Annotated in this window: 57 protein-coding genes (2 of these 57 only partly in view); 32 read left to right on the top strand and 25 right to left on the bottom strand. The window is 63.8% G+C overall.

Translation table 11 applies throughout. The annotated features are described in order from the left end of the window. A protein-coding gene (gene ispB, locus F0A17_RS09820) for an octaprenyl diphosphate synthase (RefSeq protein WP_149328138.1) crosses the window boundary here: on the bottom strand, positions 1-87 show its 5' end (the start). Its footprint begins 918 nt before the window's first position; only the first 87 of its 1,005 coding nucleotides appear in the window; it begins with the start codon at positions 85-87; the stop codon falls past the left edge of the window. A 286-nt stretch (positions 88-373) separates the two neighbouring features. Here ispB and rplU point away from each other — a divergent pair, with 286 nt between their 5' ends. From rplU to F0A17_RS09735, 17 genes are all read left to right on the top strand, one after another. After that, positions 374-685, top strand: coding sequence for a 50S ribosomal protein L21 (rplU, locus tag F0A17_RS09815; protein ID WP_104204423.1), 312 nt, complete (start codon positions 374-376; stop codon positions 683-685). Positions 686-717: 32 nt separating this feature from the next. Beyond that, complete coding sequence (gene rpmA, locus F0A17_RS09810; protein ID WP_149328137.1) at positions 718-975, top strand: 50S ribosomal protein L27; 258 nt, start codon at positions 718-720, stop codon at positions 973-975. Between the two features lie 85 nt (positions 976-1,060). Beyond that, positions 1,061-2,242 carry an Obg family GTPase CgtA gene (cgtA, locus tag F0A17_RS09805; RefSeq protein WP_149328136.1) on the top strand — a complete coding sequence of 394 codons (1,182 nt, stop codon included), beginning with the start codon at positions 1,061-1,063 and terminating at the stop codon, positions 2,240-2,242. Between the two features lie 66 nt (positions 2,243-2,308). Then, on the top strand, positions 2,309-3,445 hold the full coding sequence (gene proB, locus F0A17_RS09800) for a glutamate 5-kinase (protein ID WP_149328135.1): 1,137 nt from the start codon (positions 2,309-2,311) through the stop codon (positions 3,443-3,445). Between the two features lie 201 nt (positions 3,446-3,646). Then, positions 3,647-3,913, top strand: a complete 267-nt coding sequence (gene rpsT / locus F0A17_RS09795; RefSeq protein WP_149328134.1) for a 30S ribosomal protein S20 — start codon at positions 3,647-3,649, stop codon at positions 3,911-3,913. A 230-nt stretch (positions 3,914-4,143) separates the two neighbouring features. Then, on the top strand, positions 4,144-5,667 hold the full coding sequence (gene murJ, locus F0A17_RS09790) for a murein biosynthesis integral membrane protein MurJ (protein ID WP_149328248.1): 1,524 nt from the start codon (positions 4,144-4,146) through the stop codon (positions 5,665-5,667). Between the two features lie 92 nt (positions 5,668-5,759). Then, complete coding sequence (gene ribF, locus F0A17_RS09785) at positions 5,760-6,821, top strand: bifunctional riboflavin kinase/FAD synthetase (RefSeq protein WP_149328133.1); 1,062 nt, start codon at positions 5,760-5,762, stop codon at positions 6,819-6,821. Between the two features lie 10 nt (positions 6,822-6,831). Next, complete coding sequence (gene ileS, locus F0A17_RS09780; RefSeq protein WP_187774672.1) at positions 6,832-9,681, top strand: isoleucine--tRNA ligase; 2,850 nt, start codon at positions 6,832-6,834, stop codon at positions 9,679-9,681. After that, the gene (gene lspA / locus F0A17_RS09775) at positions 9,674-10,204 is read left to right on the top strand and encodes a signal peptidase II (RefSeq protein WP_228716873.1); all 531 of its coding nucleotides are present in this window, start codon (positions 9,674-9,676) and stop codon (positions 10,202-10,204) included. The genes ileS and lspA overlap by 8 nt, the downstream gene beginning before the upstream one ends. A 66-nt stretch (positions 10,205-10,270) precedes the next feature. Beyond that, the gene (gene fkpB, locus F0A17_RS09770) at positions 10,271-10,717 is read left to right on the top strand and encodes an FKBP-type peptidyl-prolyl cis-trans isomerase (protein ID WP_149328130.1); all 447 of its coding nucleotides are present in this window, start codon (positions 10,271-10,273) and stop codon (positions 10,715-10,717) included. Positions 10,718-10,805: 88 nt separating this feature from the next. Beyond that, a complete protein-coding gene (ispH, locus tag F0A17_RS09765) occupies positions 10,806-11,783 on the top strand; it encodes a 4-hydroxy-3-methylbut-2-enyl diphosphate reductase (RefSeq protein ID WP_149328129.1) in 978 nt (325 codons plus the stop codon). Positions 11,784-11,938: 155 nt separating this feature from the next. Then, a complete protein-coding gene (locus F0A17_RS09760) occupies positions 11,939-12,349 on the top strand; it encodes a type IV pilin protein (RefSeq protein ID WP_149328247.1) in 411 nt (136 codons plus the stop codon). A gap of 4 nt (positions 12,350-12,353) precedes the next feature. Next, positions 12,354-12,788 (top strand): GspH/FimT family pseudopilin, encoded by a 435-nt coding sequence (locus tag F0A17_RS09755; protein WP_149328128.1) that lies wholly within the window; start codon positions 12,354-12,356, stop codon positions 12,786-12,788. Positions 12,789-12,797: 9 nt separating this feature from the next. Then, positions 12,798-13,199 (top strand): prepilin-type N-terminal cleavage/methylation domain-containing protein, encoded by a 402-nt coding sequence (locus F0A17_RS09750; RefSeq protein WP_149328127.1) that lies wholly within the window; start codon positions 12,798-12,800, stop codon positions 13,197-13,199. After that, on the top strand, positions 13,196-13,795 hold the full coding sequence (locus F0A17_RS09745; protein ID WP_149328126.1) for a PilW family protein: 600 nt from the start codon (positions 13,196-13,198) through the stop codon (positions 13,793-13,795). Before F0A17_RS09750 ends, F0A17_RS09745 begins: the two co-directional genes overlap by 4 nt. 45 nt (positions 13,796-13,840) lie before the next feature. Then, positions 13,841-14,974: a pilus assembly PilX family protein gene (locus F0A17_RS09740; protein WP_149328125.1), complete on the top strand. Its 1,134-nt coding sequence runs from the start codon at positions 13,841-13,843 to the stop codon at positions 14,972-14,974. Positions 14,975-15,116: 142 nt separating this feature from the next. Continuing rightward, positions 15,117-16,250: a pilus assembly PilX family protein gene (locus F0A17_RS09735; RefSeq protein WP_187774671.1), complete on the top strand. Its 1,134-nt coding sequence runs from the start codon at positions 15,117-15,119 to the stop codon at positions 16,248-16,250. A 34-nt stretch (positions 16,251-16,284) separates the two neighbouring features. Here the strand turns inward: F0A17_RS09735 and F0A17_RS20900 are convergent, their stop codons facing one another. Next, complete coding sequence (locus tag F0A17_RS20900) at positions 16,285-16,410, bottom strand: hypothetical protein (protein WP_267285434.1); 126 nt, start codon at positions 16,408-16,410, stop codon at positions 16,285-16,287. A gap of 147 nt (positions 16,411-16,557) precedes the next feature. Here F0A17_RS20900 and F0A17_RS09730 point away from each other — a divergent pair, with 147 nt between their 5' ends. Continuing rightward, positions 16,558-17,799 carry a cation:proton antiporter domain-containing protein gene (locus tag F0A17_RS09730; protein ID WP_149328123.1) on the top strand — a complete coding sequence of 414 codons (1,242 nt, stop codon included), beginning with the start codon at positions 16,558-16,560 and terminating at the stop codon, positions 17,797-17,799. 18 nt (positions 17,800-17,817) lie between these two features. Here the strand turns inward: F0A17_RS09730 and F0A17_RS09725 are convergent, their stop codons facing one another. The 4 genes from F0A17_RS09725 to F0A17_RS09710 all read right to left on the bottom strand — a co-directional run bounded on the left by F0A17_RS09725 (position 17,818) and on the right by F0A17_RS09710 (position 23,680). After that, positions 17,818-18,921 carry a phospholipase D-like domain-containing protein gene (locus F0A17_RS09725; protein WP_149328122.1) on the bottom strand — a complete coding sequence of 368 codons (1,104 nt, stop codon included), beginning with the start codon at positions 18,919-18,921 and terminating at the stop codon, positions 17,818-17,820. 31 nt (positions 18,922-18,952) lie between these two features. Next, complete coding sequence (locus F0A17_RS09720) at positions 18,953-19,405, bottom strand: NUDIX hydrolase (RefSeq protein WP_149328121.1); 453 nt, start codon at positions 19,403-19,405, stop codon at positions 18,953-18,955. A 7-nt stretch (positions 19,406-19,412) separates the two neighbouring features. Beyond that, a complete protein-coding gene (locus tag F0A17_RS09715; protein WP_149328120.1) occupies positions 19,413-20,657 on the bottom strand; it encodes a ribonucleotide-diphosphate reductase subunit beta in 1,245 nt (414 codons plus the stop codon). Between the two features lie 128 nt (positions 20,658-20,785). Then, a complete protein-coding gene (locus tag F0A17_RS09710; protein WP_149328119.1) occupies positions 20,786-23,680 on the bottom strand; it encodes a ribonucleoside-diphosphate reductase subunit alpha in 2,895 nt (964 codons plus the stop codon). 344 nt (positions 23,681-24,024) lie between these two features. Between F0A17_RS09710 and F0A17_RS09705 the strand changes: the two genes are divergently transcribed. Both F0A17_RS09705 and F0A17_RS09700 read left to right on the top strand, forming a co-directional pair. Then, positions 24,025-24,738 (top strand): winged helix-turn-helix domain-containing protein, encoded by a 714-nt coding sequence (locus tag F0A17_RS09705; protein WP_149328118.1) that lies wholly within the window; start codon positions 24,025-24,027, stop codon positions 24,736-24,738. Positions 24,739-24,741: 3 nt separating this feature from the next. Continuing rightward, positions 24,742-26,379, top strand: coding sequence for an ATP-binding protein (locus F0A17_RS09700; protein ID WP_149328117.1), 1,638 nt, complete (start codon positions 24,742-24,744; stop codon positions 26,377-26,379). On the opposite strand, the gene F0A17_RS09695 is transcribed toward F0A17_RS09700, so the two are convergent. Further along, positions 26,366-27,280, bottom strand: coding sequence for a LysR family transcriptional regulator (locus tag F0A17_RS09695; RefSeq protein WP_149328116.1), 915 nt, complete (start codon positions 27,278-27,280; stop codon positions 26,366-26,368). The genes F0A17_RS09700 and F0A17_RS09695 overlap by 14 nt on opposite strands. 99 nt (positions 27,281-27,379) lie before the next feature. Here F0A17_RS09695 and metE point away from each other — a divergent pair, with 99 nt between their 5' ends. Both metE and F0A17_RS09685 read left to right on the top strand, forming a co-directional pair. Beyond that, the gene (gene metE / locus F0A17_RS09690; RefSeq protein WP_149328115.1) at positions 27,380-29,677 is read left to right on the top strand and encodes a 5-methyltetrahydropteroyltriglutamate--homocysteine S-methyltransferase; all 2,298 of its coding nucleotides are present in this window, start codon (positions 27,380-27,382) and stop codon (positions 29,675-29,677) included. Between the two features lie 88 nt (positions 29,678-29,765). Next, the gene (locus tag F0A17_RS09685) at positions 29,766-30,521 is read left to right on the top strand and encodes an MliC family protein (RefSeq protein WP_149328114.1); all 756 of its coding nucleotides are present in this window, start codon (positions 29,766-29,768) and stop codon (positions 30,519-30,521) included. On the opposite strand, the gene F0A17_RS09680 is transcribed toward F0A17_RS09685, so the two are convergent. After that, positions 30,518-31,168, bottom strand: coding sequence for a helix-turn-helix transcriptional regulator (locus F0A17_RS09680; RefSeq protein WP_149328113.1), 651 nt, complete (start codon positions 31,166-31,168; stop codon positions 30,518-30,520). The genes F0A17_RS09685 and F0A17_RS09680 overlap by 4 nt on opposite strands. 127 nt (positions 31,169-31,295) lie before the next feature. Here F0A17_RS09680 and F0A17_RS09675 point away from each other — a divergent pair, with 127 nt between their 5' ends. Both F0A17_RS09675 and F0A17_RS09670 read left to right on the top strand, forming a co-directional pair. Further along, positions 31,296-31,874, top strand: a complete 579-nt coding sequence (locus tag F0A17_RS09675) for a superoxide dismutase (RefSeq protein ID WP_149328112.1) — start codon at positions 31,296-31,298, stop codon at positions 31,872-31,874. A 195-nt stretch (positions 31,875-32,069) separates the two neighbouring features. Further along, positions 32,070-32,678 carry an FMN-dependent NADH-azoreductase gene (locus tag F0A17_RS09670; protein WP_149328111.1) on the top strand — a complete coding sequence of 203 codons (609 nt, stop codon included), beginning with the start codon at positions 32,070-32,072 and terminating at the stop codon, positions 32,676-32,678. Positions 32,679-32,707: 29 nt separating this feature from the next. On the opposite strand, the gene F0A17_RS09665 is transcribed toward F0A17_RS09670, so the two are convergent. After that, positions 32,708-33,775, bottom strand: coding sequence for a metal-dependent hydrolase (locus F0A17_RS09665; protein ID WP_149328110.1), 1,068 nt, complete (start codon positions 33,773-33,775; stop codon positions 32,708-32,710). A gap of 41 nt (positions 33,776-33,816) precedes the next feature. Beyond that, a complete protein-coding gene (locus tag F0A17_RS09660; RefSeq protein WP_149328246.1) occupies positions 33,817-34,353 on the bottom strand; it encodes a DNA-3-methyladenine glycosylase I in 537 nt (178 codons plus the stop codon). An 87-nt stretch (positions 34,354-34,440) separates the two neighbouring features. On the opposite strand from F0A17_RS09660, the gene F0A17_RS09655 reads away from it, so the two are divergent. The 3 genes from F0A17_RS09655 to F0A17_RS09645 all read left to right on the top strand — a co-directional run bounded on the left by F0A17_RS09655 (position 34,441) and on the right by F0A17_RS09645 (position 36,006). Further along, positions 34,441-34,917: a DUF411 domain-containing protein gene (locus F0A17_RS09655; RefSeq protein WP_149328109.1), complete on the top strand. Its 477-nt coding sequence runs from the start codon at positions 34,441-34,443 to the stop codon at positions 34,915-34,917. Positions 34,918-34,946: 29 nt separating this feature from the next. Beyond that, a complete protein-coding gene (gene gloA / locus F0A17_RS09650) occupies positions 34,947-35,387 on the top strand; it encodes a lactoylglutathione lyase (RefSeq protein ID WP_149328108.1) in 441 nt (146 codons plus the stop codon). Positions 35,388-35,547: 160 nt separating this feature from the next. Further along, positions 35,548-36,006: an META domain-containing protein gene (locus F0A17_RS09645; RefSeq protein ID WP_149328107.1), complete on the top strand. Its 459-nt coding sequence runs from the start codon at positions 35,548-35,550 to the stop codon at positions 36,004-36,006. Here the strand turns inward: F0A17_RS09645 and F0A17_RS09640 are convergent. The 5 genes from F0A17_RS09640 to F0A17_RS09620 form a co-directional block, all read right to left on the bottom strand. After that, on the bottom strand, positions 36,003-36,743 hold the full coding sequence (locus tag F0A17_RS09640; protein WP_228716862.1) for a phosphatase PAP2 family protein: 741 nt from the start codon (positions 36,741-36,743) through the stop codon (positions 36,003-36,005). The genes F0A17_RS09645 and F0A17_RS09640 overlap by 4 nt on opposite strands. A 157-nt stretch (positions 36,744-36,900) precedes the next feature. Further along, a complete protein-coding gene (locus tag F0A17_RS09635) occupies positions 36,901-39,750 on the bottom strand; it encodes a valine--tRNA ligase (protein ID WP_149328105.1) in 2,850 nt (949 codons plus the stop codon). A gap of 364 nt (positions 39,751-40,114) precedes the next feature. Then, entirely contained in the window at positions 40,115-40,555 is a 441-nt protein-coding gene (locus tag F0A17_RS09630) for a DNA polymerase III subunit chi (RefSeq protein WP_149328104.1), read from the bottom strand. Positions 40,556-40,747: 192 nt separating this feature from the next. Then, complete coding sequence (locus tag F0A17_RS09625; RefSeq protein ID WP_228716872.1) at positions 40,748-41,809, bottom strand: branched-chain amino acid aminotransferase; 1,062 nt, start codon at positions 41,807-41,809, stop codon at positions 40,748-40,750. Positions 41,810-41,976: 167 nt separating this feature from the next. Next, positions 41,977-43,497 carry a leucyl aminopeptidase gene (locus F0A17_RS09620; RefSeq protein ID WP_149328102.1) on the bottom strand — a complete coding sequence of 507 codons (1,521 nt, stop codon included), beginning with the start codon at positions 43,495-43,497 and terminating at the stop codon, positions 41,977-41,979. 117 nt (positions 43,498-43,614) lie between these two features. Here F0A17_RS09620 and lptF point away from each other — a divergent pair, with 117 nt between their 5' ends. From lptF to bfr, 5 genes are all read left to right on the top strand, one after another. Next, entirely contained in the window at positions 43,615-44,694 is a 1,080-nt protein-coding gene (lptF, locus tag F0A17_RS09615; protein ID WP_149328101.1) for an LPS export ABC transporter permease LptF, read from the top strand. Between the two features lie 2 nt (positions 44,695-44,696). Next, positions 44,697-45,761, top strand: coding sequence for an LPS export ABC transporter permease LptG (gene lptG, locus F0A17_RS09610; protein ID WP_149328245.1), 1,065 nt, complete (start codon positions 44,697-44,699; stop codon positions 45,759-45,761). Between the two features lie 38 nt (positions 45,762-45,799). Further along, positions 45,800-46,279: an RDD family protein gene (locus tag F0A17_RS09605; protein WP_149328100.1), complete on the top strand. Its 480-nt coding sequence runs from the start codon at positions 45,800-45,802 to the stop codon at positions 46,277-46,279. 93 nt (positions 46,280-46,372) lie between these two features. Then, positions 46,373-46,579: a (2Fe-2S)-binding protein gene (locus tag F0A17_RS09600; protein WP_149328099.1), complete on the top strand. Its 207-nt coding sequence runs from the start codon at positions 46,373-46,375 to the stop codon at positions 46,577-46,579. Positions 46,580-46,753: 174 nt separating this feature from the next. After that, a complete protein-coding gene (gene bfr / locus F0A17_RS09595) occupies positions 46,754-47,236 on the top strand; it encodes a bacterioferritin (RefSeq protein ID WP_149328098.1) in 483 nt (160 codons plus the stop codon). 128 nt (positions 47,237-47,364) lie between these two features. Here the strand turns inward: bfr and F0A17_RS09590 are convergent, their stop codons facing one another. The 10 genes from F0A17_RS09590 to ugpB all read right to left on the bottom strand — a co-directional run. Continuing rightward, positions 47,365-47,589 carry a DUF1653 domain-containing protein gene (locus tag F0A17_RS09590; protein ID WP_149328244.1) on the bottom strand — a complete coding sequence of 75 codons (225 nt, stop codon included), beginning with the start codon at positions 47,587-47,589 and terminating at the stop codon, positions 47,365-47,367. 13 nt (positions 47,590-47,602) lie between these two features. After that, positions 47,603-48,439, bottom strand: a complete 837-nt coding sequence (tcdA, locus tag F0A17_RS09585) for a tRNA cyclic N6-threonylcarbamoyladenosine(37) synthase TcdA (RefSeq protein ID WP_149328097.1) — start codon at positions 48,437-48,439, stop codon at positions 47,603-47,605. A 22-nt stretch (positions 48,440-48,461) separates the two neighbouring features. After that, entirely contained in the window at positions 48,462-49,229 is a 768-nt protein-coding gene (locus F0A17_RS09580) for a pseudouridine synthase (RefSeq protein ID WP_149328096.1), read from the bottom strand. A gap of 83 nt (positions 49,230-49,312) precedes the next feature. Continuing rightward, positions 49,313-50,611, bottom strand: a complete 1,299-nt coding sequence (locus F0A17_RS09575; RefSeq protein WP_149328095.1) for a Glu/Leu/Phe/Val family dehydrogenase — start codon at positions 50,609-50,611, stop codon at positions 49,313-49,315. A gap of 192 nt (positions 50,612-50,803) precedes the next feature. Continuing rightward, the gene (locus F0A17_RS09570; RefSeq protein ID WP_149328094.1) at positions 50,804-51,604 is read right to left on the bottom strand and encodes an inositol monophosphatase family protein; all 801 of its coding nucleotides are present in this window, start codon (positions 51,602-51,604) and stop codon (positions 50,804-50,806) included. A gap of 12 nt (positions 51,605-51,616) precedes the next feature. Then, positions 51,617-52,057 (bottom strand): GNAT family N-acetyltransferase, encoded by a 441-nt coding sequence (locus F0A17_RS09565; protein WP_149328093.1) that lies wholly within the window; start codon positions 52,055-52,057, stop codon positions 51,617-51,619. Between the two features lies 1 nt (position 52,058). Further along, on the bottom strand, positions 52,059-53,111 hold the full coding sequence (locus tag F0A17_RS09560) for a sn-glycerol-3-phosphate import ATP-binding protein UgpC (RefSeq protein ID WP_149328092.1): 1,053 nt from the start codon (positions 53,109-53,111) through the stop codon (positions 52,059-52,061). A 1-nt stretch (position 53,112) separates the two neighbouring features. Next, on the bottom strand, positions 53,113-53,958 hold the full coding sequence (gene ugpE / locus F0A17_RS09555) for a sn-glycerol-3-phosphate ABC transporter permease UgpE (RefSeq protein WP_149328091.1): 846 nt from the start codon (positions 53,956-53,958) through the stop codon (positions 53,113-53,115). Between the two features lie 14 nt (positions 53,959-53,972). Further along, positions 53,973-54,857, bottom strand: a complete 885-nt coding sequence (ugpA, locus tag F0A17_RS09550; protein WP_149328090.1) for a sn-glycerol-3-phosphate ABC transporter permease UgpA — start codon at positions 54,855-54,857, stop codon at positions 53,973-53,975. Between the two features lie 60 nt (positions 54,858-54,917). Next, a protein-coding gene (ugpB, locus tag F0A17_RS09545; RefSeq protein ID WP_149328089.1) for a sn-glycerol-3-phosphate ABC transporter substrate-binding protein UgpB crosses the window boundary here: on the bottom strand, positions 54,918-55,507 show its 3' portion. 727 nt of this gene lie beyond the right edge of the window; the window shows 590 of its 1,317 coding nt (coding positions 728-1,317); its start codon lies beyond the right edge, outside the window; the stop codon is at positions 54,918-54,920.

Here is a 55,507-nt window from a genome sequence, read left to right as displayed (position 1 = left end):
GACCGCGGCGAAGTCGTCGGCGACGGCGGCATGGGCCGATGAAGCGTTGGTGTGACTGGCAGGGCTGGAAGGAGCGTTGGATGGCATGGGCATCGTCATCGGGCTGTGGGCCGGCATGCCGGGCGTTGGCAGTGGCCTTGGGTTGCGGCTCATGCTATGGGGCCCCCATGGGGGCGTCAAGCCATGCGGCGAGACGTCGGCGGGGCCGGTCATGGGCATTGCGGGAAAGTATAGGGCGGCTTGAACGCCCCGTCGGCCGCGGTTATAATGCGCGGCCCACTCATCATGCTCCCTGTTAGATGGCTGCCGGAAGGGGCGCCACTCGAAGCAGGCCGACGAAGAGCCAACCCCGATGAGTTCTGGAGACATGCACATGTACGCAGTAATCAAGAGCGGCGGCAAGCAGTACCGTGTTCAGGAAGGCCAGACGCTCAAGCTCGAGAAGCTGGAGATTCCGACCGGCGAAACCGTCGAGTTCGACCAGGTACTGCTGGTAGCCGATGGCGACAACGTGACCGTTGGCGCTCCGCTGGTCGACGGTGCCAAGGTGGCCGCCGAGATCGTCTCCCACGGCCGTGGCGAGAAGATACGCATCATCAAGTTCCGTCGTCGCAAGCATCACATGAAGCGTCAGGGTCACCGTCAGTGGTTCACTGAAGTCAAAATCACCGGGATTTCCGCCTAAGCGGCTTCCCCTTAACGAGCGAGGACTTTGCAATGGCTCATAAGAAGGCAGCCGGCTCTACCCGTAACGGCCGCGATTCAGAATCCAAACGCCTTGGTGTCAAGTTGTTCGGCGGCCAGGCCGTCGCTGCTGGCAACATCATCGTGCGTCAGCGTGGCACCCGCTTCCATGCCGGTACCGGCGTGGGCATTGGCCGCGACCACACGTTGTTCGCCCTGAGCGACGGCGTGATCAAGTTCGAGACCAAGGGTCCGAAGAACCGCAAGTTCGTCAGCGTCGTCTCTGCCTGAGAGACCGCACGAACCGGTAGCAGGAGGCCCCGCTCAGGCGGGGCCTTCTTGTATCATGACGGTAGAGACCGTCGGGAGAGTCACAATGCAGTTCGTCGACGAAGCCTCGATCATCGTGGAGGCCGGCAGGGGCGGCAACGGCTGCCTGAGCTTCCGCCGCGAGAAGTATGTGCCCAAGGGAGGACCCGATGGCGGCGACGGCGGGCATGGCGGCAGCGTCTACCTGGTCGGTGACGACGCCCTCAATACCCTGATCGATTTCAAGTATCAGCGATACTATCAGGCCGAGAGCGGCCGCCCCGGCCAGGGGCGCCAGATGAGCGGTCGTGCCGGCGGCGACCTGATAGTCAAGGTGCCGGTGGGCACCACGGTGATCGACGAGGACACCCTCGAGGTGATTGCCGACATCACCGAGATCGGCCAGCAGGTGCTGGTGGCCCAAGGCGGTCGCCGCGGGCTTGGCAATATCCATTTCAAGTCGTCGACCAATCGCGCGCCGCGCAAGACCACGCCCGGTACCGATGGCGAACGGCGCAACCTGCGTCTGGAGATGAAGGTAATGGCCGACGTGGGGCTGCTGGGCATGCCCAACGCCGGCAAGTCGACCCTGATCCGCTCGGTCTCCGCCGCCAAGCCCAAGGTAGCCGATTACCCCTTCACCACCCTGGTGCCCAACCTCGGTGTGGTGAAGCTGGGCATGCATGAGCATTTTGTGATGGCCGACGTGCCGGGGCTGATCGAGGGCGCCTCGGATGGCGCCGGACTGGGGCTGCGTTTCCTCAAGCACCTGACCCGCACCCGGCTGCTGTTTCATGTGGTCGATGTGGCGCCTTTCGACGAATCCGATCCGGTCGAGGCCGCGCAGGCCATTGCCCATGAACTCAAGCAATTCTCGCCGACGCTGGCCGAGCGGCCGCGCTGGCTGGTGATCAACAAACTCGATCTCGTACCGGAAGATGAGCGTGAGGCTCGCGTACAGGCCATTCTCGAAGGCCTTGCCTGGAAGGGGCCGGTCTACCGCATCTCGGCGATCAGCGGCGAGGGTGCCGATGCGCTGGTTCAGGCGGCGCACCGGTGGCTCACCGAGCAGCGTCGGCAGGAGAACGAGAACGAAGAGGCGGCCGAGCGCGAGCGGGAGATGCGCGAACGCATGGAAGCCGAGGCGGTGGCTCGCACCGAGGCGCGCCTGGGCCGCAAGCGCAAACGCAGCGAGCAGGATGATGACGATTTCGATGATGATGGCGTCGAAGTCGAATACGTGGAGTGAGGCGTTGGCCATCGCTCGCGCAGTGTCTCGGGGTTGGATAATCGCAGCCTTGCAGGAGAGCGAAAGGTGAGCAATGAGCGGGTACCGGGTCGCGATGCGCTGCGTGGCGCTCGCCGGGTAGTGGTGAAGATCGGCAGTGCGCTGCTGACCAACGACGGCCGTGGTCTTGATGAGGCAGCCATCGGCGGCTGGGTCGACCAGATCGCGGCATTGCATCACCGCGGCATCGACGTGGTGCTGGTGTCGTCCGGCGCCGTGGCGGCCGGCATGGTCAGGCTGGGCTGGCAGGCCCGTCCCGCGGCGGTACACGAGCTGCAGGCTGCTGCTGCGGTGGGTCAGAACGGCCTGACGCAGTGTTACGAGCACCATTTCGCGCGCCACGACCTGCTGACCGCCCAGGTGTTGCTGACCCACGACGATCTGTCCAACCGCAAGCGCTACCTCAATGCACGGTCGGCACTGCGTACCTTGGTCGATTTGCGCGTGGTGCCGGTGGTCAACGAGAACGACACCGTAGTCACCGACGAAATTCGCTTCGGTGACAACGACACCCTGGGGGCGCTTGTGGCCAACCTGCTAGAGGCCGATGCGCTGGTGATTCTCACCGACCAGGAGGGGTTGTTCAACGCCGACCCGCGGCACCACCCGGCAGCGTCGTTGATCCACGAAGGTCGTGCCGGTGACCCGCGGCTGGCGGCGATGGCGGGCGGCGGCGGCGCCCTGGGGCGCGGTGGCATGACCACCAAGGTGCAGGCCGCGCGGCTGGCGGCGCGTTCCGGTGCGGTCACGGCAATCGCCAGCGGACGTCAGCCCGGAGTGCTCACGCGGCTGATCGACGGAGAGCGCCTGGGAACGCTGCTGTGCCCCGAAGAGGCGCCGATCGCGGCGCGCAAGCGCTGGCTGGCGGGGCAGCTTCAGGTGCGCGGCAGCCTGACACTGGACGCCGGAGCGGTGAAGGTACTCCGAGATAGCGGCTCGAGCCTGCTGGCGGTAGGGGTCAAGATGCTCTCGGGCGATTTCGTGCGCGGCGACATGGTGCTGTGCGTCGATGAGCAGGGCGAGCGGGTGGCCAAGGGGCTGGTGAACTACGGTGCCGACGAGGCGCGTCGCATCCTGGGGCAGCCGAGCCACCGGATCGAGGCGATCCTGGGCTACATGGAAGCGCCCGAGTTGATTCACCGCGACAATCTCGTCGTGCTATGACGCGGGGGGGGGGGGGCGCGGCATGTAGCATGGCGCCGCATACGTGTGGTAGTATGCGCCATCCTCTCAGACACGGCCCGTCGGCAACCGTTGCGTTGGCGAAATGGCCAGGCCGGCCGGAAGCCCTTTTTTCCAGGCCGGACAAAAAGTTATCGATGCCGCTCCGAGCCGGGCGGCGTTAAAGTTTTCAGGAGATAGTCAGTGGCAAACAGCAAGCAAGCCCGCAAGCGTGCCCGTCAGGCGGAAGGTCGTCGTGTTCTGAAGGCGAGCCAGCGTGCCATGGTGCGCACCTACGTGAAGCGCGTCATCAAGGCCATCAACGGCGGTGACCATGCCACCGCGATGACCGAGTTCCAGAAGGCGCAGCCGGTCATCGACCGCATTGCCGACAAGGACGTGCTCTCCAAGAAGAAGGCCGCGCGCCTGAAGAGTCGCCTGAACAAGCGAATTAAGGCGCTGGCTGCGTAAGCCGGACGCCTGGAGACGTCGCGAACGCCATTGGCTTGGCCACGTTCACGACGCTCGCGAAAAACCGGCTGCGGCCGGTTTTTTTGTGCCTGCAAGAGGGAAGCCGCGTTGATCGAAGCTGGTGAGGAAGGGAGACGGTGACGGACCGCGAACAATTACCCGAGCCTGCACGGCCAGCCCCGACGAAGGTGGCCGACGATCGGGCCGTCGCGCCCAAGGCCGGTGGCCTGATGCGCTCCGGCCTGGTGGTCGGCGCCATGACCATGCTGTCGCGGGTCATGGGGCTGCTGCGCGACGTGGTGGTGGCGACCCTGTTCGGCGCCGGCAGCGGTGCCGATGCCTTCTTCGTCGCCTTCAAGATTCCCAATTTCATGCGTCGTCTGTTTGCCGAGGGCGCCTTTAACCAGGCCTTCGTGCCGGTACTTTCCGAATACGCCACGCGCGGCAGCAAGCGTGAGGTGCGCGAACTGCTCGATGCGGTGGCCGGCAGCCTCACAGCGGTGTTGGCATTGATCACTGCGCTGGCCATGCTGGCCGCACCCTGGCTAGTGTGGCTCTTCGCACCGGGCTTCGGGCGCGATCCGACCAAGCTCACGCTTACCGCCGACATGTTGCGCTTGACCTTTCCCTATCTGTTGTTGGTGTCGCTGACGGCCTTCGCCGGCAGCGTGCTCAATACCTGGAACCGCTTCGCGGTGCCGGCCTTCACCCCGGTGCTACTCAACTTCTCGCTGATCGGCGCGGCGCTGCTGCTCACTCCGCTGATGAGCGAGCCGGCCATGGCGCTTGCCTGGGGCGTGCTGATTGCCGGTGTGGCCCAGCTCGCCTTCCAAGTGCCGTTCCTGGCGCGCCTGGGGCTGATGCCGCGGCCCTGGCCCAACTTCGCCCACAGCGGCGTCAAGCGGATTCTGGTACTGATGGCCCCGGCGCTGTTCGGCGTGTCGGTGTCACAGATCAACCTGCTGCTGGATACCGTGCTGGCTTCGCTACTGGCCCCCGGCAGCGTCTCCTGGCTCTACTACTCCGATCGCCTCGTCGAACTGCCGCTGGGCGTGTTCGGCATCGCCATCGGCACGGTGATTCTGCCCGCGCTCTCCAAGCGCCACGCCGAACAAGCCAGCCAGCACTTCGCCGCCATGCTCGATTGGGCGGTGCGCGCCGTGCTGCTGCTGGGGCTGCCGGCATCGCTGGCCTTGGCGATCCTGGCCGAGCCGCTGCTGATCTCGCTGTTCCACTACGGCGCCATGACCGAACACGACATCGCCATGGCGGCCATGAGTCTGCGTGCCTACTCCTTCGGCCTGATCGCTTTCATGCTGATCAAGGTATTGGCGCCTGGCTTCTTCGCTCGCCAGGACACCAAGACGCCGGTGAAGGTCGGCATTATCGCCATGGTGGCCAACATGGTATTCAACCTCATTCTGATCTGGCCACTGGCGCATGCCGGACTGGCGCTGGCCACGGCGCTGTCGGCGTGTCTCAACGCGGGACTGCTCGGATGGCTGCTGGTCAAGCAGGGCGTGCTGGTGTTTCAGCCGGGCTGGGGGCGCTATGCCGTGCAACTGCTCGGAGGCTGCGCGGTGATGAGCGTGGGGCTCGCCTGGCTGGCGCCGGAGTGGCAGCAATGGCTCGGCTGGGGCGTGTGGACGCGGGTGAAGTGGTTGGTGCTGCTGGTCGTGATCGGCGCAGCGGCCTACTTCGCCTGGCTGGCGGCGTTGGGCGTCAGGCCGCGACAGTTCCGCATGCGCGGTTGATACCAAGAGGCGAGCGGCTGTCAAGGGGACGGGCGTTCGCTATAATCGATGCCTTTACACGTTTCACTCTCTTATCGGACGGCGGCGGTTTCATGGAAGTCATTCGAGGACTGCACAACCTGCGCGACGAACATCGCGGCTGCGTGGCCACCATTGGCAACTTCGATGGCGTGCACCGCGGTCATCAAGCGATTCTCGACCAGTGCCGCGAGCAGGCCTCGAAGCTGTGCCTGCCGGTGACGGTGGTCGTGTTCGAGCCTCAGCCGCGTGAATTCTTCGCCGGCGATCAGGCGCCGCCACGATTGACTCGCCTGCGCGAGAAGGTCCGTTTGCTGGGCGAGAGCGGGGTGGACTATGTGCTCTGCCTGCCGTTCAACGAGCGTTTGAGAAGCCTGACCGGGGTGGAATTCATCGATCGGGTGCTGGTCGAAGGCTTGGGTGTGCGTCATCTGGTGGTTGGGGACGACTTTCGCTTCGGCTGCGATCGCAGCGGCGACTTCAACCTGCTGGCGGAGGAGGGCGAGCGGCGCGGTCCCGAAGGATTCAGCGTCGAGCATACCCGCACCTTTTCCCTGGACGATGAGCGGGTCTCCAGCACCCGGGCGCGTACCCTGCTCGCAAGTGGCAACTTCGCCCAGGCGGCGCGCATGCTGGGGCGTCCCTTTCGGCTCGAGGGACGCGTCGTGGCCGACCAGCAGCGCGGGCGCACCATCGGCGTACCCACCGCCAACCTGCCGTTGCCGCGCCTGCCGCTGGCGCTACGCGGGGTTTATGCGGTGGTAGTCGAGCTGCCCGGCGGCCAGCGGCGCACCGGCGTGGCCAACATCGGCTGGCGTCCCACGGTGGGCAGCGATCGGCCGGTGATCGAAGCGCATCTGTTCGATTTCGACGGCGAACTCTACGGTCAGCGCCTGGTAGTATTTCCCTGCGCCAGGCTACGCGGCGAGGTGAAGTTCGACGACTTCGATGCGCTCAAGCAACAGATCATGAACGATCAGGAACAGGCCCGGCGCTTCTTTGGCGACCGCAGTCACCCGGCCGAGGCGCCTAGCCTGACAGACGACTCTCTTCCCTTGGCATCGGCGCCGTTGGCGCGCGAGGCCGCGACTTTCGAATCCTCGGCGGGCCGCTCCGCCGACCATGACGACGGCTGACTTCCTGAACATGAGCGACTACAAGCACACCCTCAACCTGCCCGAAACCGACTTCCCCATGCGCGGCAACCTGCCCAAGCGCGAGCCGGGCCGAGTGGCACAGTGGCAGGACATGAAGCTCTACCAGCGTCTGCGCGAAGAGCGCCGCGGACGCGAGCCCTTCGTGCTGCACGACGGCCCGCCCTATGCCAACGGCAGCATCCACATCGGTCACGCCGTCAACAAGATTCTCAAGGACATCATCGTCAAGTCGAAGAACCTGGCCGGCTTCGATGCGCCCTATGTGCCCGGCTGGGACTGCCATGGCCTTCCCATCGAGCACAAGGTGGAGACCACTCACGGCAAGCACCTCGAGCCCGAGCAGGCTCGCGCTCTCTGCCGTGAGTACGCCGCATCGCAGATCCAGACCCAGTTGACCGACTTCGTGCGCCTGGGCGTGATCGGCGACTGGGACAACCCCTACCGCTCGATGGACTATGCCAACGAGGCCGGCGAAATCCGCGCCCTGGCGGACATGGTCGCGGCAGGCTACGTCTTCAAGGGGCTCAAGCCGGTCAACTGGTGCTTCGACTGCGGCTCGGCGCTGGCCGAAGCCGAGGTGGAGTACCAAGACAAGACGTCCGATGCCATCGACGTGGCTTTCCCGGCTGCCGACGAGGCCAAGCTGGCGGCCGCCTTCGGCCTGGAAGCACTGCCCAAGCCCGCTGCCATCGTGATCTGGACCACCACGCCCTGGACCGTGCCGGCCAACCAGGCGCTCAACGTGCATCCCGAGTTCACTTACGCCCTGGTCGATACCGGCGAACGCCTGCTCGTGCTGGCGGACGAACTGGTAGAAAGCTGCCTGGAGCGCTACGAGCTCCAAGGCGACGTGATCGCTACCGCCAAGGGCCAGGCGCTCGACCTGATCGAATTCCGCCACCCGTTCTACGACCGCCTTTCGCCGGTCTACCTGGCCGACTACGTCGAGTCCGAAGTGGGCAGCACCGGTATCGTTCACTCCGCCCCGGCCTACGGCGTCGACGACTTCGTCACCTGCCGCGCCCATGGCATGGCGTTCAGCGAGATCAAGAGTCCGGTACAGGGCAACGGCGTCTATGCCGATGATCTGCCGTTCTTCGGCGGCCAGATGATCTGGAAGGCCAACCCGCGGATCGTCGACAAGCTGCGTGAGGTCGGCGCTCTGTTGGCGCACAAGGTCATCACCCACAGCTACATGCACTGCTGGCGCCACAAGACACCCGTGATCTATCGCGCCACGGCGCAGTGGTTCGTGGGCATGGATATCCAGGACAAGGACGGACGCACTCTGCGCGAGCGGGCGCTGGAAGGCATCGAGGCCACCCAGTTCACGCCGGCCTGGGGCCAGGCGCGACTGCACGCCATGATCGCCAACCGCCCCGACTGGTGCATCTCGCGCCAGCGCAACTGGGGCGTGCCGATCCCGTTCTTCCTGCACAAGGCCACCGGCGAGCTGCACCCGCGTACCGTCGAGCTGATGGAAGAGGCCGCCAAGCGCGTCGAGCGCGAGGGCATCGACGCCTGGTTCCGTCTCGATCCGGCCGAGCTGCTGGGCGATGAGGCTGTAGACTACGACAAGGTCACCGATACCCTCGACGTGTGGTTCGACTCCGGCACGACTCACCGTCACGTATTGCGCGGCTCGCACCCCCACGGCCACGGGAGCGGCCCGCGTGCCGATCTCTATCTGGAGGGCTCGGACCAGCACCGCGGCTGGTTCCACTCGTCGCTGCTGACCGGTTGTGCCATCGACGGTCACCCGCCGTATCGCGGCCTGCTGACCCACGGATTCACGGTCGACGCCCAAGGCCGCAAGATGTCCAAGTCGATGGGCAACGTGGTGGCGCCCCAAGAGGTGATGGACAAGCTGGGTGCCGACATCCTGCGTCTCTGGGTGGCTTCCACCGACTATTCCGGCGAGATGGCGGTCTCCGACGAGATCCTCAAGCGTACCGCCGACGTCTACCGCCGTATCCGCAACACGGCGCGCTTCCTGCTGGCCAACCTCAACGGCTTCGACCCGGCCCGTGACAGCGTGGCCTTCGGCGACATGCTGGCGCTGGACCAGTGGGTGGTGGATCGCGCTGCCCAGCTCCAGGCGCGCATCGAGAAGGCCTTCGAGGAGTACCGCTTCCTCGACGTCTACCAGCAGGTGCACACGTTCTGTTCGAGGGAACTCGGCGGTTTCTACCTCGACGTGATCAAGGATCGCCAGTACACCACCCAGGCCGACTCCCTGGCCCGGCGCAGCTGCCAGACGGCGCTTTACCATGTCGTCGAAGCGCTGGCGCGCTGGGTGGCGCCGATTCTTTCGTTCACCGCCGAGGAAATTTACGAGCACATTCCCGGTGAACACCGCGACAGCGTGCTGCTCGAGAGCTATTACGAGGGGCTCGCCACGCTGGCCGCCGATGCCAAGATGGGGCGCGAGTTCTGGGAGCGGGTGCTCGAGGTCAAGCAGGCGGTCAACAAGTGTCTGGAAGACGCCCGCAACGCCAAGGTGATCAAGGGCAACCTGGCCGCCGAGGTGACTCTGTTCGTCGACGATGAACTCCATACCACCCTGGCCAGGCTGGGCGAGGAGCTGCGCTTCGTGATGCTGACCAGCGAGGTGCGCCTGGCGCGCCTGTCCGATAGCAAACAGCCCGAGGGGCAGGACGCCGAGGCCACCGAACTCGATGGCCTGAAGGTGGCCGTGACAGCCAGCCCGCACCAGAAATGCGAGCGCTGCTGGCACCATCGCGAGGACGTCGGTCGCCATGCCGATCACCGCGACCTCTGTAGTCGCTGCATCAGCAACCTACCGGAGGGCCCCGGTGAGATTCGCCACTATGCGTGACAATAAGCGAACCGACGACGCAGCGGTGGCGCCGATGCGCCGTCCGTTGCGCTGGCTGTGGCTGGCGGTAGCGGTGGTGGCGCTGGATCTGGCCACCAAGGCGCTGATGTCCAGCCTGCTCAGCTACGGCCAGCCGATGGAGGTGCTGCCCTTCTTCAATCTCACGCTGCTGCACAACACCGGCGCGGCCTTCAGCTTTCTCGCCGGCCACCCCGGCTGGCAGCGCTGGTTCTTCGCTCTGGTCGGCATCGGTGCCTGCATCGGGTTGACCGTATGGATGAGCCGCCTCAAGGCCGATGAGCCGTTACTCGGCGCCTCCTTGGCGCTGGTCATCGGCGGGGCGCTGGGCAATCTCTACGATCGCCTGGTTCACGGCTACGTGGTCGATTTCCTGTCGTTCCATGTCGCCGGCTGGTACTACCCGGCCTTCAACGTGGCGGACATTGGCATCACGCTGGGCGCCATCGGCCTGATCTGGGAATCCCTCTTCGAAGGCCGCAAGCAGGCACGGCGGCGAAGCTAGGTCCGACTGCTATGCTGCTGGCATGAACTGATCGATCAAGCGCACGACAAACGAGCGAGAGCAACGATGAGCGAGTTTCGCATCGACGAGGGCATGGAAGTGACGCTGCACTTCACTCTCAAGCTGGAGGATGGCACCGTGGTCGACTCCACCCGCGACAAGGTCCCGGCCACCTTTCAAGTGGGCGACGGCAACCTGCCCCCCGGCTTCGAATACCCGCTGAAGGGCATGACCGGCGGCGAGAGCGGCAGCTTCGAGATCACGCCGGAGCACGGCTTCGGCCAGCACAATCCGCAGAACGTGCAGATGCTCAGCCGCGACGACTTCGAGGATATCGAACCCGAAGTGGGTACGGTGATGTCCTTCGCCGATCCCGCCGGCGGCGAACTGCCCGGCGTGATCACCGCCGTCGGCGAGCGCCAGGTAGAAGTGGACTTCAACCATCCGCTTGCGGGGCGTACCCTGACTTTCGAAGTCGAGGTGATCGACGTTCGACCGGCCCAGACCCATTAGGAAAGGCCCGAACTTCGTTCGCAGCGGAGCTCGGCATTTCCCCGCTTTCCCATCGGCAGATGCCCTGACGCATCAAGGCAAGGCAACCATGCAAATCAAGCTGGCCAATCCCCGCGGCTTCTGCGCCGGCGTCGATCGCGCCATCGAGATCGTCAACCGGGCGCTGGACGTCTTCGGGCCGCCCATTTACGTGCGCCACGAGGTCGTGCACAACCGCTTCGTGGTCGATACGCTGCGTGAGCGGGGGGCCATCTTTGTCGAGGAACTCGACGAAGTGCCCGACGACGTCATCGTGATCTTTTCCGCCCACGGCGTGTCGCGTGCCGTGCAGGAGGATGCCGAGCGTCGCGGTCTCAAGGTCTTCGATGCCACTTGTCCGCTGGTCACCAAGGTGCACATGGAAGTGCTGCGCTACGCCAGGCGCGGTCAGGAGTGCATTCTCATCGGCCATGCCGGCCATCCGGAGGTGGAGGGCACCATGGGACGCTACGACACGTCCCACGGCGGCGCCATCTACCTGGTGGAAGACGAGGCCGATGTCGAGTGTCTGGAGGTCAAGGATCCGGCCAGGCTCGCTTTCGTCACCCAGACCACACTCTCCATGGATGACACCGCCCGGGTGATCGACGCCCTGCGCACGAAGTTTCCCGAGATCGAGGGGCCACGCAAGGACGATATTTGCTATGCCACCCAGAATCGCCAGGATGCGGTGCGGGAGCTGGCCGCCGGTTGCGACCTGCTGCTGGTAGTGGGCAGTCCCAATAGCTCGAACTCCAACCGGTTGCGGGAACTGGCCGAACGGGTCGGCACATCGGCTTACCTGATCGACGATGCCAGTCAGGTCGATTCGGCCTGGCTGGAGGGGGTTGAAACGGTGGGCATTACCGCCGGTGCCAGCGCTCCCGAGGTGCTGGTCAAGGGAGTGATCGAACGCCTCCAGGGGCTGGGGGCCCAGGCGCCTCAGGAACTGTCCGGCCGCGAGGAGGCCATCACCTTCTCGATGCCGCGTGAACTGCGTGAACGCATGATTGCCAGCGATTCGCTATCCTCGGTCAAGAATGTCTAGAATCGCCATGTCTTGAGTACCCGTTCACTCAATCGACGCAAGGTGGAAAAGCCGGGCATTGCCCGGCTTTTTTCATGGCATGCCTGGCAGCTGAAAGCGTCATGATACATACTGAAACCAAACGTAACGAAGCCTTGGGAGGTGTCAGAGTGACGATGCAGGTCCGTCCCGCACGACATCGTTTTCAGCATGCACGCACCCGAAACACCGCCGGCTTCACGCTGCTCGAGCTGATCATCGCCGTGGCCATCATCGGCATCCTGGCATCGATCGCCGTGCCGAGTTATCAGCGTTACGTAGAGGGTAGCCGCCGCACCGATGCGCATGCCGGTCTGATGCAAGCGGCGCAGCAACTGGAGCGCTGTTACACCGTCAATAACACCTATGCCGACTGCCCCTCGATCCCGACTTCCTCGCCCGATGGCATCTACTCCATTTCGCTGAGCCTGACCGGTAATGGTTCGGGTTATACCCTGACGGCCAGCACCAGCCAGGCAGATCGCTGTCCGGACGAACTGACTCTCAATCATCGCGGCGAGCGCGGTCCCAACGCAAACTGCTGGTGATGCGATGAGAACACGCGGTTTCACCCTGGTCGAGCTGCTGATTACCATTGCCGTGTTGGCCATCGTGGCCATGATCGCCGTGCCGGGGTTCCAGACCCTGCTGGCCGGTAACCGCCTGGCAGCGGATTACAACGAGGTACTGACAGGTCTCAACCTGGCGCGTAGTGAGGCGATCAAGCGGCGGGAGGACGTCGCCTTTCGGGTCACGCAGGCCAGCCCTTGGATATATCGCATCACGTTGGCCGACGGCACCGATATCGCCATACGTCAGGCCCGTGACGCTCAGGTCACCCTTACCGCAACCAGCATTACCTTCAATGCGCTTGGCCGCAGGGTGAGCTGTTCGTCAGGCTGCAGTGTCACGGTCCATCATAGCGGTGGCAATAGTCGCGACATGCAGGTCAGCACGACCGGGCGTGTTGCCAAGCCAACCAGTTGAGATAAGGGAATGAGACAGCCAGCCCAGTCAGGATTCACCTTGGTCGAGGCTCTCGTCGCCGTACTGGTGCTCTCCCTCGGTCTGCTCGGCGTAGCGGCGATGCAGCTCAAGGCGCTGCAGAGTGCACACATGGGGTATCAGCGTGCCGTGGTGAGCCTAGCGGCGATCGACGCCCAGGAGCGCGCCTGGGCAGGGCTCTCCCAAGCGTCAACGCATGCCTGCCCCGACACCAGTGCCTTCGAGAACGCCTGGGTGAGTCACTGGTTCAACGACATGCTGATCGATGCGGGCAGCTCCTTGTCCGGAAGCGACTGTACCTACACCGCGACGATCGATTGGCAGGAGGAACGCTACGCCACCGGCGAGAGCGGCATGGCCTTCGTCTACCAGTTTCAACTGCCCGAGTTATGAGGCCCCGCATGACGTCTCCCGCTCCATCGCCTGCCGCGCCGCGACAGGCAGGGTTCACTCTGATCGAACTGATGGTGGCGCTGCTGATCGGCCTGATCGTCATCCTAGGCGCGGGCCAGCTGTTTCTAATGGGATTTCAAACGTTCCGGCAGATCGAATTGCTGAGCAACAAACAGGCGGCGTTGACCTTTGCCACGGAAACGCTGATTCGCGATATACGGCGAGCCGATACGCTGAGCTACGATAGCGCTGCCGGCGAGCTGAAAGTGGAATTTCCTAACAACGGCGAAATGAGTAGCGCGAGCTGCAGTGAAGGGCAGAGGGTGGTGCGTATCTACCGCTTGAGCAGTGCCGCCGTCAGTCCCAGCGAAGGTTGGTCATTGGATATGGGACAGAATTGCGATGGCGACCCCAGCGGTTCGGATTTCGAGCCGCTCGTGACGTCATTCGCCGAAAACGGCTTCGGTCGTGATGAGATGAGTACAGATGAAGTCAACGGCGTCTGGGTCATCACCTTCTCGTTGCTATCGAGCCAGGATGGCGATACCGACGATTTCGCGTTCCGCGCCGTCAACCGAAACGATGCCATCGACTAGCTCGGCCCCTGGAATGGGACAGGAAGGTACATAGGGAGGGCACACATGAAGCAACAACGCGGCGCAGCGCTGGTTGCCGTTCTCTCGTTGCTGACCGGTTCCATGATGCTGGGGCTCTCGGGCATTCAGTCCACATTGATCGAAGAGCGCCTCGCCGGTAACTATAAGGCGGCGACCGAGGCCCAGATGGGGGCGGAGAAAGCCGTCTCGGTAGGTTGGGGCGAGAGCGGCAGCGGGGTAAGCGTCGGCGACTTCGATGCCACTCGCTCCCGCTTGGATGTGCGGGCTTACAGCTGGCCGGAATTCTCTGGGCTGAGCGATATCTCGATCAACGCGTGTAACGGCAATCTCGTCTGCCATTACTACCTGCTGCAGGAAGGTAGCGACTTCTTCATCGCCGGCGTGGGGGCGGTGGTCAGCGAAGGCCGCGTGTCGGCCGTCAGCCAGCCGATCTTCGCTCGCCTCGAATTCACGCCGAGCCCCAACCCGGTATTTACCAATGGCCTGCTGAGCGCTGATTACATCTGGGTCACGGGTCAGTCCACCGTCCATGGCAATGTTCATTCGAACGGTACCGTCGACATAAGTCTGCGAGAGGGGTCGGAGGCTCTGGTGACCGATGGGACGAATGGTATGGTGGAAGTGCCTCTGCCGGGGCAAAGACCTGAGGACGAGGACATGAGCGTCTGTGGCGGTACTTCCCCACCCGCCTATTGTTACAAGAGCTACGACACCACCGTCTTTGCCGAGTACCAGGCGAGGGAAGGAGTCATCAATGATTGCAACATTGATATCGACACAGTGAACGATGGCGATACGGTCTTTTGTGCAGGCGACATGGTGGTTGACGGCGGCGCGATCGAGAGCCAGCGGATCACGCTGGTGGCGACCGGTAACATCACCATGAACGGTGCCACCTCGAGTGGCGGTACCGAGAGCGAGGTCGGCTTGTTCGTCATCGCCGGACAGGACATCGAATTCAACGGCAGCACCGACAACTACGGCGTGTTCTGGGCTGGCGGGTATGTACGCCAGAACGGCAATTCGAGCCTGTATGGCGCGATCGTGGCGGGCACCTACATCCGCAGTAATGGAGGTATCGACTTCATCAGCTTGGATAACGTGACCAACCCGGACACCTTCGTGCCGTCGAAACCTCGTATCGTCGCTTGGCAGTGAGCTGCCGACTACCATCGAATCCTCTTCGCTACACACGCAATCAAACGTTACGGGCGAGTTGCAACGTAACTGACTTCACTCCGCTAGGCTGATATCCGACCATGCGAGGGAAGCGGAGAATCGGATGCATGCCGGGAGAGACGTGAAAGAGCAGCGGGGTGCCGCCCTGATCATTGTCCTGTCGTTTCTTTCCATGTCATTGATGCTGGGCCTTTCGGGCATTCAATCCTCGCTGCTCGACGAGCGCCTGGCCGGTAACTACAGGGCGACGATTCAAGCGCAAATGGCGGCGGAGACGGCCGTGGCGGCGGGCTGGGGCCCCGGGGGACACGGCGCCACAGCCGCCGATTTCCGCACCGGACTCATGCGGATGGAGCTGGCCACTTTCGATTGGGCGCGCTTCAGCGCACTGAATGGCGTATCCGAGGATATTTGTAGCGGTAATGCAAGCTGCCACTATTACTTGCTGCGTGAAGACGACAAGCGATTCATCGTCGGCATGGGGGCAATCATCGACGGCGATACGGTCGTGGCTGCAAGCCAGCCTGTAATCGCCGAGGTCGAGTACGATTCCATTCCCAACCCCATCTTCACCCGAGGACTGCTGAGTGCCGACTATATCTGGGTCACGGGCCGGTCAACGGTGTTAGGCGGAGTACATTCCAACGGCACCGTAGACATGACACTAAACGAAGGTTCGGATGCCATCGTGACCGATGGATCGAATGGCATGGTCGAGGTGCCTTTGCCTGGTACGAGGCCTTCCGACGAGGACATGAGCCAATGTACACGTACTGAGCCACCGCCGTATTGCTTCAAGCGCTACGACGAGTCGATCTTTGCCGCCTACCACTCCCGCGAAGGCGCGATCCATTCCTGCTCCGTGACAATCGGGGAGTTACAAGACGGCGATACCGTCTACTGTGACGGAGACTTGACTGTCTCGAGTGGTGCTGTGAACGACAAGCGGATCACACTGGTAGCGAGAGGCAATATCACCATGAACGGTGCAACCTCGAGCGCTGGTACCGAAAGCAACATTGGACTATTCGTCGTCGCCGGCCAGGATATCGAGTTCAACGGCAGCACGAATAACTTCGGTGTGTTCTGGGCGGGAGGCTACATTCGACAGAACGGCAACTCGAGCCTATATGGCGCGGCCGTTTCAGGCACCTACATCCGCAGCAACGGCGGCATCGACTTCATCAGCCTGGATAATGTGACCAACCCGGATACCTTCGTGCCCTCGAGTCCTCGCATCGTCGCCTGGCAGTAACCATCTTTGCGTCCCTTCGCCGGGCTGACTTCCGTCAGGTATGGGTGGGCTTTCGGTAATGACCGGGAACGGTAACTCGCTCACCATTGGGGAGCTGGCGCACGTAGGTGGGAACGTAGATACGCTTGATGACGCTTTTGCGGGAACCGCCGTTGGCCATGGTCGACTCCTTGTCCGGTTCGTGTCTATGCCTACCTTAGCCCGGCCCGATTCGACGTGCAATTCCCTCCGATCCGTTGCGCGCGGTTTACCGTTGGCTTGCGGTTGCCTAGGGTAAAGAGGATTGCAGTGACCGGAGGGAATCGGCATGCAGGACCTCAATCTCGCCATGGCGGTGGTGGGCGGCCTGGTATTGTTTGTCGCTCTGTTGTCCAGCCCGCTGGACCGCTCCTGGCTATCGGCTCCTCTGTTCGCCTTCCTGCTGGGTGTGGCGCTGGGGCCGGAGGCGGCGGATCTACTCGATCCCCGGGGTTGGGGCGACAGTAAGAAATTGCTGGAGGAGACGGCGCGTCTTACGTTGGGCATCAGTCTGATGGGCATCGCGCTGCGGCTTCCGCCCAATTACCCCTTCGCTCACTGGCGCTCGTTGCTGGTGCTGCTGGCCATCGGCATGCCCGCGATGTTCCTCATCAGTGCCATGCTCACCCACTGGATCATGGGCCTGCCGCTACTGATGGCCTTGCTGGTGGGCGGCACCGTCTGCGCCACCGATCCGGTGGTGGCATCCTCCATCGTCACCGGCGGCGTGGCCAAGGAAAACCTGCCCGAAGCCTTTCGCCATCTTCTCTCCAGCGAGTCCGGCGCCAACGATGGCCTGGCCTATCCACTGGTCTTGTTGCCGATCCTGCTATTGACCACGCCCACCGATGACGCCTGGCTCGATTGGATCGGGCGGGTCTGGCTATGGGAGATCGGCGGCGGCGCGCTGATCGGCATTGCGCTGGGTTGGGCGGCAGGACGGGCGCTGCGCTGGTCGGAAGCGCGAGGCTACCTCGATCAACCCTCCTTTCTCTCGATCACCGTGGCGCTGACGATTTTCGTGCTCGGCGTGGGGTCGCTGTTCGGTACCAACAGCATTCTTGGCGTATTTGTCGCTGGCCTGGCTTTCGATCAGGAGGTGGGAGGCAAGGATCGTAGCGAGGAGGATAACGTGCAGGAAGCGGTCAATATCATGTTGACGCTACCGGTCTTTGTGCTGTTCGGGCTGATCGCGCCCTGGTCCGAATGGTGGGCGTTGGGCGCGGAAGGGCTGGCCCTGGTCCTGCTGGTGCTGTTGCTGCGTCGCCTGCCGGTGATACTGCTGCTGCGGCCATGGCTCCCCACGCTGCGTGATACACCGATCGTGCTGATCATGGGATGGTTCGGGCCGATCGGGGTGTCGGCGCTCTATTACGCCACGTTGGTATCGAGCCGCACGGGCTACGATATCGCCTGGACGGCCGGCAGCCTGATCGTGATGGCCTCGATAGCCGTTCATGGTACCACGGCGACTCCGTTCGCCAATCTCTATGGGCGATGGCGCCAGCGCCAGAAGGCGTGCGCGAAGTGACGTTCCGAGTCAGGCAACTCAGCGCAGCCCCGCTAGCCAGGCGCTCACCATTGCCGCAGCATGCTCCCGGGTTCGCTGCGCCCGGGAGCGCTGTGACCATGCGCGGCCCTGGATCGGCCGGCTGTCGGCGCAATGCTCGTCGAACAAACCGGCGAGCGTGCGCGCAAAATCGGCGCTCTCCACTTCCAGGTTCGCTTCCAGGTTCCAGTGCAGACTCCAATGGTCGAAGTTGCATGACCCCACGGTAACCCAGTCGTCGGCGATGCAGAACTTGGCATGGGTAAAGCGGGGTTGGTACTCGTAAATTCTGACTCCGGCCTCCAGCAGCGGGCCGTAGTGACGCTGCCCTGCCAAGTGTACGGTCGGGTGATCATGGCCCTCGCCTGCTATCAACAGGCGAACGTCGATGCCGCGTCCTGCCGCCTCGGTTATCAGTCGGCGCAATTGACGGGAAGGCAGAAAATAGGGGGTATATAGCCACAACCGGCGCGTTGCCTCGATGATGCGTTGATGCAGGGAACAACGGATGGTCGGGCGGCGATGCCCCTCGTTATGCATCAGCCTCGCCTTCATGCCCCCGGCTTGGGCGCCCAAAGAACGCCGTTCGACCTGGGCCCTGTCGCCACGGGTGCGGGAGGATTCCCAGAGATCGGCGAATAGCGTGATCCAGTCTTCCACCACGGGGCCTTCCGCCTGCACCACCAAGTCGAACCAGTCGCCCAGGTAATCGTCGGTCAGACAGTAGCCGCCGGTGTAGACCACGCGACGGTCGACGAGGATCAGCTTGCGATGGTTGCGCACCAGGTTCCGGCGCAGCCGCCGCATCATGAACGGGTTGTAGTGGCGCAGCGCCACACCGGCTGTCGACAGGCGTGTGCGGTCCCGCTGACCCAGGCCTGAGGCGCCGAAGCTGTCGAGTAGCACACGCACCTCGACGCCGCGCTTTGCCGCCCGGATCAACGCGTCGAAGAAACGGCGCGTCACTCGCCCCGATTCGACCAGGTACTGTTCGAACCAGATCGACTCTTCGGCCTCGTCGATGGCCTCGAGAAGAGCGGGCACGAAGCGGCGACTGTCAGGCAGCAAATCGATGCCGTTGCCACTCCTCCATTCGGTATCCATGGCGGGCCTCCTTGCCACATGGGGTCACCTGCTAATCCGAGCGTAGGAGGAGGTGGCCCTCACAGCAACGCCCCATCTCTTCGCGCTGGATGAGCCGAACGGCCAGCGGCAGCACGTGATCGCGAGTGAGGGCTGCCAGAGGCAGACGCTGCGCCTCCCATGGCGTTACCCAGCGCAGTTCGGCGATCTCGGCTGCCGGTGCGACGGAAGGCGACATCGCGACCAGAAACAGCGAGGCATGAACCTGGCAGTCGGGCTCGTTGGCGGCGGGAGCAGTGAACTTCCCGAGGGAATACAGCCGTGTTGGTGCTTGGCCGAGCTCTTCCATGAGCTCACGGTGCAATGCCGCCTCGGCGAGTTCGCCGGGTTCGAGCTTGCCTCCGGCCTGCATAAAACATTCGGTGCCACGCTTGCGCACCAGCAGCAGTCGCCCTTCGTCATCGAGAATCAGGGCGGCGGCGATGGGCAAGATAGCCTGGCTCATGCCTGGCTCAATCCCAGCTCAGCGCACCACCTACCTGGTACTCGGTAACGCGGGTCTCAAAGAAGTTCTTCTCCTTGCGCAGATCGATGATCTCGCTCATCCACGGGAAGGGGTTCTGTGCGCCGGGGAATTGCTCTTTGAGGCCGATTTGAGCCAGGCGACGGTTGCAGATGAAGTGCAGATATTCTTCCATGATCGCCGCGTTCATGCCCAGCACGCCGCGGGGCATCGAGTCGCGGGCGTAGGCGATTTCGAGCTCGGTGCCCTCGAGAATCATCTGGGTCACCTCGTCCTGGAAATCAGGCGTCCACAGGTGCGGGTTCTCGATCTTGATCTGGTTGATCATGTCGACGCCGAAATTCAAGTGCATCGACTCGTCTCGCAGGATGTACTGGAACTGCTCGGCGACGCCGGTCATCTTATTGCGCCGACCCATGGAGAGGATCTGGCTGAAGCCGCAGTAGAAGAAGATGCCCTCGGTCACGCAGTAAAAGGCGATCAGGTTGCGCAACAGCTCCTGGTCGCTCTCGGGCGTGCCGGTGTTGAAGTCCGGGCGTGCCAGCGACTGGGTGTGCTTGAGGCTCCAGGCGGACTTGGCGGCCACCGACGGTACCTCGCGGTACATATTGAAGACTTCGCCTTCGTCCATGCCCAGCGACTCCACGCAGTACTGGTAGGCGTGGGTATGGATCGCCTCCTCGAAGGCCTGGCGCAGCAGGTACTGGCGGCACTCGGGATTGGTGATCAGGCGGTACAGCGCCAGAACAAGGTTGTTGGCCACTAGCGAATCGGCGGTGGAGAAGTAGCCCAGGCTGCGCATCACGATGCGCCGTTCATCCTCGGTCAGGCCGTCCTGGCTCTTCCACAGGGCGATGTCGGCGTTCATGTTCACTTCCTGGGGCATCCAGTGGTTGGCGCTGCCGTCCAGGTATTTCTGCCATGCCCACTCGTACTTGAAGGGCACCAGCTGGTTGAGGTCGGCGCGAGCGTTGATCATCTGCTTGTCGCTGACCTCGATGCGCGCCGCGCCCATCTCCAGCTCCTCGAGACCGGCGGCCACGTCGAGCGCTTCGAGCGACTTGCGTGCCCGTGCCAGGCGGTCGCTGTCGGCGACCCGATAATTGTTACCGGTTTCCTTGACTTCGGCGGCTGCCGCCGTTGGCGGTGACATGGCGGCAGGCGCCGCTGCGGCCTTGGCCGGCTGTTCGGCAACGCTCGTTTCGTCCTCGTGGAATTCGTCCCAGTTCAGCATGGTTTCACCTTTATCTTGGCGAGATCCGAGGTATCGTTCGGATCAGGAATCGTCTCGTTGCGTGCGAAGCTGAGCGAGCGATGGCCAGGCGGTAGTGCAGCCTGGCCGATCGCAGCCAGCACCTTGACCTACTGGCAGGCCTCGCAGCCCAGGTCGTCGATGTCACTGGCGCTCGGCGCGCGGGATCCGCTGCCCGCCTTGCCGGTGAGGAAATCCTCCACGCCACGCGGCTCGCTGGAAGGTGCGGCGGAGGGCGCCGGCGCGGCCGAAGGCGCCTGGTTGCTCACCGCGTTGAGCGTGCCGCGGTCGACGGTGGACTTCTCCACCGAGGTCGCGCCCAGGGCACGCAGGTAATAGGTGGTCTTGAGGCCGCGGAACCACGCCATGCGATAAGTCACGTCGAGCTTCTTGCCCGAGACGCCCTTGATATAGAGGTTCAGCGACTGGGCCTGGTCGATCCACTTCTGACGGCGGGCGGCGGCCTCCACCAGCCACTTGGGTTCCACCTCGAAGGCGGTGGCGTACTTGGCCTTGAGGTCGTCCGGGATGCGTTCGATGGGCTGGGCCGAGCCGTCGTAATACTTGAGGTCGTTGATCATCACCTCGTCCCACAGGCCACGCGCCTTGAGGTCGTGGACCAGGTAGGCGTTGACCACGGTGAACTCGCCGGAGAGGTTCGACTTCACATAGAGGTTCTGGTAAGTGGGCTCGATCGACTGCGACACCCCGCAGATGTTGGAGATCGTCGCGGTGGGGGCGATGGCCATCACGTTGGAGTTGCGCATGCCCTGCTCGGCGATCTTGACGCGAATGCGATCCCAGTCCTGGGTGGCAGAAGTATCGACCTCGATGTACTTCTCGCCGCGCTCCTGCTTCAGCTTTTCGATGGAGTCGATGGGCAGGATGCCCTGGCTCCACAGCGAGCCCTCGAAGCTCTCGTAGCGGCCACGCTCGGCGGCAAGGTCCGAGGAGGCCTCGATGGCGTGATAGCTCACCAGCTCCATGGAGCGATCGGCGAACTCGACGGCCTCGTCGGAGGCGTAGGCGATGTCCTGGGCGTAGAGCGCGTCCTGGAAGCCCATGATGCCGAGCCCCACCGGGCGATGCTTGACGTTGGAGTTCCTGGCCTGGGGCACCGCGTAGTAGTTGATGTCGATGACGTTGTCGAGCATGCGCACGGCGGTTCGCACGGTTCTCTTCAGCTTGTCGTCGTCGAGCTTGCCGTCGGTCACGTGCTGGGCCAGGTTGACCGAACCCAGGTTGCACACCGCGATTTCGTCGACACTGGTGTTCAGGGTGATCTCGGTGCACAGGTTCGATGAGTGCACCACGCCGGCGTGCTGCTGGGGGCTTCTCAGGTTGCACGGATCCTTGAAGGTGATCCAGGGGTGGCCGGTCTCGAACAGCATCGACAGCATCTTGCGCCATAGATCCTTGGCGCGCACGCGCTTAAACAGCTTGAGCTGGCCGGAGCGGGTCATCGCCTCGTACTCCTCGTAGCGCTGCTCGAAGGCGGCACCGTAGAGGTCGTGCAAGTCGGGGCAGGTAGCGGGCGAGAACAGCGTCCACTCCTTGTCGTCGAACACCCGCTTCATGAACAGATCAGGCACCCAGTTGGCGGTGTTCATGTCGTGGGTGCGGCGGCGATCGTCACCGGTGTTCTTGCGCAATTCGAGGAACTCCTCGACATCCAGGTGCCACGTCTCGAGGTAGGCACACACCGCCCCCTTGCGCTTGCCGCCCTGGTTCACCGCCACCGCGGTATCGTTGACCACCTTGAGGAACGGCACCACGCCCTGGCTCTTGCCGTTGGTGCCCTTGATGTAGGAGCCCAGCGCGCGCACCGGGGTCCAGTCGTTGCCCAGGCCCCCGGCCCACTTGGAGAGCAGGGCGTTGTCGCGGATCGCGCTGTAGATGCCGTCGAGGTCGTCGGGCACGGTGGTGAGGTAGCAGCTGGAGAGCTGGCTGCGCACGGTGCCTGAATTGAACAGCGTCGGCGTCGAAGCCATGTAGTCGAAGCTGGAGAGCAGCTCGTAGAACTCGATGGCGCGCGCCTCGCGGTCGTCCTCGTTCAGTGCCAGCCCCATGGCCACGCGCATGAACATGACCTGGGGCAATTCGTAGCGCACGTCATCACGGTGGATGAAGTAGCGGTCGTAGAGCGTCTGCAGGCCCAGGTAGGTGAAAGCGTTGTCGCGGGTGTGATCGAGGGCGTCGCCGAGACGCTCCAGGTCGAACTCGGCGAGCGCCGGGTCGAGCTGTTCGAATGCGATGCCGCGGGCCACGTAGGCCTGGAAAGCCGGTTTGTAGAGTTCGGCCATCTCGCCGAAAGTGGCTTCCTCGGCGATACCCAGGAACGACAGTGCCTCGCGGCGCAGATTGTCCTGCAGCAGACGTGCGGTGACGTAGGTGTAGTTGGGCTCCTTCTCCACTAGCGTGCGCGCGGTCATCATCAGCGCCTGGGACACGCCGTCCACCGAGACACCGTCGTAGAGGTTCTTCAGCGACTCCTCGACGATGCGGTTGGGGTCGACGTTCTCGAGCTCCGCACAGGCGTCGAATACCAGCGTCTCGATGCGGCCGAGATCCAGCGGACGGCGGCCGCCGTCGGCCAAGGTGACATTGAGCGTGGGATGCGGCTTCTCGATCTCGTCACCCGCCGCGGCACGGGCGCGCGCATGCTCCTCGCGGTAGAGCACGTAGGCGCGGGCGACCTTCTGCTCGCCGGCACGCATCAGCGCCAGTTCCACCTGATCCTGGATGTCCTCGATGTGCACGGTGCCGCCATCCGGCATGCGGCGCTGAAAGGCGCTGGCGATGGACTGGCTGGCCTGGGCGACGAGATCGCGAATGCGCGAAGAAGTGGCGGCGTTGTCGCCTTCCACGGCAATGAAGGCCTTGGTCATGGCCACGGCGATCTTGCTGACATCGAAGGCGACGACATCGCCGGTGCGCTTGATGACGCGCAGCGCCCGGGGGGCGGTGATCGAGAGATCGGTGCGGTCGGGGGTTGGAAGTTCCATGGGCCGAAGATCCCTTCTTCGTGAGACGATGGTTGGGCGGCGAAGCATTGACAGCCAGGCGCCAGCTTGCTAGAGGCACATCATGTTGTGCTTTTTCTTTGGATGAGCACAAGATAGGGTGCTTTTGTGCCGTTATCAAGTGGAAAACCTGTGGGTGAGCTGTGGCTCATCGGGGGTATCCGTTGGTTACTTCTGTAACACCGCGCTATGCTTCGCGAGCAGGCCGCATGGACGCGAAATGTAACGATAGGCAGGCGAAATGCGCCATTTCGGGTATGCTTGACGAGTAGTGGCGGGACAGGGTGTCCCGATGACATAACTAGCCCAGCACGGGGACGACTAGGATGGATGACAACCTGGAAAGCAGCGACATGGAACACGTGCTGATTATCGAGGACGACGTACGTCTGGCCGATCTCACTCGCGACTATCTGGAGTCGAATGGCTTTCGGGTGACGGTCGAGTCCGAGGGCTCGCGTGGCGTCGAGCAGATTCAGAGTCTGCAGCCGGATCTGGTGATTCTCGATCTGATGCTTCCCGGTGAGGACGGATTGTCGATCTGTCGCCGGGCCAGGCCCGACTATGCCGGGCCGATCCTGATGCTGACCGCCCGCACCGACGACATGGATCAGGTGCTAGGGCTTGAGATGGGGGCCGACGACTACGTGCCCAAACCGGTTCAGCCGAGGGTGCTGCTGGCGCGCATGCGTGCCTTGCTGCGGCGTGCCGACGCCTCGGAGCAGACGGGCGATGCGCGCCTCACCTTCGGCAATCTGGAGATCGATAGCGCCACGCGAGAGGCGTGGCTGGAAGGAGAACGCATCGACCTGACCAGCGCCGAGTTCGATCTGCTGTGGCTGTTGGCCAGCAACGCCGGGCGAGTGCTCACTCGCGAAGAGATCTTCAGTGACCTGCGCGGCATCAAGTACGACGGCCAGGACCGCTCCATCGACGTACGCGTGTCGCGGATACGGCCCAAGATCGGGGACGATCCCAACCACCCGCACCGCATCAAGACGGTACGCAGCAAGGGTTACCTGTTCGTCAAGGATGCCTGAGCCATGCAGCGGTTCCTCGCCGATGGCTCCTTCCTGCGCGTCTATCTTGCCCTGGCCCTGGCCCTGCTCCTGACCTTCGGCCTGGCCCTGATGGGGCTGGCCCTGGTCGATCGGGTGCGAATAGAGCAGTATCGCGAGCAATTGGCGGAAGCACCGCTGCAGCTCCTCACCTGGCGGGTAGCGGCGATGCCGGCCAACCAACGCGGCGAATGGCTGACCCAGCAGGCCGACATGCTCAATATGCGCCTCGCCCTGCGTGATCCGGACGCTGCCGAACTCAATTGGTTCGAGCGCCGTCGGCTGGAGCGCGGCCGGGTGCTGGTCAAGATGGAAGACGAGGAGAACTGGCGGCTCTACCGGCGCGTGCCGCGCGAGGCTCGCATCCTCGAAGCACGCCTCTCCGGCCTTAACGAGCGTCAGTTGCGGGGCCTGGCGCAGATGCTGGGCGACTGGCTGGCCGAGGTGGACGGAGACGCACGTCGGCGTCGGCTGGCGAGCGTGACCAGCGATGCCCTGCCCGTTCAGCTTCACGATCTTGCCCCCGAAGGGCTCGACAGTCACCAGTTGACACGGCTGCGCGACGGCGAGCTGGTCATTCGCCTGCTGCCGGGCCACTGGGCGCTGACGGTCCATCTCGCCGTGCCCGCTGCCGACGGATCGCGCCAATGGCTCTCGATCGGTCCGGTCTCGGCGCTCGAGCCCACCCCCATTTCCCTGTTGCTATTGGTGCTGGTGATCATGCTCGGCGTGCTGGCGGCGATCATCTACCTGATCGTGCGAGGGGTCGAGGCGCGCCTGGCACGCCTGGAGCTGGCCGCGGGACGCATCGCTAGCGGGCGTCTCGATACGCGGGTCAAGGTCGACGGCGGCGGCTTCATCGGGCGGGTCGGGATGGCTTTCAACGCCATGGCGGCCCAGGTACAGTCGCTGCTGCGCTCGCAACAGGAAATGATCCGCGCGGTATCGCACGAATTGCGTACACCGGTGGCGCGCATTCGCTTCGCCATGCAGATGGTCGAGGACATGACCGACGACCCAGCGATACGCCGCCAGTTGCATGGCATCGACAGCGACATCGAAGAGCTCGACCAGTTGATCGACGAGATCCTCACCTACGCTCGACTCGACAGCGGCATGGTCAACGGCGCCGAGCTCGAGCGCACACAGGTCGACTGTCGGGCGATCGCCGAGCGCGTGATCGATACGCTGGCGCCGCTGCACGCCCAATTGCGCCTGGAACTGGCACCCGGACCGGAGATCGAGGTAACGGCCGATCCGCGCTATCTGCAGCGAGCGCTGCAGAACCTGGTCGCCAACGCTTGCCGCCATGCGCAGTCGCGAGTGCTGGTACGGCTCGTACAAGAATCACGTCTGGTGCGGCTGGATATCGAAGATGATGGACCGGGCGTGCCGGCCGGCGAGCGCCAGGCGATCTTCAAGCCTTTCGCGCGGCTCGACGACAGCCGCACCCGGCGCTCCGGCGGCTACGGGCTGGGGCTGTCCATCGTACAGAAGATCATGGCCTGGCACGGTGGCAGCGTGGTGGTCGACGACAGCCCTCAGTTGGGCGGGGCGCGTTTTTCGCTGCTGTTGCCCACCCAGCCGAGCCTGCGGCCATCGCCGCCCGCTAAGCGGGCTTGATTCCCTCGAGCACCGCGAAGGAAGTCTCCCGCGCGGTGCGCAGAAAATCCTCCATCCAGGGCTGATCGCGGCTCTCCTCGCGAATGGCGGCGTACAAGGTGCTCCACATCCCCGCCTCGCCCAGGCCAACCGCCTTGACGTAATCGCGCTCCAGATACTCGGTCAGCGCCCAGTTGGGTAGCGCGCAGACGCCGCGACCGCTGGCCACCAACTGCATCATCATCACCGTGAGTTCGGCGGTGCGGATCTCATGCGGGCGCACCCCGGCGGGATCGAGAAACTGGGTGAACACGTCCAGGCGGGCATGCTCCACGGGGTAGGTGATCAGCGTCTCTTCGGCCAGGTCCTGGGGCGTGACATAGTCGCGCTCGGCGAGGGGGTGCTGGCGCGCTATTGCCAGCAGTCCCTGATAGCGAAACAGCGGCTCGTAATGAACCCCGGCCAGCGGCTGGGGATCGGCGGTAATGACCAGATCGAGCTGTTCTCGCGCCAGGGCGGGAAGCGGATCGAAATGATGCCCGCCGGGGATGTCGATCTCCACCTCGGGCCAATGGTCGCGAAAATGATCGATGGTGGGCATCAGCCACTGGAAGCAGCTATGGCATTCAATGGCCATATGCAATCGCCCCGGCTCGTGACCGATCAGGCGAGCCACGTCGCGCTCGGCCATACGTACCAGCGGCAGCACCTGTTCGGCCAGGGAGAGCAGGCGCTGTCCGGCACGCGTGAACTCCACCGGGCGCGTCTTGCGCACGAACAGCGGGCTGCCCATGCGTTCCTCGAGGTCCTTGATCTGATGCGATAGGGCCGACTGGGTCAGGTGAACCCGCTCGGCTGCCTCGACCAGCGAGCCGGCATCGCGCAGGGCAACCAGTGTACGCAGATGGCGAAGTTCGATCATGATGAGATTTCTTCAGGTTGAAGGTTAATTTATTTAGTTTGATTCAATTCGTTTCCCTGACGAGACTCTACGCAACATTCATGCGTAGAGGGAATTATCATGACATCAGCTCATGTGCTTGGCTATCCGCGAATCGGTGCGAACCGAGAGCTCAAGCGCGCCGTTGAGGCCTACTGGCGTGGCAGACTCGACCGAGCGGGCCTGGAAACGACCGGGCGAGAGCTGCGCGAGCGTCACTGGCAGGCCCAGCGTGATGCGGGGCTCGATTTCGTTACTGTGGGCGATTTCGCCTTCTACGATCAGGTGCTCAACGTTTCCGTGCTGCTGGGCGCCGTGCCGTCCCGTTTCGGCGCCGATGCCGAAATCGCCCGCGGCGAGGTCGACCTGGACACCCAGTTCCGCATGGCCCGTGGGCGGGCACCCAGCGGCGCGCCGGCCGCCGCCTGCGAAATGACCAAGTACTTCGATACCAATTATCACTATCTCGTCCCCGAGTTGCGGGCGGGGCAGGCCTTCCGCCTGGCCAGCTCGCGCCTGTTCGATGAAGTGGCCGAGGCGCGTGCGGCGGGGTATCCGGTCAAGGTGGCATTGACCGGACCGCTGACCTGGCTATGGCTGGGCAAGGCTCAATCGGGCAGCTTCGACCGTTTGTCGCTACTCGACGCGGTGTTGCCGATCTACGGGGAGATTCTTGCCCGCCTGGCCTCGCTGGGGGTCGAGTGGGTGCAGCTTGACGAGCCGGCATTGGTGCAGGATCTGCCCATCGCCTGGAAGCAGGCCTTCGAGTCGGCCTACAACGCCCTGCGCTCGGCGCCTGTCAAGCTGATGGTGGCGACCTACTTCGGCGGCCTGGGCGACAACTTGCAGCTGGCGGTGAGCCTGCCGGTGGACGGCCTGCATGTCGATACGGTGCGAGCACCCGAACAGCTCACGCCGGTGCTCGACAATCTGCCTGCTTACAAGGTGCTATCGATAGGCGCCATCGACGGGCGCAACGTCTGGCGTGCCGACCTGGCGGCGCTTCATGAGCGGCTGGCCAGCGCCCGTATGCGCTTGGGCGAACGGTTATGGCTGGCGCCCTCCTGCTCCCTGCTTCATGTGCCGGTGGATCTCACTGCCGAGACCGATCTCGACGAAGAACTCGCAAGCTGGCTTGCCTTTGCTCGCCAGAAACTCGATGAGACCGTGACCCTGGCGCGGTTGCTGGGCAATCGAGCCAGTGCGGAGGATCGCGCCCGGGTTGCTGCCGCCACGGCGGCGATGGACGCCCGCCGCGCATCGCCGCGTTTGCATCGGCCTGCGGTGCAGACGCGGCTGGCGCAAGTCGCCGACGCCGATCTTTCACGCGACAACCCCTACCCGGTGCGTGCTCGCGCGCAGCGTCGCGCACTGGACCTGCCGTTGTTTCCCACCACCACCATCGGCTCCTTTCCGCAGACCGACGAGATTCGCGCCACGCGCCGTGCCCACAAGAGCGGCGAGCTGGAGGGCGAGGCCTACGAGGCGCAGATGCGCGCTGCCATCGCCGACGCCGTACAGCGCCAGGAGGTGCTGGGGCTCGATATGCTGGTACACGGTGAAGCCGAGCGCAACGACATGGTGGAATACTTCGGCGAGCAGCTCGACGGCTTCGTCTTCACCCGCCATGGCTGGGTGCAGAGCTACGGGTCACGCTGCGTCAAGCCGCCGATCATTGTCGGCGACGTGAGCCGGCCGGCGCCGATGACGGTAGCCTGGAGCCGCTACGCCCAATCGCTCACCGAGCGGCCCATGAAGGGCATGCTCACGGGGCCTGTAACCATGCTGCAGTGGTCTTTCGTGCGCGATGACCAGCCCCGCGAGGCGACCTGCCGCCAGATCGCCCTGGCGCTGCGCGACGAGGTGGCCGATCTCGAGACCGCCGGCATCCCGGCGATTCAGATCGACGAACCGGCGCTGCGCGAAGGCTTACCGCTACGCCAGGGCGAGTGGCAGGCCTATCTCGACTGGGCGGTGGAGTGTTTCCGCCTGACCGCCTCGGTCGTCCGTGACGCCACGCAGATCCACACCCATATGTGTTACTCGGAGTTCAACGATATCATTGCCGCCATTGCCGCGCTGGACGCTGACGTCATCACCATCGAGACCTCACGCTCTCACATGGAACTGCTCGACGCCTTCCAGGACTTCGCCTACCCCAACGAGATCGGACCGGGCGTCTACGACATCCATTCGCCCAATGTACCCGAGGTGAGCTGGATGGTGCGGCTGATGGAGAGGGCGGCCGAGAGAATCCCCGTCGAGCGGCTATGGGTCAATCCGGATTGCGGCCTCAAGACCCGAGGCTGGAGCGAGGTGGAGCCGGCACTGGCCAACATGGTCGAGGCGGCGCGGGTGCTGCGGCAGCGTCACGGCTGAATGTTCGAAGGGCGTAGAACGAGGAGCCGGGCCTGCCATCGGCAGCGCCTGGTATCCTGTGCACGTCCGACCGTTTCGAGGAGATCGCATGTCGTCCCAATCCGTTTCATCCCTGCTTCGTCTATCCCTGCTCGCCACCGGCCTGGTCCTGGGAGGCTGTGCCGCCACACCGCACGAGACGCCACGTCCCGACGCCAGCGATTCCACGCCGGCGTCGTTGACGAAGGCCCCTGGCGCTGCCGCTCCGTTGTTGCCCTCGATGCTGTTCGCCGGTGGCGCGGCGCGCTTCCAGACCTGGCGCTGCAACCCGGCCCAGGACCTGGTTTCGGCCAGCGGCGAACGCGAGCTGCGGCTGTGGTCGGCTCATGGTGCCTACCGGCTGCAGCCGGCCGTTGTGGCCAGCGGTGCGCGCTATCAGCAGGGGGAACTCAGCTTTTGGGCCAAGGGCGACGAAGCCATGGTCGAGAGCGCCAACGGCCGGCTCGACTGCCGGGCCGGAGTCGAGAGAGCGAGCCTCACCCGCGGGGAGCGCCCCGGCGTCATGTTTCATGCGCGTGGCAACGAACCCGGCTGGGTCGCCAATCTGGCTCACGATGCGCCCAGGCTGACGCTACTGCTCGACTATGGCGAGCGCGAGCTGACGCTGCCTTATCGCGTTACCGGAATGGACAATGCCAGTGGCCGAGTAATCCTCGCCAGTGCCCAGAGCGACCAGCCCTTCGAGCTGCGCCTGGAAGCGCGTGCCTGCTTCGACGACATGAGCGGCGAGCCGTTTCCGGCCCGGGTGACGCTCACCATCGATGGGCGGACGTATCGGGGCTGCGGACAAGGCATCGCACCTTAATTCTCCCTGATGCGATAGACGCAGCGCCGCGCGCCGGCCAGTACATGGTCGGTGCGCTCGATATCGACCGTTTCGCCCAGTACCGCGCAAAAGATCTCGAGTTCGGACTGACAGAAGGCCGGGCAGGTCTGCGCGGCCTGGCAGATGGGGCAATGGTTCTCGATCAGCAGCAGGCTGCCGTCCCCCTCACGCTGCCATTCCGCCATATAGCCCTCACGGCACCGGATCTCTACCAGTCGCTCGACACGGGCTTCAAGGTGGGAAGCATCGTCCAGCGCCTCGCGATACAGCGCCAGAGTCTCGCCCTGGCGGGCCTCGACCAGCCGCGCCAGGGCCTCATCCCCCAGGGTATCGCGCACGCTGAGGATCAACCGCGAGGCCAGCTCGGCATGGCCATTGGGAAAGCGAGCGTGTCCGGCCTCGCTGAGTCGCCATTCAACGGTCGGTCTGCCAACCCCGCCGGGGCGGGGGCGCTGGTCCACCAGCCCCTGTCGAGACAGCTTGGTGAGTTGCTGCCGGGCGTTTTCGCCGCTGGTACCGAGCATCTGGCCGAGCGCAGCGGCGGAATGAGGGCCGCGCGTCTTCAGCAGATGAAGCAGACGCTCGGCGGTGTCGCTCGGGGAGCTTCCATCGGTATTGCTTGACATAACGGCGGCTGGAATTAACCTAGTGGTTCATTGGAAAATAGCGGCGGGGCGTCCCGGAAGCAAGTGGGAGCTGCCGAGCGACACGGGATGTCCCGCCTTCCACCGTGAGTAGCAAGGAGCCACAATAATGGCATTCGAACTGCCGGCACTGCCCTTTGACAAGAACGCCCTCGAGCCGTACATCTCCGCCGAGACTCTCGAGTATCACTATGGCAAGCATCATCAGGCCTACGTCAACAAGCTCAACGAGCTGACCGAGGGCACCGACGACGCCGACAAATCTCTCGAGGAGATCATCAAGTCCTCTTCCGGCGGCCTGTTTAACCAGGCGGCTCAAGTGTGGAACCACACCTTCTATTGGCACTGCCTGTCGCCCAGCGGTGGCGGTGAGCCGAGCGGTGCGCTGGCCGAGGCGATTGCTGCCAAGTTCGGCTCCTTCGACACGTTCAAGGAAACCTTCAACGCCAACGCCGTAGCCAACTTCGGTTCCGGCTGGACCTGGCTGGTCAAGACCGCCGATGGGGGCGTGGACATCGTCAATACCAGCAACGCCGACACGCCCATTGCCCATGGCCAGACCCCATTACTGACCATCGACGTTTGGGAGCATGCCTATTACATCGATTATCGCAATGCGCGCCCCAAGTATCTCGAGAACGTCTGGAGCGTGCTGAACTGGGATTTCGTTGCCCAGAACTTCAGCTAAAGCGCATGACGGCCTGTGCGGACGAATCACCGGACAGGCTTTTTGAGTCAACGGCCCTGCCATTAGGCAGGGCCTATGGCTGAAAGCCCATTTTTCATTTTGTCGAATGATAAGCGCGAAACTATGCGCTTTAAGTGCGAAAAAATACACGTATCATGGCGACCATCCCTCCCGAGCAACCACCAGGAGAACGCCATGAGCACTCGTATTCTTCTCGTCACTTCTTCCATTCTCGGCGCGCATGGCCAGTCCAACGCGCTGGCCGATCACTTCATGAAGCGTGCAGCCGAGCGCGATGACCTCGCCGTCACCCAGCGTGACCTGGTGGCCGATGAACTGCCGCACCTGGGGCTGGACGAACTCTCCAGTTGGCAGGTCGCCGTCGAAGCGCGGACTTCCGAACAGCAAGCGCTGGCCCTGCGCTCGGATGCTTTGATCGACGAGCTGCAGGCGCATGACGTGCTGGTATTGGCGGTACCGCTCTACAATCTCGGCATTCCCTCCCAACTCAAGACCTGGTTCGACAGGGTGATGCGTGCCGGCGTGACTTTTCGCTACACCGAGCAGGGGCCTGAGGGGCTGGTGACCGGCAAGCGGGCGGTGATCCTGGCCGCTCGCGGCGGTCAATATGCCGGTACCGAACAGGATAGTCAGACGCCGCATCTCAAGGCGATGCTCGGCCTGATCGGTATTGATGACGTTACGCTGGTCTACGCCGAGGGGCTGGCGATGGGCGAGGCCCGTCGCGATGCCGCACTCAAGGAGGCCAAGCAGGCCATCGACGGGCTGCTCGAGGCGCTGTGATGCCTGCTTAGGCTCGCCTGGGCCTGGGCTCAGCAGGCCTCGTGGACTTCGACCACCCAGCGCTCGGCAACGAACTCGCTGGTGCACAGGGGCGGTTCGGCAGCGAAGAGCCGTTTGCCGAGTCGCTTCAGGACGGCGTGGTCGACCCGCGAGGGGGCCGGGACCATGTCGCTGACTTCAAGCGGCTGCCAGCCGGTTTCCTCGTGCCGGGCCAGGCTGAAGCTGAAGGCGTAGAAGCCTGGAAAGCCAAGCCGCAGATCGGTCGCCACGAGCAACGACTCGCCTTCATGCTCACGTTCCGCGTAGCGCAGGAAGGGGCCGGCGAACCAGTCGAGACGCCGGCCCTTCGCCGTGGCCAACGCCACGGACTCGAGGTCGCCACCGCGATGATAGACTTCGAATCGCGGAGGCCGGTCGCCATCGAATAACCCGATCAGGGCTTCGTACTGATACTCCCCGTCTACGACGGTGGCTCGCCACAGCAGCGTATTGAAAGGGCTGGGCTGTACCAGGCGTGGCGCATCATCGAGCCCGTGTGCGGTGAGCAGAGGTGCCAGGCGTTGCTCGACCAGCCCCTTGGCCCCCATGGCAAAGAGCAAATAGGCACAGGAGAGCATCAGACCCCAGGTGGGGCCGCGACGACCGCTTCCGGTGAAGAGCGCCACGCCGACACCGGCCAATAGCGGCAGCGTGTAGAGCGGATCGATGATGAAGACAACCGGCCAGGCGCTGGGGCGCCTGTCGAGCGGCCACCAGAGCTGTGTGCCATAAGTGGTCAGCGCGTCGAGCAGTGGATGGGTGATCAGGCACAGCAGGAAGAAGGCCCACCAGTGGCCGAAGGGAATGTCGCGAGCCGCCGTCAGTCGTCTGACCAACAGAGCAAGCAATGTGGCGAGCCCCGTCAGCACGAACAACGAGTGGCTGAAGCCACGGTGCTGAGTGACATTGGCGATGGCGTCGCCATAATCGATGAAAACATCGAGATCGGGCAGGATGCCCAGCGCCGCTCCGATCAGCACCGCCCGCCGGCCCAGGCGCCGACCCAGCACGGCCCCCCCTACCGCGGCTCCCAACGCGGCCTGCGTCAGCGTATCCATCCATCGGGCTCCTTATGGTCGCATGGGCGAGGGCACCCTGTTCAGGCGCGTTGCCAGGCCGGACCGGCGGCGAGAATGTGCCGGTGTACGGGACAGTCATCGCGATGGGCGCCCGGTAGATAGCCGGTACTCATCAGGAACTCGCCGACGATTTCCGGCCCGGTGAAGCGAAAGGTGCGCCGGAACAATTTCACCCACTCGGCGCGGGAGCGGGGATGATGAAGATCGAGCCAGGCACGGAAGCTGCCGTGCTCGCGTTGCAGCCCTTGGATCACGCCGGCGTTGTGGATGACGGCCTCCACCTTGAGCCGGTTGCGGATGATGCCGGCATCGTTGAGCAGGCGTTCGCGGTCGGTGTCGTCGAAGCCAGCCACCCGTTCGATCCGGAAGTCCTCGAAGGCCAGGCGAAAGGCGTCGCGCTTCTTCAGCACGGTCAGCCAAGACAGCCCGGCTTGGTTGATCTCGAGTACGAGGCGCTCGAACAACCGCTCGTCGTCCTCGACCGGGAAACCGTATTCGGCGTCGTGGTAGGGGCCGTGATAGGGATGCCCTGGGGCAATATCGCAGTAATGCGTCATTTTCACTCACTCTTCCGCCGGGGTATTGGCAAGCCATCTCCGGCTTGTCACGATTCATCTACTTTCCAAAACACGGGAATCGTCGGCATGAAGATCCTAACCGCAAACGGCAGCCTCCGGAAGCGGGCCCGCTCCGCACTGGTCGGTATGCTGCTCGCCCTGTTAGCCACCTCCGCCTGGGCCGAAGCCGTCATCGAGGTATACCAGGACCCCAACTGCGGCTGTTGCTCGGCCTGGGCCGAACATCTCGAGGCGGAAGGCTTCGAAGTCCGCCAGCACAGGACGACCGATATCCGGTCGGTGAAAGTGGAGCACGGCGTCACGCCCGAAATTGCCTCGTGCCATACAGCCCTGGTCGAGGGATACGTGATCGAAGGCCACGTGCCGGCTGCGGACATCAAGCGCCTTCTCGCCGAGAAACCCGATGTAGCCGGCCTCACGGTGCCGGGCATGCCGCATGGCACTCCGGGAATGGAAACGGGGCGCCACGACGACTATGCCGTGCTGGCCTGGCGCCATGACGATCGGACGCCGGCCATCTTCAACGAATATACTGTCGACTGATGTGCCGAAACACGTAAAAGGAGACGTTCATGCAGTACCTGCACACCATGGTTCGCGTCAGTGATCTGGACGCGTCGCTGCACTTCTACTGCGACCTGCTGGGGCTGAAGGAAGTACGGCGCAAGGAGAATGAGAAGGGACGCTTCACCCTGGTGTTCCTGGCCGCGCCCGAGGATGAGGCCCGTTCCGCCGAACTCAAGGCGCCCGAGCTGGAGCTGACCTACAACTGGGATCCGGAGACGTACACCGGAGGGCGTAACTTCGGTCACTTGGCCTATCGGGTCGACGATATCTATGCGTTATGCGAGCGCCTGCAGGCGGCAGGTGTGACCATCAACCGACCGCCACGCGACGGCCACATGGCATTCGTGCGCAGCCCCGACGGCATCTCCGTCGAGCTGCTGCAGAAAGGCGATCCGCTGCCCCCCCGTGAACCCTGGGTTTCCATGGAAAACACCGGTTCCTGGTAGAAGCGTATCGACCGACGACTTGGCCATGCGGCGTTGGGATCGGGCTCACAAGGGGCGTTTACAATCCGTCGACGCCGCTTGTTTGCTTGATTTCGCCCTGCCTGGCCACCGCTCGTACGTTCACCGTACTACGAAGTCATTCCGAGAAAAGAAGGCATTCATGAAAAGGAAGCTTGTGGCCCGCCTGGGCCTGATGATAGCCACCGCTTTCCTGCTGACGGCCTGTGGCAGCCAGCCCTCCGAGTCGACGCGCCATGATGACGAAGCCCTTGCTGACAGCGATCATCCGGTGGTAGGGCAACGCTGGAATCTGCTGTTGCTGGGCACCGACGAACGCCTCTCCCTGCCCGAGACGCCGCACTTCGTCGTTTCTTCCGATGGGCGCGTGAGCGGCAGTGATGGCTGCAACGACCTCAACGGTCAAGTCCGGCTGGGCGAGGGCAACCGCATCGAGTTCAGCGAACTGGCGACGACTCGGCGAGGCTGTCCGCAGCTCGATGACGCTCGCCGCATCACCGGCATGATGGAAAACACCTACCGCTACCTGATCGATCACGACCGGCTGGTTTTCTTTGGCCCCGATCAGCGTGTGCTGGGCGGCTGGCGCAGAGCGAACTAGGCCACTTGCGGCAGCAGGGTGCTGCGTACCTTGATCAGCCCGTCGGTAATGGATTGGGCCAGGCGCGGGCCCAGCGGTGTCAGCAGTATCCAAGGCGTGACGATCAGGTTGATCGCCAATGCGGCGAAGAACACGTCGCTGAACCAGTGCGCGCCGCTAAGGATGCGCGGGGCGCTGAGCAGCACCGCGAAGGCCGCGCTAACCAGGGCCACGCGCAGGCCGGCGAATCGCCACATGAAGGCGGTGAATAGGAACAGGTTGATACCATGGTCGCCCGGGAAGCTGCTGCCGGCGCTGTCCTTCGTGGAGAAGTCGACCAGCTGCGTCACGAGGTTGACGTTCTCGTAGACCACGGTAGGGCTGGGGTGAGTGTAAGGCACTACCACACGGAAGCCCTGGGCGATGAATATCGCCGAGAGCAGCATGGTGATGCCGATGCCGCCCCAGCGCAGCAGGCGGTAGGGGTGCTGCGTATCGCGCCGCATGGCCCAGAGGAAAAGTCCCAACAGGACCAGCAGGCTCGCCACGTCGAACAGGCGATGGTTGGAGAACGCCACGAACAGTACCCACGCCGCATTGTCCTCGCGGAGCCAGGCATTGGTGACGAAGAAGACGACATCGTCCAGCTCGGTCCAGAACAACAGACTGGGGGAGAGCCAGGTTCCTATCAGGAAGACGCCGAGCAGGTTGAACAGCAGGGCACGACCCGCGGCGAAGGAGGAAGCGAAGTGTGGCATGGGGGGCAGGCGCGATGTGAATGGCAAGGGGGCCATTATAGCGTAAACAAACGTAACGGAACAGCGTTCTTTAACTTATCGCTGCTGATGAATCGCCCTGATCGCGCTTGCCCCCTCCAGCGCCGCCCTAGCGGGCGGCGGTTTCGGGCCGCTTAAATCACAGCGCGGCGATCTTGTCGCGCTGTTCGAGCAGCAGGTTGCGGGCCGCCTGGTACTCCTTGAGCTTGCCGCGTTCCTTCTCGACCACCGCTGCCGGCGCCTTGGCGACGAAGCTCTCGTTGGAAAGCTTCTTCTCGATGCCGCCGATCAGCGTGTCCTGCTTGTCGATCTCCTTGGCCAGGCGGGTGAGCTCGGCGTCCTTGTCGATCAGGTCGGCCATGGGCACCAGTACCTCCATGTCGCCAACCAGCTGTGTGGCCGAAAGCGGCGCCTGACTCGGGTCGTCGAGCCAGGTAGCGCTTGCCAGCTTGGCCAGCTTGGCGAGGAACAGGCGGTTGGCCTCGAGGCGCTCGCGGTCGGCCGCAGAGCCCTTGGTCAGCAGCACGTCGAGCGGCTTGCCCGGGGCGATATTCATCTCGGCGCGCACGTTGCGCACCGCCACGATCACGCCCTTGAGCCACTCGATGTCGTGGGTGGCGGCTTCGTCGAGCTTGTGGTTCTCCGGCTGCGGCCAGGGCTGGGCCATGATCGATTCGCTGCCGTCGCCCGTGGCCTTGTCCGCCAGCGGTGCCACGCGCTGCCAGATCTCCTCGGAGATGAACGGCATCATCGGGTGGGCCAGGCGCAGGATCGCCTCCAGCACCCGCACCAGGGTGCGGCGGGTGCCGCGCTTGGCCGCCTCGCTGGCGCCCTCGTCCCACAGTACCGGCTTGGAGAGCTCCAGGTACCAGTCGCAGTACTCGTTCCAGACGAACTCGTAGAGCGCCTGGGAGGCATGATCGAAGCGGAACTCCTCCATCGCCCGGGTCACCTGGGCCTCGGTCTGCTGCAGACGCGAGACGATCCAGCGGTCGGCCAGCGACAACTCGACGTCGCCACCTTGCGCACCGCAGTCCTGGCCCTCGGCGTTCATCAGCACGTAGCGCGAGGCGTTCCACAGCTTGTTGCAGAAGTTGCGGTAGCCGTCGAGGCGGCCCATGTCGAACTTGATGTCACGCCCGGTGGTGGCCTGGGAGAGGAAGGTGAAGCGCAGCGCGTCGGTGCCGTGGGGCTCGATGCCCTCGGGGAACTCGTCGCGGGTGGCCTTGGCGATCGCCTTGGCCTTCTGCGGCTGCATCATGTTGCCGGTACGCTTCTCGAGCAGCTCGTCGAGGGTGATGCCGTCGATCAAGTCGATGGGGTCGAGCACGTTACCCTTCGACTTGGACATCTTCTGGCCCTGGCCGTCGCGCACCAGGCCGTGCACGTAGACGGTCTTGAACGGCACTTCGCCGGTGAACTTGAGGGTCAGCATGATCATTCGCGCGACCCAGAAGAAGATGATGTCGAAGCCGGTGACCAGCACGCTGGAGGGGTGGAAGGTCGACAGTTCCGGGGTCTGCTCCGGCCAACCCAGGGTGCCGAAGGTCCACAGGCCCGAGCTGAACCAGGTGTCGAGCACGTCCTCGTCCTGGGTCAGGGCGAGGTCGGCGGAAAGGCCGTGCTTCTCGCGCGCTTCGGCCTCGGTGCGGGCCACGTAGACGTTGCCCTCACGGTCGTACCAGGCGGGAATGCGGTGGCCCCACCACAGCTGGCGCGAGATGCACCAGTCCTGCAGGTCGCGCATCCACGAGAAGTACATGTTCTCGTAGTTCTTGGGCACGAACTGGATGTCGCCGTTTTCCACTGCGGCGATGGCGGGCTTGGCCAGGCTCTCCACGGCGACGAACCATTGGTCGGTGAGCAGTGGCTCGATGACGTCGCCGGAGCGGTCGCCGTAGGGCAGGGTGTTGTTGACCGTCTCGATCTGTTCGAGCAGGCCGGCGGCTTCCATGTCGGCGACGATCCGCTTGCGCGCCTCGAAGCGGTCGAGGCCGGCGTAGGCCTGGGGCAGGCTTAAGTCGATCTCGGGCAGCGGGCGGCCTTGGATGTCGAAGGCCTCGGCCTGGGGCAGGATCGCGGCGTCCTGTGTGAAGACGTTGATCAGCGGCAGGCCGTGGCGTCGTCCCACCTCGTAGTCGTTGAAGTCGTGGGCCGGGGTGATCTTCACGCAGCCGGAGCCCTTCTCCATGTCGGCGTGCTCGTCGGCGACGATGGGAATGCGCCGGCCGACCAGCGGCAGCTCGACGAACTTGCCGATCAGCGAGGCGTAGCGCGGGTCCTCGGGATTCACCGCCACGCCGGTATCGCCGAGCAGGGTCTCGGGGCGGGTGGTGGCGACGACCAGGTAGCCGAGGCCGGCATCGGTCGTGGTGCCGTCGGCCAGCGGGTAGCGGAAGTGCCAGAACTGGCCCTGCTGCTCGCGGTTTTCGACTTCCAGGTCGGAGATGGCGGTGTGGAGCGTCGGGTCCCAGTTGACCAGACGCTTGCCGCGATAGATCAGGTTCTCTTCATAGAGGCGCACGAAGACTTCCTGCACCGCCTGGTAGAAGCCATCGTCCATGGTGAAGCGTTCGCGCGACCAGTCGACGCTGGCGCCCATGCGGCGCAGCTGGCGAGTGATGTGGCCGCCGGATTCGTGCTTCCACTCCCACACCTTGTCGATGAAGGCGTCGCGGCCCAGGTCGTGGCGGCTCTTGCCCTCTTCGGCGGCGACCTTGCGCTCCACCAGCATCTGGGTGGCGATACCGGCGTGGTCGGTGCCCACCTGCCACAGGGTGTTGTTGCCCTGCATGCGGCGCCAGCGGATCAGCGTGTCCATGATGGTGTCCTGGAACGCGTGGCCCATGTGCAGGCTGCCGGTGACGTTGGGCGGCGGGATCATGATTGAGTAGGGTTCGCCCTCGCCCGAGGGGGCGAAGCGGCCGTCGGCCTCCCAGCGCTCGTACCAGCGGGATTCGATCTGCTCGGGTTGGTAGGTCTTGTCCATGCGGCGTTCCGGGTCCAGAAATGATCGCCGCCGGGTCGTGGGCCGGGCGGCGGAAAGTCGTCGAAAGCGTGCGAAAAATGGGCTCGATTATAGCGCGATGGGGGAGTGGGCGTCAGCCAGGTGTGATAACACTTCAGAGGGGCGCCGGGAGTTTCGTCACCGGGGCTGATCCGGGGGCAGGCCTGCGAGGAGGCGCTGTGAACCCATCCCTGGGCGCTACTTTTGCCCTGCTGCGCTCTCGCATCCTGCTCCGCTTGCAGGACCAGGGCTGGCCATCCATGGCCAGCCCGTTCGGAGCATGCTCCTCACCCATGGCAAAAGACCTCCTCTTCGGCCTGCCCCCGGCGCCCCTGGCTTGGCGGTATTAGCCACGTAGCTGATGCGCTTTGACGGGATAGCCGCGCTGCTTGTAGGTCTGCCAGCACTCGCGCTTGGCGACGAGCACCTGCTGGTGCTGGTTGATGATCTCAGCGACCCGCTCGAAGCGCGAGAACCACTCGGGGATGCCCGGGTCGAGGTTGAGCAGCGCCATTGGGGCTTGGGGATTCGGCTCGGGTGGGTGCTCCCAGCCGAGGGTCACCGCCACGCTCTCGGCCATGTCGCTGCCGAGCAGGGCATGGGGCAGGTAGGCCTCGGGGCGGAAGGTCCACAGCCGCTCGTCGAGATCGCTGGCCATGGCCTCGTCCTCGGCGTGCAAGTGCAGCCGGTAGCCCTTGCCGGCGATGGTCTCGGCCAGCCGGCAGGCGAAGTCGAGCCGCGCTTCCAGCGTGGTGTCGGGGAGTATGTAGAAATCGACTTGGGTCATCAGAGTCTGCCCGGGGCTTTCCCGACGGGCAGGCCTTCGCGGAGGCACTGTGGATACTTCCCTGTACGCTACCGACGCCATCCCTGGCGTAGGACCTCCGCGCCGGCCTGCCCGTCGGCGCCCCTCGCCTCCGTGGTAATAGCTGTGGAGCAACGGACTCGCACCAGCGAGCCCATTGCGGCGCCTTCGCTGTTACACCAGGCGCGTCAACCAGCCATGCTTGTCTTCAGCCCGGCCGTACTGCAGGTCGAGCAGCTTGCCGCGCAGGCGCTTGGCGATTTCGTTGCCGGCATCGGGCATCTGGATGGTGTCGTCTTCGCTGATCAGCTGTCCCACCGGGGTGATCACCGCAGCGGTGCCGCAGGCAAAGACTTCGGTGATTTCGCCGGAAGCCACGCCGTCGCGCCACTCGTCGATGCTGATGGCGCGCTCCTCCGGGATGAAGCCTTCATCGCGGCCGAGGGTGAGCACCGAGTCGCGGGTTACGCCCTCGAGGATAGTGTCGGTCAGGCGCGGCGTGACCAGGCGGCCGTCCTTGTAGACGAAGAACAGGTTCATGCCGCCCAGTTCCTCGATCCACTTGTTCTCGGCGGCGTCGAGGAAGGCGACCTGGCTGCAGCCATGCTTTTCGGCTTCCTTCTGCGCGGCCAGCGAGGCGGCATAATTGCCGCCGCACTTGGCGAAGCCGGTGCCGCCGGGGGCGGCGCGCTTGTAATGCGAGGAGAGCCAGATCGACACCGGGGCGATGCCGCCCTTGAAGTAGGCACCGGCGGGGGAGGCGATCACGTAGTAGTCGACCTCATGGGCCGGACGCACGCCGAGGAATTTCTCGCTGGCGATCATGAACGGGCGCAGGTAGAGGCTCGACTCATCGGCCTCGTTCCTGGGCGTCGGCACCCACGCCTGGTCCTGGGCGAGCAGGGCCTTGAGCGAACCGACGAAGTCCTCGTCGCTTAGCTCGGGCAGGGCCAGGCGGCGGGCACTGCGGCGGAAGCGCTCGGCGTTCTTTTCCGGGCGGAACGACCACACCGAGCCGTCGGCGTGGCGGTAGGCCTTGATACCCTCGAAGATCTCCTGGCCGTAGTGCAGCACGGCGGCTGCCGGGTCGAGGGTCAAGGGGCCGTAGGGGCGCACCTCGTGGCCGTGCCAGCCGGCATCGGCCGTCCAGCGCACGTGGGCCATGTGGTCGCTGAAATAGCGCCCGAATCCGGGATTGGCGAGAACGTCATCGCGAATGTTGGCTGCCGTGGGCATGGCGCTTGGCAGTATCTCGAAGGTTGCGTGGGGCACGGCAAAAAAGTCTCCGCTATGCCGGGATACCGGCGTTTTCTTGGGATTCTCGAACGCCTCGGGCCGGACGGCCCGGGCGTGCATGGCGACAGATGTAACGGTTGCCGTCGGCAATGGCAACCTTGTCGGCGTCAGACGTCGTCTTCGACCTGGCGCGTCTCTTCCTCGCGATCGAGCAGGTACTGGGTCAGCAGCCCCACCGGACGGCCGCTGGCGCCTTTCTGCTTGCCCGAAGTCCAAGCGGTTCCGGCAATGTCCAGGTGCGCCCAGGGGAACTTGTCCGCGAAGCGCGAGAGGAAGCAGGCGGCGGTGATGGTGCCGGCCGGGCGACCGCCGATGTTGGCCATGTCGGCGAAGTTGGAGTCGAGCTGCTCCTTGTACTCGTCCCACAGCGGCAGGTGCCAGGCGCGATCCCAGGCGGCCTCGCCAGCGTCGAGCAGATCCAGCGCCAGGTCGTCGTCATTGGCGAGCAGGCCAGTGGCGTGGTGGCCCAGGGCGATGATCGCGGCACCGGTGAGGGTGGCGATGTCGACCACGCTGGCCGGTTCGAAACGCTCGGCGTAGGTCAGGGCGTCGCACAGCACCAGGCGTCCCTCGGCGTCGGTGTTGAGCACTTCCACCGTGAGGCCCTTCAGCGTCCTGATGATGTCGCCGGGCTTGGTGGCGCGACCGTCGGGCATATTCTCGGCGGCGGCGACGATGAACACCAGGTTGAGCTTGGGCCGGATGCCGAGTACCGCCTTGGCGGTACCGAAGACGCTGGCCGCCCCGCACATGTCGAACTTCATCTCGTCCATGGCCTCACCGGGCTTGAGCGAGATACCGCCGGTGTCGAAGGTGATCCCCTTGCCCACCAGCACGTGGGGCGCCTCGCCGGTGTTCTCGGCGCCTTGATACTGCATGACGATCAGTCGGGAGGGCTGCTCGCTGCCGCGGCCCACCGAGAGCAGGCTAAAGGCGCCAAGTTCCTCCAGCGCCGCCTCGTCGAGGATCTCGACCTCAAGGGCGCCGTCCGACTCGCGGCCGAGCTGTTCGGCCTGTTCGGCCAGGTAGGTCGGCGTGCAGACATTGCCCGGCAGGTTGCCCAGGGTGCGGGTGAAGGCGACCCCTTGTCCGACTGCGTCACCGATGCGTGCCCCCTCGCGGACGGCCTCGACGGTGTCGCCGTCGCTGAGCAGCAAAGTGACGCGCTCGAGCTGCGGCCGAGTACCTTTCTCCGATTTGAATTCGTCGAAGCGATAGACGGCACGATGAGCGGCCTCAGCGGTCATGCGGGCCTTCCAGCCGTCGCTGCGATCGCCAAGCGGTACGTCGGTAAAGGCTACGGCGACGTCCTCGGCCGGCAGGGCGGCCACTGCGGTGAAGGCGGCATCCAGTGCCTTGAGGAAGGCGCGCTCCTGACACTTTTCACGCTCGCCCAGCCCTACCAGCATCAGGCGATCGGTGCTCAGGCCGGGGGCGAAGGGAATCAGTTGCACGCTGCCCAGCTTGGCGTCGAAATCGCCGCGCTCGATCAGTTGGCCGATCAGCCGCTCGCTGGCGTCGTCGAGCTTGGCGGCGGCAGGCAGCAGATCGCCATCCTTGAACACCGGTACCACGAGGCAGGCCGTTTCGGCCTTGGCGGGATTGGCCGTCTGAACTGGGAATTCCATGGTGACTCCACAAGACAAGCGATGAGGGATTCTGGATAATGCCGGCACGGCTCCGGGCCACTGCCGAATCACCCCAGTGTACTCAAGGCATGGCGCCATTGCATGGAAGACCGCCGCATGATCATTTTTCGTTACCTGACACGCGAGATCCTGGTGACCATGGCCGCCGTCGCCGGTGTGCTGCTGCTGGTCATCATGGGCAGCCGATTCATTCGTTACTTCACCGATGCCGCCGAAGGCGACATCCCGGCCACTATCCTAGGCAACCTGATGTTGTTCCACCTGCCGGGATTTCTGGAATTGATTCTGCCGCTGGCGTTCTTTCTCGGTATCCTGCTGGCCTATGGCCAGCTCTATCTCAACAGTGAAATCACCGTATTGGTGGCCTGCGGCATCAGCCCCGTGCGGCTGCTTCAGGTCAGCCTGGTACCCGCCACCCTGGTGGCGCTGCTGGTGGGAGTATGCAGCCTGTGGCTGACACCCGCCGGTGCGCTGCACAACGCGGTCATGCTCGAGGAGCAGCGTAGCCAGCTCGATTTCTCGGCGCTGGCGCCGGGGCGCTTCCAGGACTTTGGCGGCGGGCGCACCGCCTACACCGAATCCTTTAGCGACGATGGGTTGCGCATGCAGGAGGTTTTCATCAGCGAGCGTCAGCGGCGCCGAGACGGCACGCCCGATACCGCCGTGACTCGAGCGGGAAGCGGTTACCAGACCGTGGACGAACGGACCGGTAGCCGCTTCCTGGTGCTGGCCGACGGCGAACGCTACAGCGTCGACCCCGGGCGCCACGAGGCCGAGCGGCTCGAGTTTGAAACTTACGCCGTGCGGCTCTCGCTAGGCAGCGAGCAGCGGGAGCTGGATTCGGCGGAGTACGCCACCACGGCGGCGTTGCTCAACGATGACGCCGACCCGGCGCAGGCCCAGTTGCAGTGGCGGTTGTCACTCCCATTGATGGTCTTCATCCTGACCCTGCTGGCAATGCCGCTGTCCCGGGTCAATCCACGCCAGGGGCGTTTCGCCAAGCTGCTGCCGGCGATCTTTCTGCATATTTGTTACTTGAGCCTGCTGCTGGCGGCACTCGATGCCGTGGGGCGCGGCTCGCTGCCGGCGACGATCGGCATGTGGCCCATTCACCTGCTCTTCCTGGCGCTCGGGTTGGGTCTGCTGCTGCACAACCAGCGCCGGGGGATGCGCTGATGCTGGTGACCGACCGTCTCGATCGCTATATCGCCCGCAACGTGCTGGGCGCGATCATCGTCGTCCAGGTGGTATTGCTGGGGCTTGACCTGGTGATCAGCTATATCAACGACCTTGACGACGTGGAAGGTGGCTACGGCGCCCTCGAGGTGTTGCTCTTCCTGCTGATGCGCCTGCCCTGGCGTTTCTACCAGTATGCGCCGGTAGGGGTCCTGATCGGTGCGCTGATCGGGCTTGGCAGCATGGCCTCGAGCAACGAGCTCACGGTCATGCGTGCAGCCGGTCGCTCACTGGCGCGCATTCTGTGGGGCGTGATGAAGCCGATCATTCTGGTGGTGATCATATTGCTGTTGATCGCCGAGTTCGTCAGTCCGCGCACCGAGCAGTACGCCAGCGCCTGGCGCCTGGAACAGATGCAGGGTGAAGGCGCCCTGCTGACCCAGAGCGGCGGCTGGCAGCGAGAAGGCGGCAGCATCTATCGCTTCGGTGCCATCCGGGCCGACGATACCGTGCTCGACCTGACCCGCTATGTCTTCGAGGACAAGCGCTTGCGCGAAGCCGTGCAGGCAGCGCGTGCGGTCTGGGAGGGCGAACGCTGGATGCTCGAAGACGTGCGGATCACGCGCTTCGTCGACGACCGCACCGAAGCCGAGGCGCACGAGCGACTGGAATGGCAGACGACGCTGACGCCCGACCAGCTCAATCGCCTTCTGCGCGACATCAATAGCCAAGCGCCCAGCGAACTGTGGGCCTATTCGCGCTACCTGTTAACCCAAGGACAGCAAGCCACCCAGCCCTTGCTGTATTTCTGGCAAAAAATGCTGTTGCCGCTGACCATGGCGTCGCTGGTGCTGGTGGCGGCGTCGTTCGTGTTCGGCCCACTACGCACCGTGGCTGCCGGTACGCGGGTGTTCTACGGCGTTATCGTCGGACTGACGTTCAAATATCTCCAGGATCTGCTGGCACCGGCCTCGACGGTATTCGGTTTCTCGCCGGCCTGGGCGGTGTTGGCGCCGACCCTGCTTTGCGCCGCTCTGGGACTTTATCTATTGCGTCGCTCGGGCTAGCGACACCGGCGGCATGGACCTGAAAGAAAGAGACGCTGATGCAACGACGATTCGATCAACTCGACGACGTATGGCCGGCCGGTTTGGGGCGCCGCTTGGGCGCCATGCTCTATGACGCTTTCCTGGTGGCGGCAATCTGGGTGCTGATCGGCGTGCTGCAAGTGGCCTTCGTACGCCTGGGCCTGGGCCTGGATGCTGAGCAGGTGGGCCAGGGAGTACTGCAGCGCCTGACGCTCCAGTTGGCGTTGCTGGTTGGGGCATTCCTGTTCTTCGCCTTCTTCTGGATGCGAGGCGGCATGACCCTGGGCATGCAGGCCTGGCGACTGCGCGTACAGACCCGCAGCGGCCATTCGCTCACCTTGCGTCAGAGCCTGGTGCGCTACGTGATGGCCTGGTTATCGCTGTTGGCCTTCGGCCTGGGCTATCTCTGGGTGCTATTCGATACCGAGCGTCGCAGTTGGTCCGATATCGCATCGGGGACACGGGTTGTCGTATTACCCAAGCCAGACCGGCGCTGATCCTGACGCGAACCCACCAAGGGTAATTCCCTCTTGCGACAGCCTATGCGAATCATTTACATTACCCCTCGTAAGCACAGCGAGGTGATGTCGATGTACGTATGTCTCTGCAAGGGCGTGTCCGACCACAAGATCCGCGAAAGCATCGAAAAGGGAGCTCGGAGCTGGCGGGAAGTGCAGCAGGAGACCGGCTGCGGTACCCAGTGCGGCAAGTGCGCCTGTGTGGGCAAGGCCATCACCCGTGAAGCCGTCAAGGCGGAATTCATGGCCTCGGCCAACGATCTCGCCTACGCCGTGTAGCGCTCGGGGCGTCGCGCGGCGGCACCTCGTTGCCAATCTCTCTCATTCTTGTTGACATTAATCCAACCGATTGTCGCGGTTGGATTTTTTGTGTGTTTGGACTAATACTGTCCTATCATATCGTGTTGAACGACACGCAAGGCCTAGACCGACACGAGACGGGAGTACGGCGACATGAAAGGCGATGCCAAGGTCATCGAGTATCTCAACAAGGCGCTCGGCAACGAGCTGGTGGCGATCAACCAGTACTTCCTGCATGCCAAGATGTACAAGGATTGGGGCCTCAAGGCGCTTGCCAAGTGGGAGTACGACGAATCCATCGATGAAATGAAGCATGCCGACAAGCTGATCGAGCGCATCCTCTTCCTGGAGGGCGTGCCCAATCTGCAGGACCTAGGCAAGCTGCACATCGGCGAGAATGTGCGCGAGATGCTCGAAAGCGACCTCAAGATCGAGCACGACGGCCGTAACGATTACATCGAGGCCATCGCGTACTGCGAACAGGTCAAGGATTATGTTTCCCGCGACCTGTTCCGCCATATTCTTGCCGACGAAGAGGAACACATCGACCATATCGAGACCGAGCTCGGCCTGATCGACAAGGTCGGCATCGAAAACTACCTGCTGCGCCAAATGCAGGAGGCCGGTGACGAATAATTCGCTCCGGACTCCGGCGACACTACCGCCCGGCCCGTGCCGGTGCCTTTATGGCGCCGGTTCTGCCGAGGGCATGCAGATGAAAGGGCGGTTTGGTTGAGGTTGAGAGAGCGGTCAGGCCGGTAGGGTCAGAACGCCTTCTCCAGGTCGAAACGCGGAACGGGTTCTCCACGGACCTCGACGGTTTCGGTAAACATGGCGAGCGGTCGTACCCACAGGCCGTAATCGCCATAGAGCGCACGATAAACCACCATGGGTTCCTCGGTTTCGCTGTGGTGGGCCACGCCTAGCACTTCGTAGCGATTGCCCTTGTAATGGCTGTAAATGCCGGGGACGGGATAGGGGTGGGTCATTGTGGGCTCCAGGTCAGCAATCCGTGTCATCCTCGACCGCCTCCTTCCTGGCGGCCTGCTTGGCCAAGCGTGCGAGCACTCTTGAAACGGCGACGAAACCGAAGCCGCCCGTGACGAACGTGGCCGCCCCCACGCCGGAGGCACAATCCAGCCGTGTCGATTCACCGGCGCCGGGCTTCTGCAGGCAGACTTCGCCATCAGCGCCAGGGTAGACCAATTGCTCATCGGAATAGACACATTCGACCGAAAAGCGCCGCTTGGGGTTGCGTGAAAAACCGTAGTCGCGTCGCAGGCGGGCGCGCACCTTGGCCAGTAGCGGATCGTGCTCGGTGCGCGCCAGGTCCGCCACCCGAATGCGGGTGGGATCGGTCTGGCCGCCAGCGGCGCCCGCCACGACGATCGGCAGCTTGCGCCTACGGCACCAATGGATCAGCGCGGCCTTGGCCACGACGCTGTCGATGGCATCGATCACGTAGTCGGCGTCTGTGGGAATGCGGACCGTCAGGTTGGACGGCGTGACGAAAGCGGGGTCGGCGGCGACCTCGATGCCGGGCTGGATGGCCCGGCAGCGTTCGGCAAGGACCTCCACCTTGGGCCGCCCGATGTTGCCATCGAGGGCGGGAAGCTGACGATTGACGTTGGAGACGCAGACATCGTCGAGATCGATCAGCGTAAGCCGGCCAATGCCCGAGCGTGCCAATGCCTCTACGGCCCAGCTGCCGACGCCACCCACTCCCACCACCACCACATGGGCGGTGCGAAAGTGCTCGAGCGCGCGGCTGCCGTAAAGCCGGCGAATGCCGCCGAAGCGAAAGGCATAGTCGTCCTGTGGTGTGGGGGGGACGGTCATGGTGACAGATCGAGTCTCCGGATCAGGCAGGGAGGAGGGACTGACAAGACGATTCCCGCACGCTGTCGAGCGGCAGATGGCCGGCCCAGCCGAAACGCTCGAACAGCGTCGTCATGGTGGCATCGAGGGCGCCGCTCACCTCGACGTGGCGGCCGTCGAGGGGATGCTCGAAGGCCAGGCCTACTGCCGCCAGCAGTAGCCGCGGGCACTGCAAATGTTCCGCGAAGAAGCGGTTGTGGTTGCCCTTGCCATGCTTGGCGTCGCCGATGATCGGATAGCCGCGGCGCGACAGATGACGACGGATCTGGTGACGCCGACCGGTCAGTGGGCGCGCTTCCAGCAGCGAATAGCGGCTGGTGGGATAGCGATCCACTCGAACGGGCAACTCCGCACTGTCGAGTCGGCGAATTTCGGTCACCGCTTCCAGCGCCGGCATCTCCGCCTTGGGGCGACTGCCGTCTTCCTCGCGCAGCGCATAATCGAGCCGGTCGTGCTCGGGGCCGATGCCGCGCACCACGGCCAAGTAGCGCTTGTGCGCCCGGCGCTCAGCGAAGACTTCGGTCAGTCGGGCGGCCGTGTTCGGATCGAGAGCGAAGAGCATCACCCCGGACGTGGGACGATCAAGGCGATGTACCGGATAAACCCGTCGCCCCAGCTGGTTGCGCAGACGCTGCAGCAGGAATTCACGCTCGCCGCGTGCCAACGCCGTGCGGTGCACCAGCAGGCCGGCGGGCTTGTCCACCGCGACCAGATAATCGTCACGATGCAGAATTCTCAGCGCTTGCGACATGGCCGTTCCGGGTCCGTTCGACGTGGGCGCCATTGTCGCCGTCGATGTTCGAGTTGTCACCCCCCGCGGCGGCTCATGACGGTTCAATCGCTGTCCTGGCAATTGCCGCGCTTCAGGATGCCGTCGACGATCCGCTCGATCCCTTGACGATAGGCGGCTTGGCGATACGAGACCGATTCCCGCTCGGCGCGCTCGAGTACCAATCGGCTCTGCCGCTCGATGCGCTCGGCGAGGCGTGCGTTGACCTCTTCCTCGGCCCAGCGTTCGCCGGTGCGGTTCTGCACCCATTCGTAGTAGCTGACGATCACGCCGCCGGTATTGGCCAGCACGTCGGGGAGCACCGGCACGCCTCGCTTCTCGAGCCGTGCATCGGCCGCGCTGGTAACCGGACCGTTGGCGATCTCGAGCAGTGCCCTAGCCCGCACCAGGTCGACGTTGTCATCATGAATCTGGTTTTCCAGTGCCGCCAACGTCAATACATCCACCTCGAGAGTGAGCAGGTCGTCGCGTTCCAGCTTCTCCACATGCTCGGCGATACACACCGAATCGTCGCAATAGACCATGTCGTGCAATCGCTGGTTGCGGCGCTTCTGGGCCATGATCGGGTCGGGGTCCAGGCCCTCCTCGCTGTAGATGGCACCCTTGGAATCGGAGACGGCAACGATCCGGTAGCCCCGTGCGTGAGCCAGGCGTGCAAAGTGATAGGCGGCGTTGCCGAAGCCCTGGATCGCCACTCGGATGTCCTCGGGGCGACGCTCCTCGCGAGCGGCCCACAAGTCCAGTACATGCAGGGCGCCGCGTCCGGTGGCGGCGACGCGTCCCAGCGAGCCTCCCAGCGCCGGCGGCTTGCCGGTAATGGCGGCAGGCACCTTGGCGCGGGCGAGGTGATCGAACTCGTCGGCCATCCAGCCCATGATCGTGGCGTTGGTGTTGACATCGGGGGCGGGGATGTCACGGTCGGGTCCCATGACGTCGGCAATGGCGCGCACGTAACTGCGTGCCAGGCGCTCCAGCTCGAGGCGTGACAGCGACTTGGGGTCGACCTGGACACCGCCCTTGCCGCCCCCGTAGGGCAGATCGACCACCGCGCACTTCACTGCCATCCAGAAGCTCAGCGTGGTGACTTCTTCCTGGGTGACATCGGGATGGAAGCGGATGCCGCCCTTGGCCGGGCCCAGCGTATCGTTGTACTGCACTCGCCAGCCGGGAAATACCTTGAGGCTCCCATCGTCCATGCGCACCGGAACGCTGACTTGCAGCGATAGGTTGGGCTGCATCAATCTTTCCCTCGCATCCGCTGCCACGTCGAGGGCCTCGAACACGGCTTCCAGGCGCGAGCGCGCGTCGTCGAACAGGTTGGCATGGTCCGTTTGCCCAGGCATCGGTCTCCTCCGGATAGGCAAGTTCCTCATTTGCCTGGTTCAGCGTAGTCCCAGGCTGAAGATCGATCCATGCCAGAGCAAAGCGCCTACGCTTGGACGGGGGCGTCGCGTCAGGCCAGCCAGCGCGGCCTTTGGCGCTAGAGGCTGCGAGCCTCGTTGCCCGGCCGGAGCCGCTCGAACCCGCATCTCGGTTCAGCCGTTGTTCAGGTAGGCGAGCAGCTTGGCGTGCCGTTCAGGGTGGGCCACCAGCAGGTTGCGCCACGCCGCGGGAGCGGCGTTGCCTTCGAGGTCGGTGACGGCGAGTCCCGCCTCGCGGGCAATGACGATCCCGGCGGCGATGTCCCACAGTTCGAGAACGGCGCCCTCCGACCAGAAGGCATCGAAACGACCGAGGCCGGCATAGGCGATCTCGAGAGCTGCCGAACCAGGGCTGCGTATGCCGGCTACCCGTGGCATCAGAGCGGCGAACTGGCGCAGGCTGGTCGCGTAGTCGCCCTTGGCGTGATAGGGCAGGCAGGTGCCCACCAGCATCTCGGCCATGCCACGGGCCGGCGGCGCAACCGCACGATTATCGTTCAGATAGGCTCCCCGGCCATGCACGGCCCACAGCATCTCGTCCAGCAACGGGTGGTAGACCACGCCCTGGGTCAGGGTCGTGCCCTCGCGAACGGCAATGGAGACCGAGAAGTGAGGAACCCGATGAAGAAAATTGTTGGTGCCGTCGAGCGGGTCGATGATCACCGTGACATCGCCGTTCTGGGCGGGCGTCGTGCCGGTCTCCTCACCCAGGAACCCCACTTGAGGATGGGAGCGGCGGACGGTGTCGATAATGGCGTGTTCCGCCGCCCGGTCGAAGTGGGTCACGAAGTCGGATGCGCCCTTGCATTCGAAAGGGATCGCGCCGGCGGCCTCATAGCCCTCGCGCAGGATGTCACCGGCCGCTCGCGCGGCCCGCTTGAGAGTGTCGATTAGAGAAGCAGCGTTATTGGGCATAGGGCTCCTGCTTTAGCCGCGACGAATGACATACCCATGCTTGGCCTCGCCGGAAAAGCCACAAGCACGATAGAACGCATGAGTTGAAGCTTCCTCAGAGCCAGTTAATAGCATGACTTTGTAGCAGCCTCGTGACCATGCGTGTTCAAGGGCATGACGAATGAGCTGCTTCCCAATGCCTTGGCCGCGATAGTGAGGATGCGTCACGACGTTCTCGATCAAGGCATAGGGTTGGGCTCCGCGAGTCAGGTTCAGCATGATGCTGAGATAACAGGTCGCCACCAAAGCCCTGTTGAGTTCGGCTACGACAAGAACCAGATCGGGACTTCGTAGGATGCGTTCGAAGACACGTCGTGTGTCGTCGCTGGGAGCGGGGTCCTCGGGATTGAGTTCGCGATACAGTGCGAAGAGCGGCGCATAATCCTCCCCTCGCGCTGTTCTGATTGTCGTCATATCAGACACCCATTCGCCGGCCGCTTTCCCGGTTGAAGGGGTGCAGCGCCTCGCGGGTCACATGGAAGCGCAGCGTCTCGCCTTCCGTCACCGGTGGCTGGCCGGCGGTTCGGATCACCGTAGGCTGATCGTTGCCTTCCAGGCGCACGTAGAGGTGGCTCTCGGCGCCGGCAGCCTCGAACAGTTCCAGGGTCGATTCCACTATCAGATGCCGTTTGTCCGGCGCCTGAATGTGCAGATCGTCGGGTCGAATGCCGACGATATCGGTGCCTTCGGGCAGGTCATCGAGCAGGCCACTGCCTCTTTCGCGCAGATAATCCACCGGAAACAGGTTCATCGCAGGCGAACCGATGAAGGTGGCGACGAACAACGAAGCGGGGCGGAGATAAATCTCCATGGGCGTGCCGACCTGCTCGATGCGCCCCCCGTTGAGCACCACCAGGCGGTCGCCCAGCGTCATGGCCTCGAGTTGATCGTGGGTGACATAGAGACTGGTGGTCTGGAGGCGGCGTTGGAGCTGCTTGATTTCCACCCGCATCTGCACACGCAGCTTGGCATCCAGGTTGGAAAGGGGCTCGTCGAACAGAAAGGCCGCCGGCTCACGTACCAGGGCGCGCCCCATCGCCACTCGCTGGCGCTGACCGCCGGAGAGCTGGCGCGGCTTGCGCGGCAGAAGCTCTTCGATCTCGAGCATCTTGGCGGCTTCCTGAACCCGGCGCTCGATCTCGTCGCGTTGGTGACCGCGATTCTTGAGACCGTAAGCGAGGTTGTCGAATACCGTCATGTGCGGGTAGAGGGCATAGTTCTGGAATACCATGGCAATGTCGCGTTGGGCCGGTTCCAGGTCGTTGACGACGCGGTCGCCGATATGCAGTGTGCCTTCGCCGACGCTCTCGAGCCCGGCCACCATGCGCAGCAGGGTCGACTTGCCGCAACCCGAGGGGCCGACAAGCACCACGAATTCGCCATCGGCAACGTCCAGGTCGATGCCCTTCACCGCCTGCACATTGCCGGGATAGGTTTTCCTCAGGCCTTCCAGCTTGATGCTTGCCATTTTATTTCTCCGTTTCCGTCAGGCCTTTCACGAACAACCGCTGCATGAACAGGACCACCAGCACCGGGGGGAGGGTGGCCATGACCACGGCCGCCATCACCAGGTGCCAGGGTACATAACCTTCTGAATTGATCATGGTCTGGATGCCCATGACGATGGTGTAGTATTCCGGGTCGGTAGTGATCAGTAGCGGCCACAGGTACTGGTTCCAGCCGTAGATGAACATGATCACGAATAGCGCGGCGATATTGGTGATCGACAGCGGCAGCAGAATGTCCCTGAAGAACTTCATCGGCCCCGCGCCGTCCACCCGAGCGGCTTCGAGCATCTCCTCCGGTACCGTCATGAAGAACTGGCGAAACAGGAAGGTAGCGGTGGCCGAGGCGATAAGCGGGATGGAGAGGCCGGCGAAGCTGTTGAGCATGCCGAGATCCGCCACTACGCGGAAGGTGGGGATGATACGCACCTCCACCGGCAGCATCAGGGTGATGAAGATCAGCCAGAAGAAGAACAGCCGAAAGCGGAAGCGGAAATAGACGATGGCGAAGGCCGAGAGCAGCGAAATGGCCAGCTTGCCGACGGTGATCGCCAGCGCCATGATCAGGCTGTTCCACAGCATTTTGCCCGCTGCCGGAGCGCTGGAGCTGGACAGCCCGCTTTGCCACATCAGGCGGTAGTTTTCCAGAGCGTGGCCGCCGGGCAGCAAGGGCAGGCCGCCGCGCATCAGCTCGCCCGGCCCCTGGGTCGAGGCAATGATGGCCACGTAAACCGGCAGTAGCACCATGGCTACGCCGAGCATCAACAACACATGAGTGAGCAGGTTGCCCACCGGGCGATGTTCGACCATGGATGTCCTTCACCTCAATAATTGACGCGGCGCTCGATAAAGCGGAACTGCACCACGGTAAGCGCCACGACGATGGCCATCAGGACGACCGACTGGGCGGCGGAGCTGCCGAGATTCATCCCCACGAAGCCGTCGGCGTACACCTTGTAGACCAGAATATTCGTCGCCTGGGCCGGGCCACCCTGGGTGGTGGCGTGGATCACTCCGAAGGTGTCGAACATGGCGTAGACCACATTGACCACCATCAGGAAAAAGGTGGTGGGGGCCAGCAGAGGAAAGACGATGCTCCAGAAACGCTTGAACGGGCTGGCACCGTCGATGGCGGCGGCTTCGATCAGCGATTGCGGTATCGACTGCAGTCCGGCCAGGAAGAACAAGAAGTTATAGGCGATCTGCTTCCATGCGGCGGCGAAGATCACCAGCAGCATGGCATCTGTGCCGGAGGTGCGGTGGTTCCAGCGATAGCCGAGCATGTCGAGCATGTAAGGGAGGATGCCGATGGAAGGATGGAAGATGAACCACCACAGCACTCCGGCAATGGCCGGGGCCACCGCGTAAGGCCACACCAGCAGAGTGGTGTAGGCATGGCGCGAGCGAATCAGGCGGTTGACGGCCATCGCCATCAGCAATGCCATACTCATGGAGAGCAGCGTGGTGCCGATGGCGAATACCGCCGTCACGCTCATGGAATTGAGATACAGCGGGTCGTTGAACAGGCGTGCGAAGTTGTCCAGCCCGACGAAGGTGCGACTCAGGCCGAAAGGGTCTTCACGCAGCAGCGCCTGGTAGAAGGCCTGGCCGGCGGGCCAGATGAAGAAGATCAGGGTGACGATTACCTGCGGGGCCAGCAGTGCATAGGGGAGCCAGCCGCCGGGGAGGGTCATGCGTTTTGTCTGCATCGGGGCTCGTCTTCAGACCAAACCGCCGTCCACGGTGGCGTGGACGGCGGCGATAGGACTTTACGGGTTGGCAGCCTGGAAGTCGCGCAGCAGCTGATTGCCACGGCGTACGGCATCAGAGGCAGCCTGTTGGCCATCCTTGCCGCCGGTCATCACCGCTTCCATCTCTTCGGAGATAATGTCGCGGATCTGCACGAAGTTGCCGAAGCGAATGCCCTTGGAGTTTGCGGTCGGCGGGTTCAGGTTCATCTGCTCGATGGAGGTGTCGGCACCGGGGTTCTCGGCATAGAAGCCCTGCTCCTCGCTCAGCTCCCAGGCGGCCATGGTGATCGGCAGGTAACCGGTGCGCTGGTGCCAGTCGGCCTGTACTTCCGGCTGGGAGAGATAGTCGAAGAACGCGGCGACGGCGGCGTACTCCTCGTCGCTGTGACCCTGGAGCGTCCACAGCGTGGCGCCACCGATGATCGAGTTCTGCGGTGCGCTGCCAATATCATCGTAATAGGGCTGCATGCCGTAGCCGACTTCGAATTCTGCGTTGCCCAGCACCCCGGCGCGTGAGGCGGAGGAACCGAAGAACATCGCACACTCGCCGGAGTAGAACATCGGTGCGGCATCATCGCCCGGGCCGGGGCCGCCCCAGCGGAACAGGC

The organism is Billgrantia pellis (assembly GCF_008297955.1).
GTDB classification, from domain to species: domain Bacteria; phylum Pseudomonadota; class Gammaproteobacteria; order Pseudomonadales; family Halomonadaceae; genus Halomonas; species Halomonas pellis.
Note: the sequence above shows the minus strand (reverse complement) of the source record. Positions and strands in the feature narration are given on the sequence as shown.

Coding starts and splice junctions, on each gene's coding strand:
- fkpB (WP_149328130.1), top strand. CDS start 10,271: ATGAGCGAGTTTCGCATCGACGAGGGCATGGAAGTGACGCTGCACTTC.
- F0A17_RS09740 (WP_149328125.1), top strand. CDS start 13,841: ATGAAGCAACAACGCGGCGCAGCGCTGGTTGCCGTTCTCTCGTTGCTG.
- F0A17_RS09685 (WP_149328114.1), top strand. CDS start 29,766: ATGTCGTCCCAATCCGTTTCATCCCTGCTTCGTCTATCCCTGCTCGCC.
- F0A17_RS09695 (WP_149328116.1), bottom strand. CDS start 27,280: ATGATCGAACTTCGCCATCTGCGTACACTGGTTGCCCTGCGCGATGCC.
- F0A17_RS09720 (WP_149328121.1), bottom strand. CDS start 19,405: ATGAGCCAGGCTATCTTGCCCATCGCCGCCGCCCTGATTCTCGATGAC.
- F0A17_RS09675 (WP_149328112.1), top strand. CDS start 31,296: ATGGCATTCGAACTGCCGGCACTGCCCTTTGACAAGAACGCCCTCGAG.
- F0A17_RS09745 (WP_149328126.1), top strand. CDS start 13,196: ATGAGGCCCCGCATGACGTCTCCCGCTCCATCGCCTGCCGCGCCGCGA.
- F0A17_RS09725 (WP_149328122.1), bottom strand. CDS start 18,921: ATGGATACCGAATGGAGGAGTGGCAACGGCATCGATTTGCTGCCTGAC.
- F0A17_RS09565 (WP_149328093.1), bottom strand. CDS start 52,057: ATGACGACAATCAGAACAGCGCGAGGGGAGGATTATGCGCCGCTCTTC.
- F0A17_RS20900 (WP_267285434.1), bottom strand. CDS start 16,410: ATGGCCAACGGCGGTTCCCGCAAAAGCGTCATCAAGCGTATCTACGTT.
- F0A17_RS09660 (WP_149328246.1), bottom strand. CDS start 34,353: ATGACGCATTACTGCGATATTGCCCCAGGGCATCCCTATCACGGCCCC.
- ugpE (WP_149328091.1), bottom strand. CDS start 53,958: ATGGTCGAACATCGCCCGGTGGGCAACCTGCTCACTCATGTGTTGTTG.
- F0A17_RS09755 (WP_149328128.1), top strand. CDS start 12,354: ATGAGAACACGCGGTTTCACCCTGGTCGAGCTGCTGATTACCATTGCC.
- F0A17_RS09655 (WP_149328109.1), top strand. CDS start 34,441: ATGAAGATCCTAACCGCAAACGGCAGCCTCCGGAAGCGGGCCCGCTCC.
- F0A17_RS09620 (WP_149328102.1), bottom strand. CDS start 43,497: ATGGAATTCCCAGTTCAGACGGCCAATCCCGCCAAGGCCGAAACGGCC.
- murJ (WP_149328248.1), top strand. CDS start 4,144: ATGCGCTCCGGCCTGGTGGTCGGCGCCATGACCATGCTGTCGCGGGTC.
- metE (WP_149328115.1), top strand. CDS start 27,380: ATGACATCAGCTCATGTGCTTGGCTATCCGCGAATCGGTGCGAACCGA.
- lptF (WP_149328101.1), top strand. CDS start 43,615: ATGATCATTTTTCGTTACCTGACACGCGAGATCCTGGTGACCATGGCC.
- F0A17_RS09705 (WP_149328118.1), top strand. CDS start 24,025: ATGGATGACAACCTGGAAAGCAGCGACATGGAACACGTGCTGATTATC.
- cgtA (WP_149328136.1), top strand. CDS start 1,061: ATGCAGTTCGTCGACGAAGCCTCGATCATCGTGGAGGCCGGCAGGGGC.
- F0A17_RS09630 (WP_149328104.1), bottom strand. CDS start 40,555: ATGACCCAAGTCGATTTCTACATACTCCCCGACACCACGCTGGAAGCG.
- F0A17_RS09560 (WP_149328092.1), bottom strand. CDS start 53,111: ATGGCAAGCATCAAGCTGGAAGGCCTGAGGAAAACCTATCCCGGCAAT.
- F0A17_RS09750 (WP_149328127.1), top strand. CDS start 12,798: ATGAGACAGCCAGCCCAGTCAGGATTCACCTTGGTCGAGGCTCTCGTC.
- F0A17_RS09605 (WP_149328100.1), top strand. CDS start 45,800: ATGCAACGACGATTCGATCAACTCGACGACGTATGGCCGGCCGGTTTG.
- F0A17_RS09700 (WP_149328117.1), top strand. CDS start 24,742: ATGCAGCGGTTCCTCGCCGATGGCTCCTTCCTGCGCGTCTATCTTGCC.
- F0A17_RS09760 (WP_149328247.1), top strand. CDS start 11,939: ATGCAGGTCCGTCCCGCACGACATCGTTTTCAGCATGCACGCACCCGA.
- F0A17_RS09590 (WP_149328244.1), bottom strand. CDS start 47,589: ATGACCCACCCCTATCCCGTCCCCGGCATTTACAGCCATTACAAGGGC.
- F0A17_RS09635 (WP_149328105.1), bottom strand. CDS start 39,750: ATGGACAAGACCTACCAACCCGAGCAGATCGAATCCCGCTGGTACGAG.
- ribF (WP_149328133.1), top strand. CDS start 5,760: ATGGAAGTCATTCGAGGACTGCACAACCTGCGCGACGAACATCGCGGC.
- F0A17_RS09580 (WP_149328096.1), bottom strand. CDS start 49,229: ATGTCGCAAGCGCTGAGAATTCTGCATCGTGACGATTATCTGGTCGCG.
- tcdA (WP_149328097.1), bottom strand. CDS start 48,439: ATGACCGTCCCCCCCACACCACAGGACGACTATGCCTTTCGCTTCGGC.
- F0A17_RS09625 (WP_228716872.1), bottom strand. CDS start 41,809: ATGCCCACGGCAGCCAACATTCGCGATGACGTTCTCGCCAATCCCGGA.
- gloA (WP_149328108.1), top strand. CDS start 34,947: ATGCAGTACCTGCACACCATGGTTCGCGTCAGTGATCTGGACGCGTCG.
- F0A17_RS09640 (WP_228716862.1), bottom strand. CDS start 36,743: ATGCCACACTTCGCTTCCTCCTTCGCCGCGGGTCGTGCCCTGCTGTTC.
- ispH (WP_149328129.1), top strand. CDS start 10,806: ATGCAAATCAAGCTGGCCAATCCCCGCGGCTTCTGCGCCGGCGTCGAT.
- F0A17_RS09645 (WP_149328107.1), top strand. CDS start 35,548: ATGAAAAGGAAGCTTGTGGCCCGCCTGGGCCTGATGATAGCCACCGCT.
- ugpA (WP_149328090.1), bottom strand. CDS start 54,857: ATGCAGACAAAACGCATGACCCTCCCCGGCGGCTGGCTCCCCTATGCA.
- F0A17_RS09570 (WP_149328094.1), bottom strand. CDS start 51,604: ATGCCCAATAACGCTGCTTCTCTAATCGACACTCTCAAGCGGGCCGCG.
- lspA (WP_228716873.1), top strand. CDS start 9,674: ATGCGTGACAATAAGCGAACCGACGACGCAGCGGTGGCGCCGATGCGC.
- bfr (WP_149328098.1), top strand. CDS start 46,754: ATGAAAGGCGATGCCAAGGTCATCGAGTATCTCAACAAGGCGCTCGGC.
- F0A17_RS09730 (WP_149328123.1), top strand. CDS start 16,558: ATGCAGGACCTCAATCTCGCCATGGCGGTGGTGGGCGGCCTGGTATTG.
- rplU (WP_104204423.1), top strand. CDS start 374: ATGTACGCAGTAATCAAGAGCGGCGGCAAGCAGTACCGTGTTCAGGAA.
- ileS (WP_187774672.1), top strand. CDS start 6,832: ATGAGCGACTACAAGCACACCCTCAACCTGCCCGAAACCGACTTCCCC.
- F0A17_RS09600 (WP_149328099.1), top strand. CDS start 46,373: ATGTACGTATGTCTCTGCAAGGGCGTGTCCGACCACAAGATCCGCGAA.
- rpmA (WP_149328137.1), top strand. CDS start 718: ATGGCTCATAAGAAGGCAGCCGGCTCTACCCGTAACGGCCGCGATTCA.
- F0A17_RS09665 (WP_149328110.1), bottom strand. CDS start 33,775: ATGGATACGCTGACGCAGGCCGCGTTGGGAGCCGCGGTAGGGGGGGCC.
- F0A17_RS09575 (WP_149328095.1), bottom strand. CDS start 50,611: ATGCCTGGGCAAACGGACCATGCCAACCTGTTCGACGACGCGCGCTCG.
- F0A17_RS09670 (WP_149328111.1), top strand. CDS start 32,070: ATGAGCACTCGTATTCTTCTCGTCACTTCTTCCATTCTCGGCGCGCAT.
- F0A17_RS09715 (WP_149328120.1), bottom strand. CDS start 20,657: ATGCTGAACTGGGACGAATTCCACGAGGACGAAACGAGCGTTGCCGAA.
- F0A17_RS09710 (WP_149328119.1), bottom strand. CDS start 23,680: ATGGAACTTCCAACCCCCGACCGCACCGATCTCTCGATCACCGCCCCC.
- F0A17_RS09680 (WP_149328113.1), bottom strand. CDS start 31,168: ATGTCAAGCAATACCGATGGAAGCTCCCCGAGCGACACCGCCGAGCGT.